Raw genomic sequence first — 56,138 nt, forward strand, 5'->3', positions numbered from 1 at the left:
AACGACATCTCCTGACGTGCTAGGGTATCTGCTCCAGGAATACCGCGTCTCCTGGGCAGCGTTGTCGTCGCCGCTGAGAACCTTGACCCACTCGCCCACACTTAAGTTCCGCCACGCCCCGCTTACGGACGTGTGGAAAAAATGAGCGTGGCATGGCGTCCAAACAAAACTTCCCCTACCTACACCTACGCTCCCCTTCTCCTGTCACTTGCCCTGACAGGAGACTTTTACCGTTTCAGCGTTTGGAACACGCGGTTTGCTTCAAAAATCACGCGCTCCTCGTCCACAGTCAACAGCTCGCGGTTGCGCATCAGGAACCGGCCGGCCACGATCGTGTCGGTCACGTCCCGGCCATTGGCCGCATACACCACGTGGGAGACCGGGTTGTGAGCGGGATGGAAATGGGCCTGATGGCTGTCCAGGACGATCAGGTCGGCCTGCTTGCCAGTCTCAATCGACCCCAGCGCATCCGGCTGGAACACGCCATCCGCCCCGTAGCGGGTAGCCATGCGCAGCGCTTCTTCCGCCGGAACGGCAACGGGATCGTAGCTCACTCCCTTGTGCAGAATGGCAGCCAGCTTCAACTCTTCAAACAGGTTCAGGTTGTTGTTGCTGGCGGTGCTGTCTGTACCCAGCGAAACGCTGATCCCCTTCGCCAACATTTTGGGAACCGGCGCCACGCCGCTGGCCAGCTTCAGGTTGCTCACCACATTGTGGGAGACTTTCACCTGATAGTTTGCCAATACATCTATTTCTTCATCCGTCAAATGGACGGCATGTGCTACCAGCGTCGGACGGCGGAACACGCCCAGTTTTTCCAGGTGGGCGACCGGACGAAGGCCATAATCCTGCTCGTTTTGCCCCACTTCCCACTTCGTTTCCGACATGTGGATGTGAATCGGCAAAGCAAGCTCTTCTGCCCGTTCCACAATTTGCATGATAAATTCCGGCGGGCAGGTGTAAGGCGCATGGGGTGCAAGCATCGTGGTGATGCGGCCGTCCGCCTGATTGTGCCAGTTTTTGGCAAAATCGGTGGCCTCCTCAAGTTTTGCCGCCCGCTCTTCCTCCGAGCAGAGGCCGATCATGCCGCGGCACAGCCGGGCGCGCATCCCGGTTGCTTCCACAGCTTTCGCCACTTCGTCCATGTGGTCGTACATGTCGACAAACGTTGTCGTCCCCGTGCGAATCATTTCAATCAGCGACAGGTATGTGCCCCATTTCACATGGTCGCCGGTAAACTGCGCTTCCAGCGGCCACATTTTGTCTTCGAGCCACTGCTGCAGCGGCAGATCGTCTGAGTATCCGCGCAACAGCGACATGCCCGCATGGCCGTGCGTGTTGATCAGGCCCGGCAGGACGTAGTTGCCCTTCAGGTCGATCACCTCGTCGTAGCCGGACACATCCTCAGGCGTCGGCCCAACGTACGTAATCGTGCTGCCGACAAACGCGACGGCCCCATCATGAATCACTTCGTTCTGTTCGTTTACGGTGATCACGGTGGCGTGAGTCAAGATCGTCTGTTTCATCGTACCACTCCGTTCTTACGTTAGATAATAAGCCAGGCTTTGCAGACTGGACGTCACATCCGCATAGTGGATGCGCACCTCTTTCTCCGTCCGAATGGTCGTCGGCGCGAAGTTGAGAATGCCTTCGATCCCCGCCTCGATCAAGAGATCGGCCACTGATTGTGCGGCGGCAGCCGGGACCGTAATGATCGCCAGGCGAATGTGACGCTCCTTCACCGTCTCTTTCAGCTCTTCCAACGGCTGGATCGTGATCCCTGCGATCTGCTTGCCCTGCTTGGCCGGATCGCTGTCAAAAATCGCCGCGATCCGTATCTGATCCTTCAGGAACGCATTGTAATTGCTGATGGCATGGCCGAGATGGCCGGCGCCGACGAGCGCGACGCGGATTTCCTGATCCAGTTTGAGAATCTGGCGGATTTTTTCCACCAGGTAGTTGACGTCATAGCCGATGCCTTTTTTGCCGAAATCGCCGAACGCGGCTAAATCTTTGCGGATTTGGGCGGGGTTGATGTCCAGATTTTTGCCCATCTGCTGGGAGGATACCGTCGTCACGCCCACTTGCTGCAGATAGCTCAAATAGCGCAGATAGATCGGCAAACGGCGAACAACCGCTTCTGAAATTTTTTCACTTTTGGCCACCGTACGGTCCTCCCTCCTTACGTTTTTCGCTTGACGACACGGTAATCGCGGCCGTTGGACAGAATCGTGATCGTGCCGTGCTGGCTGGTGATGAAGGTCTCCGCCCATGATTCGCCCAGTCGTTCCAGCACTTCCTCCTGGCTGTCTTTCAGCTCGTTTCGGGACTTGCCGGTCAGAATGACTGCCACCTGCGGGTCCACCTTGGAGAGAAACGGCTGGGAAGAGGCCTGATTTCTCCCCTGGTCGGCCACCTTCAGCACTTCCGCCTTCAACTGCCCGCCGTACTGCTCCAATAGGCGCTCTTCCGCCTTTTCATTGATGGCGCTGGCGAAGAGAAAGCGAAGCTGGCCGTGTCGCAGCCGGAATACCAGGGAATTGTCCTGCGGAGACAAAAACAGCGGTTCGCTGGGATGAAGCACGTCCAACACCACGTCGTTGTCCAGTCTGATCGCGTCGCCGTCCGCGACGGGCAACAGCTTCTTGTCCCCTTTGAGCGGGACAAACCCGCGAATCGACGGCTCGATCAGACGGGGCAGAATGACCGTATCCACCAGCATCCGGTCACTGAGGAAGGCAAAGCCTCCCGCTTGTTCCGGCTGATCGTTGGTCACGACGACGTAGTCCAGCCGCGTCAGTTTTTGCTCGGACAACAAGCCAAACAAGACGGGCCAGTCTTCCGCGCTTCCCGTGTCGACCAGCATGGTCTTTCCGCTTGGCAGTCGGATCAGCGTGCTCTCGCCATGCGGCAGGGCGAGAAAGTGGATCACCAGCCCGACAAATTCGCGTTCGTCGTCGCTGGCGTAGGGGTCCTCCACCTTCACCGCGTTCTGCAAATGACTGTCGATCGAACAGCCGGCGAACAGCACGACGCACAGCAGCAGCCAACAAGCCTTACGCGTAATCCCCAGCATTTATTCTATCACCTAAATCCCTGCGAGACTATTGCTTCATTTTATGAGCCTCGCCAGGATTGCATGCAGACCGGCGCTCAACGCCTTTCGTTACGTGCCGGTCTCTTGGGCCAGAAACGGACCGATCCGTTCACGGAGCTCCGGCCAGGTGCCCGTCTGCACCTGAAACGGCGGCAGGGATTGCAAAAACGCCCGGCCGTAGCGTGACTCGATGATGCGTGCGTCAAACACGACCACGACGCCGCGATCCAAATGATGCCGGATCAGCCGGCCGACGCCCTGTTTGAACTGGATCACCGCCTGCGGCAGAGCCAGCGACATGAAGGCGTTTTTCCCGACTGCTTTCAACTGCTCCGCTCTCCCCTGATATACAGGGTGGTTGGGCGGCGTAAAGGGAAGCCGCACGATGACCAGGCAGCTGAGCGCTTCGCCGGGGATGTCCACGCCTTCCCAAAAGCTGCTGGTCCCCAGCAGCACGCTATGTTCCAGCTGTTGGAACAGCCGGACCAGCTTGCTGCGGTTGCTGCTGTCAATGCCGTGGCCAAGCAGGGTGTATGGCTCGTCCGTCAACTGCTCCTTCATCATCTGGTATACCTGGCGGAGCATCGAGTGAGACGTAAACAGGATCAGTGTTCGACCACCGGCGGCGCGGATCACGTCCAGGCAGCCCTGCACGACTGCTTCCAGGTAGTGTTCGTCGCTTTCTTTTCCCGGGGTGGGAAAATCAGAAGGGATGAACAGCAGTCCCTGTTCCTCATAGGCAAACGGGGAGGGCAGGGTCAGGGTGCGGACCTTCTCCTCCGGCAGCCGGTCCAGGCCAAACCGCTCGATCATGTAGGTAAAGCTGTTCTTCACCGTCAAGGTGGCCGAGGTGAGAATCAGACTGCGTTTTGCGGCAAACAGCGGATGGGCAAGCACATCGGCGACGTTTAGCGGTGCGGCGTGCAAATAGACGTGCTTGCGCGGAGTGCGGGCCTCCACTTCCATCCAGCAGACGTACGCCGTGTCCGGTTCCAGCAAAAAAAAGTGAAGCAGTTCGGCCGCTTCCTGAAGTTCGTCCACCAGGCCTGACACGTCCGTCCTGAGGCTGCGCAGCTCATACGGCGGTTTTTCGTCGGCGGGGATGCACGCAAGCAGGCGGTCGATCAAAGCGGTGTACGACGTGAGGGCATCGATCACCCGGCGCGCCGCTCTGCGAATCCGCTCGTGTCGGCCGGAAAACGACTCCTTGCGGTACCGCACGGTTTCATGCCCGGTATCGGTCGTCTCCTCTCCCCGATCCGCCGCCCATTTGTACAGCAGCTGAGTCAACTGCAACGCCTTTTCGCGCAGCGCGGGGAACAGCCCGTCCATCTCTTCCAGGATCTCCGCGACTCTGCCCCCCTCATCCGCCTGCCAATCCAGCAGTTCGGCGGTGAAGCGGCGCACAAGGCTGCCTTCTTCCGTTGCCGCCCGATCCAGGAGGAACATCATTCCTGCTGTGGACAACTGCTTGCCGAGATGAGCGGTAGCGATCTCTTCCAGATGGTGCGCCTCGTCGATTACTGCCGTCTCATACGGCGGCAGGATCCGGCTGTCTGCCTGCAAATCGCTGATTAAAAGCGCGTGGTTGACGATCAGGATGTCCGCGTCCCGCGCCCGCTCCCGGGCCTGGAAATAGTAGCAGCGGCTGAACCACGGGCAGTTTCTGTGCAGGCAGGAAGCGGCATCGCTGTTCACCTGCTGCCAGTACAACTGTCCGGTGGCGGGCAGGCTCAGCTCTTCCACATCGCCCGTTTCCGTCTGGGTCAGCCAGATGAGCATTTGCCCTTTAACCAGGCGCAGTTCCTGACTGTTTCCCTCCACGGGTTCCTCCAGGCTTTGTTCAAACTTGCGCAAGCAGAGATAATTGCCCCGCCCCTTCAGCGTGGCCGCCTCAAAGTCAAACGGCAGCGATTGTTTCAGTGCAGGGATGTCCTTATGAAACAACTGCTCCTGCAGGTGGATGGTGTGCGTGCTGATCACCACGGGTTCACGATTCTGTTTGGCCCACACGATGCTGGGCAGCAGGTAGGCGAGCGATTTGCCGGTCCCGGTCCCCGCTTCCACCAGCAGATGGGCACCATCGCTCATCGCGTCATGGATCGCGCGCATCATCGCTTCCTGCGCTTCTCGCCGCTGATAGCCAGGCAGGTTGCGCCCCAGCGCCGCCTGTTCATCCAGCATCTGCTCCAGCAACTCGGCAAACGGTTTTGTCGGCGAGTCGGACCGGGCAAGCGGCGCCTTGGCACGTCCGTCCCGTTTGCGCAGGGCAAGCTGGCGGTACACGTCCCACAGCTTTGACTCGTCTGCCCTGGTGCCGGATTCATCCAAAAGCGGCACCTCCGCCAGCTTTTCCATCTCAATGTGGCGCAGCAGCACGTCGATGTCAGTGCGAAACGACGAAACGAGCATTTGCAGCCGCTGCACCGTCACCAACGGAAGTTGGCGCAGGATGTCCAACAGATGCAAAAACAGCCTGGCCGTCGCCAACGCGTCGCTGTCCGCCTGATGCGGACGGTCGTGTTCGATCTGCAGGTCATCGGCCAATTCCCCCAGGCGGTAGCTGTTTTGCATCGGCATCAAAAAGCGGGACAATTCCACCGTGTCCAGCACATATCCGTCAAACGTATAATAGCCCTGGCTCAGCAGGGCTTCTTGCAAAAATTGCAGGTCAAATGCGGCATTGTGAGCGACAAAAGCCCGCCCCTCCAGCATGCGCAGGAACCTGGGGAGCGCTTCCTCCAGCGAGGGGGCATCTGCCACCATGTCGTCTGTGATGCCGGTCAACTGCGTAATAAACGGCGGGATCGGCTGCCCGGGATTGATCAGGGTGGAGTAGCTCTCCGTAATCTGCCCGTCGTCGATGGCGACGGCGCCAATCTGGATGATGCTGTCCCCCTGCCGCGGGTGGCTTCCCGTTGTCTCAAAGTCTACGACGATAAAACGATTCAATCTCTTGTCACCTCGTACGTGCGCGGACAGTAGGGCGTCCGCTTCCCTAGCATTCGGCAGCGTCCGTACATATTCCTGCTCCGGTCACTGTCTCCGGCTGCAAAAGCTCGCTGGCGACCGTCGGTCCCCCAAGTTTGGCGGCGCACAACTGCAGGTAGAGCGGAATTTCCTGAAAGTGGCCGCTGTGGGGAAGCACCCGTCGAAAATAGTGCTCCGCCAGCCGCCAATTCTCCTCCGCAACGGCAATCCGGCCGAGATGGTAATACCCGAGCGAACGAATATACGGATCACCGTCCTCGGTAAACGGCGCGGCCAATCGCTTGGCTGTCAGCGTGTCCCCCAGCCGCTCGTATGCGGTGATCAGTCCGGACTGGGCCAGCCGGTGATCCCGCTGGTTGCTTAGGATCGAGCGAAACGTCGCCAGCGCGTCGTCCACCCGGCCGTCAAACAGCAGCATCCAGCCGTAGCTGAAGGTAAAGTCGGGATTGTCCGGCGCTAGGCTGATCGCTTTTTTCATCAGGGTCAGCGCCCGCCGCGTGCCGGCGATTAACCAGGTGTTCCAGGCCAATCCGTGCCACGCCCACCCTTCGCGAGGAAATCGCTCTACCAAAAAGTGGTAGCACACCTGGGCGCGGTGATAGTTGCCCAACGATTCATAGAGGCTGGCCATCTCCCGCAGTGTCTCGCTGTCCAGCTTGCGCGTCGGCAGTTTCAGCAAGTCCGGAGGCAGCGGCTGCGCCGACTCGTCACGCGCCTGCAGGATGCGGGCCGCCCTCAACCAGAGCAATTGCGCTTCCCAGTCAGAATCCCCCTCGTGAAGCAGCGATTCGATCGTCTCCAGCGCCTCCTGCACATCGTCGTCCTGCAGGTAGCAGAGCGCCAGGTTAAACCGCGCCTCCCGCTGTTCCGGATGGTGTTCGAGCGCCGTCTTGAAGGCTTGTGCCGCCTCCAGCCACTGCCGTTCTTCCGCCAGCATGCAGCCGATCGCATTGTAGCTGATCGCCGCCACCACCGGCGATTGGGCTGAGCGGCTGAGCAGGCGGAATTCCCGGAGCGCTTCCTCTCTCGCCTCGGAAAACAACAGGCTGTAGGCGTAATACAGCCGACCGCTCTCCCAGTCCGGCGATTCCTTGAGCAGTTCGGCAAAGCACTGTCGGGCGTCCTGATAGAGGCGAAGCTGATAAAACCCTTCGCCTTTGCGGTACATGTGCTCAAAGGGACGACCGGCCACATCTGCCGGGAACGTTTCCAGGTTTACGGCGGCCGTGCTGCTGACATCGTCATGTTGTGTCCCCGACGATGCGTTGACGTCCGTAGTTTCCATCGCCGGCGCGGCTGCGCCCGGTTGACTTGCATCAGCAGACGGATACTCACCCTCCAATTGCGGGTATTCTCCCTCCAGCTGCTTGATATGGCGAATCGCAATGGACAGCTTTTCCTCAAACTGCAGCCACAGATCGACTACCCGATCACTCACCTGGCGCAGTTCAAACAACTCTTCGGCGAGCCGGAGCTTTTCATCCTGGGACGCCGTCGGCCACTTCCGTTCGATTGTCTCCGCTTTGGAACGCAGCGCAGAGAACCATTCTTCCAGCTTCATAAAAAAGCCACCCCCTTGTGGCGTGAGTAGTCTCATTGTCTCACAAGGCAGGTGGCTCTATGCAGGCCTACCGCTTCCGTCAATAGACGGTCGCGTGCACTTCCTCCGCCAGCAGTTGGGCAATTTTGTTGTTTTCGTCCATAATGGCCACGCGCGGCTTGTGGGTGCGAGCTTCTTCGTCCGACATCATCGCGTAGGAAATGATGATGACGATGTCGCCCGGCTGCACCAGGCGGGCGGCGGCTCCGTTCAGGCAGATTACCCCGCTGCCCGGCTCCCCTTCTATCACGTAGGTTTCCAGGCGCGCGCCGTTGTTGTTGTTGACGACTTGCACCTTTTCGTTCGGCAGGATGTCCAGCGCATCGAGGATTTCCTTGTCGATGGTGATGCTGCCGACGTAGTTCAGGTTGGCTTCCGTGACGGTGGCGCGGTGGATTTTTGCTTTCATCATCGTGCGAAACACGGCGGTCTCCTCCCTATTTTCTGTCGTGGTCGCTATACGGTTACGAGCATGTTGTCGATCAGGCGAGTGCGGCCGAACCGCACCGCCAGGGCGAATATCAGCTGCTGGCCGGGGCTGGCCGTGTCCACTGGCGTCAATCGCGGGTACGTCAGCACCTCGACGTAATCGATCTCGGCCAACGGCTCGGCCGTGATCATCTCCGCCATGCGCTGCTTGATCTCGTCAAGCGGAACGCCCTCTTTGAGCCACGCATCCGCCTGTTTGAGGCTGCGGTACAGGACGGTGGCCTGCTGCCGTTCCTCCGGGCTGAGATAGACGTTGCGCGAGCTCATCGCCAATCCGTCCGGTTCGCGCACGATCGGGCAGGGCACGATCTGCACCGGAACAGACAAATCCTCCACCATCTGGCTGATGACGGCTAGCTGCTGGGCGTCCTTTTGTCCAAAAAAGGCGGCATCCGGCTGGACGATCTGAAACAGCTTCAACACGACAGTCGCTACGCCGTCAAAGTGACCTGGACGGGATTGTCCGCACAGCGGCTCGGACACCTGCGCCACGGAGACGGTCGTCAACACCTGACGCGGGTACATTTCCTCCACGCTCGGGGTGAACAGGAGGTCAACTCCGGCAGACCGGGCCAGTTCACGGTCCCGTTCCAGATCGCGCGGATAGCGATCAAAATCCTCGTTGGGCCCAAATTGCAGCGGGTTGACAAAAATGCTCATCACGACAAAATCGCACGTCTCCCGCGCCTTCTTGACCAGGCTGAGGTGGCCGTCATGGAGATAGCCCATGGTGGGCACAAAGCCGATCCGTTTCCCCTGCCGGCGCGCTTCGCCGACCAAACGGCGCAGTTCGGCAATCGTGGGTACCTGCAGCATGCGTTCGATCATCACCGGTTCACTCCTTCTCCGTAGAGCTGTTTCACCGTTTCCTCCGCCGCGTGAAAGACGTGTTCGGGAGCCGGAAATCGGCGCTCCTTCACATCGGAGACGTACGCCGCCACTGCTTCGCGGATGATGGTCCCGGTATCGGCGTAACGCTTGGCGAACTTGGGCTTCCAATCTGACGACCCGTAGCCGACCAGATCGTGCAGGACCAGCACCTGGCCGTCACAGGAGGGACCGGCCCCGATGCCGATGACCGGAATCTCCAGCTTGTCCGCAATGACAGCAGCCACTTCCTGCGGCACACATTCCAGCACGAGCGCAAACACGCCCGCTTCCTCCAGCGCCAGCGCATCTTCCAGCAGACGGCGGGCCTGATGCAGCTCACGCCCCTGCACTTTGTAACCGCCCAATTGGTGAACGGCCTGCGGCGTCAGACCGATGTGCCCCATCACCGGAATACCGGCCTGCACACAGCGCGTGATGATTGGGGACAGCTCCCGGCCCCCCTCCATTTTTACCGCTTTGGCCAGCCCCTCCTGCAGGAGACGGCCCGCGTTTTTCACTGCTTCCTCCACCGTTCCGTGGTAGCTGAGAAACGGCATGTCGCTGACCACGAAGGCCCGCTTGACCGCCCTGGTCACAGCTTTGGTATGGTGCAGCATGTCGTCCATCGTGACCGGGATCGTCGAATCGTATCCCAGTACCACCATCCCGAGCGAATCTCCCACCAGGATCATGTCCGCTCCCGCTTCCTCCACCAGCTTGGCGGAAGGAAAATCGTACGCGGTGACCATGGTGATCGGTTGGCCGTCACGCTTTTTTTTACGCAAATCGGACGTGGTGACCGGCGCCAGGTTGTTTGTCATCTCTCCCACCTCTTTGTGCGCCCCACCCCGTGGACCCATCCGGAAATAAAAAACCCTCTCGCCGAAAAGGGAGAAGGGTGTCCATGCAAACATATGTCCATGGTCGCTGGATTCCTTCTGTCTCGGTCCACACAGGCTCTGAGCAGATTGTAGTCCATTACGATGTGTTGTTCATACATAAAAAATACTCCCGGTTTGAAGTGCCGTTCGCCGGACGATACGGCCTCCACCATAGGAGTATACCAGAAGACTTATTCGTTTGCACCATAATTGACGTCGGCGGAATACACTTTGTGCCGTGCACCCGCGGCGTCTTCGATAATCAGGACGCCTTCTTCGTCGAGACCAACTGCTCGTCCTTCCAGTTCGGAATGGATGGTTTTGACGGTCACCCACCGGCCGATCGTGTAGGAGCACGCTTCCCACTCCGTCTTGATCCGGTCAAAGCCGTGCCGCAAATAGTGGTCGTACTCCGCTTCAAAGATCCGGCAAAACTGCTGGATGAACCGCACCCGGTCGACAGTCGTCCCGCTCTCGATCGCAAGCGACGTGGCAATGTCCCTAAGCTCTTCGGGAAAATCGGCCGCGGCGGTGTTGGCGTTGATGCCGATGCCGATGACGAGGTAATTGACACGGTCCGCTTCCGCATTTAACTCCGTCAGCACGCCGCACACCTTTTTGCCCCCGATAAAAATGTCGTTGGGCCATTTGATCTTGACGTCCACGCCTGTCTCCTGCTGCATCGTCTTGGCCACAGCGACAGCTGTCAGCAGCGTCATCTGCGGTGTTTTCGGAATCGGAATCACGGGACGGACGATCATGCTCATCCAGATGCCCGTGCCCTTGGGCGAATGCCAGGCGCGTCCCAGGCGCCCTTTGCCGCCCGTCTGCTGCTCCGCGATCACCAGGGTCCCTTCCGGCATCCCTTTGGCTGCCGCTTCATGCGCCAACAGCTGGGTGGAGACTACCGTGTCGTAGGCCAACACGTGCTGGCCAATCCGCTTTGTGTCCAAGCCGGCGATGACCGCTTCGGCGGACAGGCGATCGGGGGCGGCCAGCAATCGGTAGCCCGCCTTGCGGACCGCTTCCACCTCGTAGCCTTCCTGACGCAGTTCCTCGATATGCTTCCACACGGCCGTCCGCGAGCAGCCGCAGGTCTGGCTCAGCTCCTCGCCGGAGATAAATCGGCCGGGATTGGCGTGAAACGCCTTTAGGATTTCCTGCTTAATGTTCATGACGCGCTACCTCTCTCCTTGCCTCTTCCACCAGTGCCTCCGGAGTGTTGGGCAGTCCGTGCAGCGCCGTCTGCTCCAACAGGTGCAAGAGCACGCGCTGAATCCATCCCCCCGGTTTTCGTTCCAGCGCCGCCTGCAGATCGCGACCGGTGACAGCCAGTTCGCGCAGCGACTTGACCGGCATCGACTCGTAGGCGGCAATCAGCGACCGGGAGGAGCGGCCGTCCTTCCGCTTCCACCAGCACGCCTGCAACAGGTTGTCCGTTTCCATGCAGACTTGCCACCCTGCCTGCAGCAGCAGTCGTCCCCACTCCACGTCGCGCGGCGCATCCCAATCCGGCCGCAGCGACGCCAGCAGCCCGACGAATTGGGCGATCGCTTCCACTTCCCGCTTGGACATCCGAAGCTGTCGACAGAGCGTGCGCGCCTCCTGCGGGTCAAACCGAGCGGCATACATCAGCAGGGCCCACTTTTGGTTGAGCGTACCCAGGTGTACCAGCCGCCACGCCTGCTCGTTCGACGTCCGGAACAGGCGATCGAGCAGCGGAGAAAAACCGGCCAAACCCGTCTGCACAATCAGGCCGATCCCCTTTTGCGGCGCCGCACTGTCGACGATCTTGTGCAGTTCGTCCCGAATTCGCTCTGCGGCGATATGCGACAAGAGCGGTGCCGTTTTCTCCATCGCCGCCAGGGTAACCGGCTCGATGGAAAAGTCAAGCTGCGCGGCAAACCGCACCGCCCTCAACAGCCGGAGGGCATCCTCGCAAAAGCGCCGCTCCGCGACCCCCACCGCCCGGATCAGCCGATCCCGCAGGTCGTCCCGCCCGCGAAACGGATCGCGCAAACGGTCGAACCGATCCATCGCCATCGCGTTGATGGTAAAATCGCGCCGCTCCAGGTCGAGCTGCAGGTCGGAGACGAAGCAGACCTCTGTGGGCCGGCGGTAGTCCTCGTACGTGCTTTCCACCCGGTACGTGGTCACTTCAAACATCTGGCCGTCAAGCCTGACAGAGACGGTGCCGTGCTGCAGGCCGGTAGGAAAGTGATCGGGAAACAGCCGCATAACGTCGCCGGGATGGGCATTCGTACATATATCTATATCGTGTACGGTTCTGCCGAGCAGCCAATCGCGGACGCACCCGCCGACGAAATAGGCTTCATAGCCGTTGTCCTCCAGTGTGCGCAGGATACGAACCGCCAGTTCCTTGAGCAACTCCTTCACCCCGTTTTTTCGTCCGCCCAGCAAAGGAGGCGTTTGTGTGAAAATCGTATATGGCCTGTTCATCATGATTTCCAAGCTGTTTCAGATGACGAAAAGCAGCCTGTACCGTCCGTGACCGTCATGACGATCCTGAGCCGATCAGCTGGCGGTACAGCGATTCGTACTGGGACGTGATCTTCTCGTGACAGAAGGTTTCACACGACCGCCGGATACTGTTGCGGGACAGGCGATGGAAAAGATCCGGGTCGGTCAACAGGCGCACGGTCCGTTCCGCCATGCCAGCCACGTCCCCGACCGGCAGGAGAAAGCCGCACTCGCCGTCCAGCACCACTTCCGGCAATCCGCCCGCATTGGTCGTCACGACCGGCACGCCGCAGGCCATGGCTTCCAGCGCTACCAGCCCGAAGCTCTCCTTTTCCGACGGGAGCAACATGATGTCGGCCATGGAAATGACCTCGGCCACATCCTCCTGTTTGCCGAGGAAATAGGTGTCCCCTTCCAGACCCAGTTCGGCCACCATGTTGCGTACCGAGGCCAGGTCAGGCCCCTCGCCAATCAGCATCAGCTTGACCGGAAGCTGCTCCCGTACCAGCCGAAAAACTTCGATCACGTCCGGCACCCGCTTGACCGGGCGAAAATTGGAAATGTGCATCAGGATTTTTTCGCCGTTGGGTGCGAACACGCGCTTCCACTCTCCCACCTCTTTGGGATAGTAGCGCCGTTTATCCACAAAATTGTAGACCGGGACGATCTCCTTGTCGACTTGCAGCAGGTCGTACGTCTGCCGGATCAAATCCTTGGAGACGGCGGTGACCAGGTCGCTTTGCTCGATCCCGAAGCGAATCATGCCGCTCAGGCTGGAGTCGTATCCCAGTACGGTAATGTCTGTTCCGTGCAGGGTGGTTACGATCTTGAGCTGTTCGCCCACCATCTGTTTGGCCAGATAGGCGCACAGTGCATGGGGAACAGCGTAATGGACGTGCAGTAGGTCCAGCTTTTCGTTTTGGGCCACCTGCGCCATCCGGTTGGCCAGCGTCAAGTCGTACGGAGGGTATTTGAAAACGTCGTAATGATTTACTTCCACTTCATGGTAAAAAATGTTGGGATGAAACGTTCCCAGGCGGAAAGGCATGCTGGATGTGATAAAGTGAACCTGATGGCCCCGCTCCGCCAGCAGTTTGCCCAATTCCGTGGCAACCACGCCCGATCCGCCCAACGAGGGGTAGCAGGTAATGCCAATCTTCATCGAGGTGTTCTCTCCTTCCTACAAGCTCGTCAGCACGTAAGGCGCAGCGCTGACAAACCCCTCCGCGTACTTGACGCCTGCCTGCTGCCCGAACAGACGTTCCCTGTATTCGACCAGTTCCAGATACCCGTTGTTGAGCGGCGTAGCGACGCTGCCTTCTTCTTTTTCAAACTGGCTGCGGTACGCACGCAGCACCTCCATTTTTTGCTCGTACACCGGCGTGACGTCCACGACCACATTCGGCGTCACCGTCGTGTTGATAAAATAGTACAGCAATTGGCTGGGGCGGTAGGCGGGCAGGGATTGTTTCGCCGTATACAGACGAATCCCGGCGGAAAAGACTGCTTCTCGGACGATCCGGCTGACGCTCTCGTGATCGGGGTGACGGTCCTGCCAGTAAGGCGCAAGCACCACGCTTGGCCGCGTCTGCCGGATCAGGTCGACGACCCGGCTGATCGCCTCGTCGCGCACCCGTTCCAGGCCGCGATCCGGCAAGCCAAAATTGTAGCGGACGGCAATTCCCAGCCGCTTGTCGGCCTCGGCCGCCTCCGCCTGCCGGCGCTCGACGGTGCCGTTGGACGAAAGCTCGGCGTAGGTCAGGTCAAGGATGCCGACGCGTTTGCCCTGCTTCACTGCCAGCAACAGACTGCCGGCCGCCCCGATCTCCACGTCATCGGGATGCGCTCCGATGGCGAGGATGTCAAGCTCGCTCATGCCTGCTCCTCCTCGCGCACGACCTCGCGCCAGCGCAATTCGCCCCGTTCCAGCGCTTTCAGCAGCACTTCTGCCGTGCCCATGTTGGTGGCAAACGGAATCTTGTGCACGTCGCACAGGCGAAGCAGTGCGATAATGTCCGGTTCATGCGGCTGAGCCGTCAACGGGTCACGCAAGAATATGATCAGATCCATCTCGTTGCGGGCAATCATCGCTCCGATTTGCTGATCTCCTCCCAGGGGGCCGGAGAGAAACCGCGTGACCTGCAGGGATGTTGCTTCCATGATCCGAAGTCCGGTCGTCCCTGTGGCGTACAATTCATGCTCGCGCAGGATGGACTCGTAAGCCATTGCCAATTGAACGATTTCTTCTTTTTTTCTGTCGTGTGCGATCAAAGCAATTCTCACGCAAACCTCTCCCTCGCTGAAAGTAGCGTTATCCCGCCTAATCCTAATCAATCAGGTGCTCCAGTCCATAGATCAGTTCGCTCAGGTTCACAACGGCCTTAATTGCCATGTTTACACCCGGCATGAACGACTCGCGGTTGATCGAGTCGTGACGGATCGAAAGTGTCTGGCCAGTTGCCCCGAACAGCACTTCCTGGTGAGCCACCAAGCCCGGCAACCGCACGCTGTGAATCCGGAACCCGTGGTATTCCGCGCCGCGCGCCCCCGGGATGCTCTCCGCTTCTTCCGGGTGACCCTGTTTGATTTCCTCACGAACAGCTGCGATCATCTCCGCCGTTTTCAGCGCCGTACCGCTGGGTGCGTCCAGCTTCCGGTCGTGGTGCAGCTCGATGATCTCCACGTGCGGCATGTATTTCGCTGCCATGGCGGCAAATTTCATCAGCAAAATGGCCCCGATCGCGAAGTTGGGCGCGATGATGCCGCCAAGCCCCGCCTCCCGGTATCTCGCCGTCAACTCCTGAAGCTGCGCCGGTGTCAGTCCGGTCGTCCCCACCACTGGCCGAATGCCGTGGGTAAGGCACAGTTCGAGGTGGCGGTAGACGCTGTGCGGCGTCGTAAAGTCAACGAGCACGTCGGGGCGCATTTCGTCCAGCTGCCGCTGAATCGCCTCATCATCCCCCCGCGTGTCCAGTGCTCCTGCGTACACCAACTCCTCATCCTGCTCCAGCATCTTGACCACTTCCTGGCCCATGCGGCCATGGGCCCCTGCTACTGCTACACGAATCAGTTTGTCCATTTCTAGTTCGTCTCCTCTACTCTGGTCCAGCGATCCTTATCGCGCGTGTTAAATTTGTGCATAATACGATCAAATGCCTCTTGCAAATCAATACCGAGCGAATTGGCGAAACACAGCACGATAAAAAAGACGTCGCCCAGTTCTTCCTCCACGGTTTTCTCCGCTTCGTCTTTTTTCTTCGGTTTTTCGCCGTAGTAGTGGTTGATCTCCCGCGCCAGTTCTCCCACCTCTTCCGTCATCCGGGCCATCATCGCCAGCGGGGAGAAATATCCTTCCTTAAATTGTGATATGTACTGGTCGACTTCCTGTTGGATTTCCTGCAAGGTCTTCCGCTGATTCATCAGGTCACTCCTCTGCCAGAGAATATTCGGTGACTTTATCGTACCTGAAAAGCCTGCGTTTGCCAAATCTCAATACGCTGGCTGGAAGGTTATGGACAAGCAAATCAACATTCCATTATAATGGCTGTCGAACCTACCAACAAGCCTTCAACCAACTATTCGCACGAAGCAGCCAGTCGGGCAGTCACACGCCTCGGCCGCATCCAACCATGCGAATGTCTGCCGCCGCAAGGTATCCCCCAGAGGACCCTCCCGCTGCCTCGGACAGAAGCCTTCGGACGCAGGATCACCGACAAGAAGGGAGAACGCTTATGAATCTGCGCCTCAAAAGCATCATCGCCATCATCGTCGGATCCGCCATCATGGGATTCGGCATCAACGCCTTCAACATTCCAAACAATCTGGCTGAGGGCGGCATTACCGGCATCAGTATTCTGATCAAGCTGTTGATCCCAAGTGTCGACCAGGGGATCGTCTTTTTCGTCCTGAACGTGCCGCTGTTCGTGATCGGGTGGAAAGTGCTGGGACGCACTGCTTTTGCCTATACGATTCTTGGCACAGTTGCCCTCTCCGTCTTTCTCTCTGTATTTGAGGGCGTGCTGCCCCTGCCAATGGACGATCGGCTGCTCGCCTCGCTGTACGCCGGCGTGGCAGTCGGGGTAGGCCTCGGTATCATTTTCCGCTACGGCGGCACCACGGGTGGTATCGACATCATCGCCCGCGTACTGCAAAAATACATGGGCATCAGCATGGGCCGTACGCTGTTTTTTGGCGACATGCTGGTGATTGCCGCGTCGCTGATCTATTTGAATCTCGAAAGCGCCATGTACACCCTGGTCGCCGTCTTCATCGCCGCCCGCGTCATCGACTTTTTTCAGGACGGCGCATACGCCGGAAAGGCGCTCACCATCATCTCCAATCACGCCGATGCAATCGCCAAACAGATCCTGGAGCTGGGGCGCGGTGTTACGCTGCTGGCAGGCAAAGGAGCGTTTTCCGGCGAGCAGAAACAGGTCGTGTACGTCGTGGTCAGCCGTAACGAAGTGATGCGTTACAAAAGCATCGTGCAGGAGATCGATCCCCATGCTTTCGTGATTGTCAATGACGTGCACGAGGTGCTCGGCGAAGGATTTACCCTGGATGAAAACAAGCAGCCCATTCATGAGTAATCGGACCAAAGCCCATACCCTGCAGCTGCCACGGGGACATGCATTTCGCCTGCTTCGCCGTATCCCCGAATCACCGTGAGTCGTTTGGCTGCAGGGTGTGCAGGCACTAGGGAAGCGAAGCCCTATGCTCCGAACATTTTTCTGGCCCGCCATATCCGCGCTACTACGCCCTGTGCATAAAGCAGGTGCACAGGGGCCTTCGACATGTCGATACCGTATTGGTCCCCCATCGTATTTTCCCGGATCACCGCCTCGGCTGCCTGCAGACGCCAAGGTTCATGGCAAATATCCCCGCCGTAAATCCGCTGCGTGCGGGGGCACAAACAGCAAAAACGATATCGCTCGGTCAGCCAATGCTCAATGCTGCCTGGTCTGGCCGTGAACGGTTCGGACGCAGGACGGTAGATCGCGCTGAACCGCTGCTCCCCCCCTTTCCGCTCACTTTGGAAATGGATCTCCGCTGCTGTCCGTTTGATTGACATCTTCGCGTGGAAGTACGGTAGGTGATAGGTCAATTTTGCCGCTCCGACGGCCAACTGATTGGACGCGTCCAATGACAAAAAGAATACCGCCGGTTTTCCACCTAAGATCACGTATGTGCGCACATTGATTTCCGGAAAGGGAACTGTTACGGGAACTGGAAGAAACCTGAGCCGAATCTCGCTCATTTCAAACGGAATCAGGCCAATCCACGCCATGCCGTCAAATGTATCTACTTCCAACGGAGGAGGAACAAACGGCTGAATCCTTTCAACCGGAACAGGCCAATGGGCAAACAGCAAATCTGCCCAGGTTTGCGAGATGATCCATGTGCCTTTCATGTCGCCCCCCTCCTCTCGCTGCTCGTGTCAAAACGTCTCGAACAGACTCAGCACACTTGGACGCTCCCGGTTTGCCTCTAACTCCTCAGCAGTATCATCTCCCATCGACAACGCCATATCGTCTGGTTCCGCCTCTTCTGACGATGAGCCGGGTACGATCTCATATGGGTGAGTGACCAACCGCACCTTCGTAACCGTGCTCGTCCATTCGTCAAGCGCTACCAGATCGTCTGCGTTCACGTCCCTCAAGGAGGTCTTACCCAGCGCACGAATGGCGACTTTCATCTCTTCCACAAACGAAACCAAAAAATTCTCCAAGGAATGCGCGGCCTTCTCTATGTCAAACGCCTTCTTTTGGCTGCCCGTGTAATAGGCAAGCTGCGTGGGCGGCTCCCACGGAATGGCTTTGGTCACCTGCTCATGGGTCATGGCCCACAACAAGGCTGTCCCCATGAACACGGCATCCGCTCCCAAGGCGAGTGCTTTCAAACATTGGCCGGGCGTAGAAATTCCCCCACCGATCAGGAGGCTGATCCTGTCTTTGACTCCCCGCTTTTTCAGGTAGTGAACTGCGCGAGACAAGGCGAAAATCGTCGGCAGGCCAAAGTCGTCTTCCAAAATCGGCGGCCCCCCTTTTGTGCCGGCCTGTCCGCCGTCCAGACTGATAAAATCCACTCCGGCCTGAATGGCTACTTCCAGGTCGGCTTCCAACTTTCCGCTGGCACACATCTTGACACCAATGGGGACGCCTTGCGTTACAGAGCGCAGTCTGTCGACCAAAAGCTTCAGATCCTGCGGTTTGACAATTTCCGCGTGACGGGAAGGGATGATGAGGCCCTCACCGTCCGGAACCTGCAGAAGTTCACGGGCCCGTCCATCTATATACTTGGACGGGATTCTGCTCGCGGCACCTGCTGTTGCCCCCTGACCAATATGAATCTCGATCGCATCTGCCTGCTGAAGAGTCTCCGGCTCTTTGGCCCAGTGCCCGGAATTGTACTGCAAGATGTAATGGGCGGCATGTGCTCGCTCTTCGGGCAGCAGAGGTCCTTCACCAGAGTTCGTCGCGGTTCCGACCGCTGCCGTTCCTTTGGCGATCGCAATTTTTACGTTTTCGGACACCCCGATGCCGTAACCCATTGCGCCGGCCATCACGGGGATTTTCAGGATGAGCGGACGTTGGGCAAGCGGGCCAATGGTCGTCATCATATCGACGGGCGCATCTTCCGGTGCGGGCAGTGTGGCAAGCTGAGCAGGAGAAAAAATCAGACCGTCAAAATCCAGAAACTTGCGCGGACTGCCAAACGGTCGCTCAATTACGCCGCCGCTGGATGCGCGAAGACTGTTTTCCACGACGATTCGGGGGCTGGTTCTGGTAAGCGCCGACACCATCTCCCAAATGTTTTCCGGGTAACGGTCAGCCATCAGCCGTTTCGTGAAGCGCCCGACTCCCCATTTGATCAAAGGGCGGGCAAACAGGAAGGCGATCAGCCCCGCACAGAGAATGGCCAGAAATGCCCCGGCGAACGCTCCGGCGAGATAGGAAAGCCACGTGTTGGTCATGACAACCTCCTAGCCCTTTTTTCATCCCTCATTATTTCGATCTTGCACGCAGCCTATGCGTCTGTCGCATAAAAGCACCGGTTGGAAACAAACGCAGCCACTCATTTGCTGGTATACACGTTTCCCCGTCTTATCCAGTTCCCCAATGCAGCCACATCCGTCATCAACGACTGCCGTACGTACCCGATATCCAAAATAGCAAAGAGCATCTACGCACATGGTAGATGCTCTTTTCACACCATCAGGTAGGGTTCATCTGCCCCCGGTATTTTTTCCAGGCCACATATGCCAGTGTCAGCACCACGGCTGCAACAATCGCCACAAACATCGGAAACGGCGAGGCCGGCCGCATCAACTGGGCGATGGTGCTCTGATCCTTTCCAATGAACGCTGCCTGCATCGTGACGTTCAAATCGCGCAGGGCGTTCCGAACCATCTGCCACTCGATCCGGTCGCGGCGCAGCTCTTTGGAGATGAGATCGTACGCAGCGTCGATCTGCCTGATCTGCTCTTCCCTTAAATGGACGCTCATCGCCGGTTTGATCGCCAGATACAAGCGGGTGTTTTCGTCGAATTGTTGGCGAAACTGGTCATAATTCCGCTCCACTGCCGACTCCATCAGATTTTGCATCTGGGTCGCATAGGATACGTAGTAGCTTCGCCACATTGGCTGATGATCATGGGTAAGCGCGTCGATGGCGATCCGCACGCGGGTCGCGTGCCACAGCAGTTGATCGCTCGTGCTGGACTTGGCAAAGCTGTTTTTCGCCGCCAAAATTGATTGCGTCACAGCGTTCAAACTGTCTATCCGCAGGGAGACGGGCAGGCGTTGCTGGGGAAAGCGCTCCGCCAGCTGCCGGATCTTCTCCTGTGCCGCCTCCAGCTCCCCTCTTTTCGTATGGGTTAACAACTCTTGCGCTATGTGATCCAACGCGGCCAACTGTTGTTCTTCGGCCGGACGGTCAAGCTTGTTGAGCAATGTATGGATGGGCCAGGACAGGAACAGCCCGATGATCAGGAAGAACAGCAGAAACCGGATGTTTTTTCTCAATGCAAAAACCCTCCTTCCCCTAGTAAAGACTATGGAAAGGAGGACAAGATTAGACCTTGATTCTGTTGAACCGCGTGAAGGTAAACCAGATCACTGCGATGGAAATCAGGCTGAGCAGAACCGTGCAAAGGCCGACGAATCCCTCGTACTGATCCAGCACGGCAGGCAGCCACGGATGGATGTCCATGACGTAATCGAGGAAATCGTTATTCAACGTCCACAGTGCAGCGATTCCCACCGGCAGCCAGCTCAGCTTGAAAAAGCGGGCATACAGCACCGATTCGACGGCCATGCCTGCGTGGGAGATCAACAACATGATATCTGTCCCGCTCACCTCGTCACCCAACAGCCATCCGGCCACGATGATGCCTACTGCCCAGACGCCGTATTTAAAATTGGTGATGCCGGCCAGAGATTCCAGCACCGGTATGTGCCGTCCCATCAGGTAGGTAAACAGCACGATGGTAAATAGTCCGCTCCCCGTGGGACTGTCCGGTACAAACGGGCGCAAATACCCCGGGGTAGCTGCCAGTTGATCGCTGTACCAGACAAAGCCGTAAATGGTTCCCAGCAAGTTGACGACGAACAGGGTCCAGAGAAACCACCTTTTCCCCAAAGACTGCCGGAACCACATCCATAACCAGTTCATGAACATCGTCTCCCACTATGTAGGCCGTTAAAGAAAAAGCTGACCGAACGTCAGTCAGCTTTTCTTGCATGGGCTTATTTCAACGTAGCCATGTACTCAGCCAATTTCTGGATTGCTTCTTCATCCTGAATCAGGCCGCCCGGCATTGCCGGCGGTATCCCGTTCTTGATGATTTCGGCAATCTGGTTCGCGTCATACTTGCTTCCGATCTTCTGCAGATTGGGCCCCATGCCGCCTTCCATGTTCTTGCCATGGCAGCCCATGCAGCCCGTTTGAGCAGTCCACAGTGCATCGGCCTTGAAGCTCGGATCAGCCGGAGCCGGAGCAGCTGCGTTGGAGCCGCCTCCGCTGCCGCTGCCGCCGTGATTGGACCCGTGGTTCAGGGTGTGCTCATGGTCTGCTGCCCACGTCAGGTAGAAAATCGACACCAGCGCCGTCATCATCAGACCGGTTGCCACCGGACGGAGGGACGGACGGCGTTCTTTGCTGGTATCCAGCCACGGAGCCAGCAGCAGCGCACCAAAGGCAATACCCGGAATGATGACCGTACCCAGGACTACCCAGTCACCTGCCGCCCACGGATACTTGAGCATTTGATACAGAAACAGGAAGTACCAGTCCGGCAGCGGAATGAACGACGTGTCGTTCGGGTTTGCCTTGTCGGTCAGCGGCGACGGGTGAGAGACAGTCAACACCAGAAACCCGACCAGACAGACGGCTGCCACCATCCACTCTTTCAGCAGGAAGTTCGGCCAGAACGGCTCCGTTTTTCCCGGAAAGTCGGAGTACGACGGGGCAATGTTTGGAATGCGCTTCGCCGGTATCCGGGAGTCTCCGACGAAGGTAGCATCTTTTTCGTGTTTCGCCATGCTATTTCCTCCTTATAATCGAAGACTCATCATAGTGGACCCGAGATACCTTGCGCGCGAATCATGATAAAGTGTGCTCCCAACAGACCCAAGAGGGCACCCGGCAGGAAGAACACGTGAATCGCGAAGAAGCGGGACAGGGTTTGTGCCCCTACGATTTCGCCGCCGGTCAGCAGGGTTTTGACGTACGGACCGATTAACGGCACGGAGTTCGCGATCTCCAGACCTACCTTGGTCGCGAAGTACGCTGTGTTGTCCCAAGGCAGCAGGTAACCGGTGAAACCGAGGCCGAGCATGACGAAGAAAATCAACACGCCCACTACCCAGTTCAATTCACGCGGTTTTTTGTACGCACCGGTAAAGAACACACGCAGCGTGTGCAGAAACATCATGACAATGACCAGGCTGGCCCCCCAGTGGTGCATGCCGCGCACGATTACCCCGAATGCCACTTCGTTCTGCAGGTATTTGACCGATTCATACGCATTGATAATGTCCGGTACATAGTACATGGTCAGGAACATACCAGACAGGATTTGAATGACTGTAATAAAGAACGTAAGGCCACCAAAGCAATACACAAACGCGGAAAAATGGTGTGCCGGGTTTACGTGCTCTGGGACTTCGTGGTCGGCCAAATCGCGCCACATCGGGGTGATGTTCAGGCGCTCATCAACCCAGTCATACATTTTTTGCAACATCTTAGCCACTCACCCCCGGACGAGGATTTGGTTTCAGTTTGCCCAAATAGAGCTTGCCGTCCTTCACTTCCGTCTCGTATACATCGAGGGATGCTGTCGGCGGAGTTCCCAAAATGTGCGCACCTTCCTTGTCATAACGACCCAGGTGGCACGGACAGAAATACTGGTTGGGATGATTCGGGTCAGTGTTCCAGTCCACTGTACAGCCCAAGTGCTTACAGATCGGGGACAGTGCGAGAATCTCGCCCTTCTCATTCTTGGTCACCCACGCAGCCAACGTCGACTCGGACTCATACCACCCGTCCTTGGTATGTACCTTGAAATCCACACGCTTCGGCTCTGGACCGAACTCGTCCACGCTGCCGACAGCCACTTTATCTGTACCCGCACTGCTTTGCAGCAAGGGGTCGACTGCAAAACGAAGCATTGGTGTGATTATTCCTGCAGCGAGGAATCCGCCTGTTCCCATGAGTGCGTAGTTGAGGAACGTACGTCTGGAAATTTCCCGTTTGTCGCCCATGTCTTTTTCCCTCCTTACTCTGTAGAATAGCGCAACTTTGGCGATTTCCATACATATACACTAGGTCAATCCCAATCATAGCTAAACGCCTATAGAGATGTCAAGAATATCCGGGGGACGGGCCCGGCCCCAACCTCGTCTGATTGAGAGATTGTTGCCATTTTGTCAAATATGGCAACTCTCCCCTGATTGATATAGTATTTCCTGAAATATTTCCGCTTATTGACGGCCGCCGTGCTGCCAGTGACGAATAATTTCCCGGCTGAGGACATCGATCGTTACCTCAAAGCGGAGTGCCGATTCCAGGTCTTCATCTCCCACTGTCAGCCTCAAGCGACTGCCTTCACCCTCGTGTGCATCCAGCCGATCCCCGCTGAACTGCAGCAGGACGTAGTGGGCAAACCCGGCCGGCAGCCGTTGGGCAAGCGGCTCGTCACCGATCTGGTAACAGAGCGGGAACATCAGCACCCGTCCCTTCAAACGCTGTTCGATTGAAGCGGCCACCTGCACCAGATAACTCATCCGCTGCACGTGCTCCTTCACCGGCTTCTCCGGTCGGTACAAATAAAGAGGGAGCAGCGCGGTGTCCACATAGGTCCGCAGCTCCTCCCAATTTTCCAGTTCTTGAACATTCCACTGCATCAGGCGTCTCCTCTTTCCATTACTATCTGAAATTAAGCGTACCATGAACAGGAGGAGACAGGCAATCCACCATCAGCTGCCCAACGTTACGATTGTTCGTAGGCCATGATCTGGCGCAGTTCGTCGGTCAGACGCATAAACCGCTCCTTGTTTTTCATCGCCAGCGCTTCGTCGATCTCCTTGTACAGGGTGCGCTTACGATACAGACGCACTTGCTCGTCAATCACCATTTCCGACAACAGCCCCGACACCAATTGGTTATTCGTCCCGTACACATTGGAATTGGAATAAAAATTTGGCCACTCCATGATACATCCCTCACTTCAATAAAATAGTCGATTCGGCAAAGCCATTGTATTTGCGAAGCCATGTCTGGCTGGCATACGTCCCGGCGTACAGCCACTGACCGCTTTCATCCTGTCCGACCCGGAGCAGCCCCAGATGGACCATCATTTTCAGGACGCGGTTGGTCAGAATGTTGACTGGGTCATCGTAGTAAAACGGCCTGATCCAGGGTAGCAGCCGGTCCGAAAGTGCGTCTTGGCTGACCCAGCCTCCCGCTCCCAGCAGGGGAATCAGTTGGACAAGCATCGGCAGATTGGGGACCGCCCGCTTGTACAGCCGCATCCAGAAGCGGATCAGATCGTGGTGCAGTTGATCGTCATACGGCTGTTTCAACCGTTCTTCTCCCGCTTCCGTAAGCATTACCTGCCCCGGCATCTCTTCGATCCATTTCTGGTAGTAGCAGTAGTCGTAAAGCAGCGAGAACCGGTCCGGGTACAGGTCGAAGTGAAGTCCGTAGCCAAAACGCCATTTCTGCGGCGTGAGCGGCTCTTCCTTGATGTGCAGAAACTGAAACAACTGCTGCTGGTACCGCTTGTACATGGCACCGTCCGCAGTCAGCGGAACAGGCTCCTGCTGCAGGAATTGTAAAAATTGCATGATATCGTCACAGAGTGCGGTTCCTTCGTCGCGATAGGCCGTCGGTTCCGCTGCTGTAACAGTAACCCGCCATTTGTCCAGCCACGCCTGCAGGTACGGTTCCCGCATGTCCAGGGGAATCTGGTACTGGCCGCCCGCCCTGCTTTTTGCCGGGAAGATCCAGCCGCGCCGCATTGCGTCGGCGATAAATTTGCGCGCGTTTTCAGCCTTACGTTCCTTGTGTGCATCCAGTGCCAAGCCGGCCTTGGCCATCAGGTCTTCGAGCGACATCAACGTGCGCTTGTCGAGAAAGAGCAGGAGGAAAAAATGGGCTTCTTCCAGCGAAAGCCGCTCCACTTCCCGGGTGATGGTCTCCCGGTATCGTAAATTGGCAAGAAGTGACGTGATCAGTTCATTCTTGGAGTGAGGGTTGCATTCACAGCCGTAGTAATCGGCGATTTGATGGAGCTGCCGGATGTCGGTGTACACCAAGATCTCAGCCAAGTTCATCTGAGCATCCCTACTTTGCAAGGGTTTTTCTTACCCACCATTCTTGCCAAATTACGGCAAAATAAACAGGAAGCCGCCAGTGCAGCTTCCTGCCAGAGCCGTTTGTTATTCGTCGTCTACATTCCATTCGTCGTGCAGCTTTTGGTATTCCTTGGCTTCTTCGTAGCGGCCCGCTTGCGTCAACAGGGCGATCAGGCGGCGAATGTGGTCCAGGTCAAACCCGGACAGTGCCACGTATTGCTTGAGCGCATCGATCGCCTTTTCCGTTCGGCCGAGCGAGAGGTAGATGTCAGCCGCAAGCGGATAGGCGGCGACGTATTCCTCATCGATCGCCTGCAGGCTGGACACCAGCTCCGCCGCTTCCTCCAGCCTGCCGAGGTGAAACGCCATCAGCGCGCAGCCGTACAGCACTTCCTCCGAGCGCTCCAGGGCCAGCGCCTGGTGATACACCTGATACGCCTGTTCAAACTGTCCGCTTTGGGCGAGTGAGCGTCCCTTGGCCAAAAGCAGCGGCAAGCTCTCCGCTCCTGCCTGCTCCAGCAGTTTCATTGCCTCCGCATCGCGTCCCACGCGGAAATACATGTCGCCCAGTGCGGCGAGGATGTCGGGATCGTCCGGCTCCTTCTGACGGGCCTGTTCCAGGTACTTGACCGCTACTTCGTCGAGGTCCTGCATGGCGTACAGATCTGCCAGCAGCAGATCCAGCCGGATGTGTTCCATCCCCGATTCCTTCAATTCGTACAACAGGTGCTGCGCGGTCTCAAAATCACTCAGATCCAGCGCAATTTCCGCCATCATCATCTGGCATTCTTGCCGCTGCGCCGCCTGTAACCCGGGATGTTCCTGCAGTATGTTGGAGAGCAGACTGGAAGCCTGTTCGAGATGGCCAAGGCGGTACCACACTTCCGCCAGGTACATCATGACCTCCGGCAAATCCTTGCCGTGCTCCTGTACCTTTTGCAGCGCTTTGAGCCCCAGTTCCACCTCGTCGTTTTCAATCCGTTTGATTGCTTCGTCTATGACGTACAGCCATTTGTCTGTCATCGTCCTCACCTCGTATGTATGGTTGCTCTCGTCATGTAAAAGAGCTGCAAAAGACCGTCCGAAGACGGTCTTTTTCCGTATGTTCCTTCTATTAAATCATATACCATTATGCCCGTGTCAACCAACTCATGGAGAGGACGGTGACCAAGATGCCAAACACGCTCAGCACGATCCCGTAGTTGGGTTGGGTTGGGTCAGTCGGCGAATGCACACTGTTGAACGGTACGATCGAGGCCGTCTCCCTGACCAGCGGCTTTTCGTCAGATACCAGCGGCTGCGGTTCCACGACGTAGGTGCCGTCCTCCGTCTGGATGGAGGATGTGATGACTTGCGCCTTTTTCCCCATCGCTACCACTTCTCCGTCAATCATCAAGGAGTTGGCCTGCTCGGTACTGCTCGTATTGACGTACAACGTAAACGAGCAGAGCATCAGCAGGATAATGGCGGCACACGCGCCAACGCGTCGCATCCGGGCCGTCACGGTAAACACTTTTTTCCCAATCGGAATCGCCCACTTCTCTTCCGAAAGAATTCGGGCCATTACGGCATCGACAATCGATTTGGAAGGCGTGACAGCATGGTACCGTTCCCTGTCCGCTTTCATCCAATCGCCGCTGTCTTTCCACAACGCGAAATCGGCACTGCAGGCACGGCAGTTCGTCAAGTGATTGTCAATCCGCCGGCGCGTCAATTCGGACAGCAGGCCGTCGGCGTAATCAGGCATCAATTCCTGTACTTCTTCACATCTCATCATCGATTCATCCCTTCAGCTTCATCCAAATGAGGGTCCAGGATGTAGGCTTCCAACTGTGCTCTAATGCTCTGCCGCGCCCGAAACAACAGGGATTTTACCGAACTCACCGTCAAGTCTAGAATGGTGGCGATCTCGTTGTAATCCATCTGCTCGTATTCCCTCAGGATCAAGGCTGAACGCTGCTTTTCCGGCAGGTTGTTGATTGCCTGTCTGACCAGGTGCTCCCGTTCGTTTCGCAGCAGGACCTGCTCCGGCAGGCGATCGTACGACGCAAGCGGAACTTGCGGATTATCCTCAAGGTATACGTCCGAATTCCGGCTTTTGCGCAGCTCGCTCAGCACGGTATTGCGGGCTATGGTGTAGAGCCACGTAGAAAAGGTCGCTTCTACATCGCGGAACGAGTGAATGCTTTTATATGCCTTGTAAAACGTATCCTGACAGATATCCTCCGCCATGTGCTCCAGATGAGCCTGGCGAAGCAAGTGAGTAACAAATGCAAGAATCTTTTTTTCGTATCGCCGGATCAGTTCGGCATAGCATTCCAGGTTGCCTTCTTTAATTTCACGGATAAGCTGGGAATCGGTCATGTGCAGGAATACCTCCTATTGCAATTCCGATCCCTCAGCGGCCTTTGTTACATTAGACTGCTGGGGATGTAAAAAGTTGCGCTGCCCGGGCAATTCTTTTGCCTCACCCGAGGCTGGCATCCACTGCGAAAAAACCCCAGATGTTGGGGCTATATGACATAATTATACGGCTTGATATCGAGGAGGCATCGTCCCATTCCTATTGTCGAAGCATAACACTGGTTACGGTACAACCACTTTCCATTTGACATGACAGATGTTGGCAGAAAAAATTCACTCAGGTTGAGAATAGTGGAAAGAGCAAAATTTGTCAACCAGTGTTCTTTTTTCAGGAAAAGAATGTCAGCATCAGCACCAGGCATGATGCGGCCCTTACGCGGATACAGACCAGCGGCCTTGGCAGCGTTTGTCGAAGCGACGCGAACAAGCAGGCACAAGAGCGATTCGGGGTCATAGTCTGTGTGTCGCAAGTCGACCTGCACCTCGTCCAGCGCAGCTACGACCGGCAGCGAACGGAACCAGTGGCCGACGAGCTGACGCAGCGCCCGTTCACATTGCTCGCCGCGAAGACGGAAGACGTGGTAGTACGGGTCGCAGTCCTTCACGTCAAGCGCGGGATCTCCCTCCACCCACGTGCGGATTTTCCAATGGCGGCACAGGGAAAGCCACTGCCGATGCAGACGGAGACGCTCCTCATGATGTAATTTCGCTTCCTTCGGCACCCGCAACTGCAGCATCACCTTGTATGACGTAAGAAGGGGTGAAATCGTTTCCCAATCTATGCGAAAAAGTTCTTCGGGTCGGTGCACGACGACCCGCAGCAACCGGTATCCTTCGCCGCACCACCTGCGGACCGTCTTGCCGTTCAGCCACGAAGCCGGCAGTTCCACCAGCAACGTGTAATCGATCAGATTGTTAAAGTGCATCGCCGTCTGGTAGCGCACCTGCGAATGATCCATCCACGCTTCCGGCTGGAGCGTGTCCACCAGACAGGTATATCCCTGCCGGATGAGCAGACGGATTGCATCAAGGTACTCGGGCAGCCGCCTGGTCCGCCCGTGCGGCCGTTCCGGCATGGCGACAAAGCCTGGCAGCAGGTACATCCCGGATGCGTCGATCTCGTGAGGACGTGCCTTTCCCATCACAGCTTTTGGCAAGCTGTCTTTGGCGATCCGGCGGATAATCCCACGGGAAATCCAGACGTCTGCTTCGATGATTCCGTATGACGTCACGACGTTTCCTCCACGTATCACAACCTCTTCCTGCCCCACAGCTCGTCCCTCCCCCCGCCATCCGGCGGCTTGTTTCAGTACGATCTTATGCGCAGAAAGTGAAAAAAGAACAAAAAAAGACCGCCGTTAATGTAAGCGCATTCAAAACGGCGGTAGCACTATTCGTGCAACAATATATTGGATAGGAGTGGAGAGAAACCATACTGTACCTTTATTATAGCGTAAGGTAAGCTCTTGTCAAATCTTTTTTTTCAAGTTTCGTTTTATATTGGTCACTGGCACGAAGCAGCAAACAGCGCGATCGCGATGAAAAAACCCGCGCTCGGCGGGTTTCTCTCGCTTGGTTCTGGACGCTCTAGTTTGCTTACCGTATGCTGATGCGCGCCAACAGGTCGGCAAAGCCGGGGAAAGAGACGTTGATCGCCGCGTCATTTGCGATCACCGTTTCGCCCTCCGCCGCCAGACCGGCGATCGCCATCGCCATGCCGATGCGGTGGTCGCCCATGCTGTCGATCGCTGCTCCGGTCAGCGGCGTCGCCCCCTCCACGATCAAACCATCCGGTGTGGGCGTTACGCTCGCCCCAAACTTGGACAGTTGGCTGGCTACGGTCGCGATCCGGTCCGTCTCTTTTACACGCAGTTCTTCGGCGTCGCGAATCACCGTACGACCGTTGGCCCGCGTGGCCATCACAGCGATGACGGGGATTTCATCGATCAGGCGCGGAATGATTTCACCGCCGATCTCGATGCCGCGCAGCTCGGAATGGGTGACGAGCAGGTCGGCTACCGGCTCTTCGTTGACGATCCGTTCGTTTTGCAGCTCGATACGGCCGCCCATGGCGCGGACCACATCGATAATCCCCGTGCGGCTGGGGTTGACGCCCACGTTTTCGATCAAGAGGGAACTGCCGGGCACCATCATCACGGCTGCGATCAAAAACGCCGCTGACGAGATGTCGCCTGGCACGCGGATCGCCCTGCCCGTCAAGGTTTGTCCACCTTCGACGGATACGGTCAGACCGTCGCGGACCACCTTCACGCCAAACGCCTGCAGCATGCGTTCCGTATGGTCGCGGGAGAGCTGCGGCTCTGTCACACTGGTGACGCCTTTGGCCTGCAGACCGGCCAGAAGAATCGCCGATTTTACCTGGGCACTGGCAACCGGCGACTGGTACGAGATGCCTTGCAGGCCGCCGCCGCGGATGGACAGCGGAGTGTATTCGCCGTCTTTGCGGCCGTCAATTTTGGCCCCCATCTGACGCAGCGGTCCGATGACGCGCCGCATCGGCCGCTTGGCAATCGACTCGTCCCCCTCCATGACGGCGTGAAACGGCTGCGTTGCCAAAATCCCCGCCATGAGCCGTATGGTCGTGCCGGAGTTGCCCACGTCCAGGTGCTGCGACGGTTCCTCCAGTCCGTACCAGCCTTTGCCGTAAACAGTAACACGATCTCCGGCCTGTTCGATCTTCACGCCCATCCTGCGGAAGCAGTCGATGGTGCTCAGGCAGTCAGCCCCCGGCAGAAAGCCTTCGATCGTGGTGGTTCCTTCCGCCAGTGCGCCAAACATGACGGCACGGTGCGAGATTGACTTGTCCCCGGGCACCCGGACTGTCCCTTCTATCCGTTTTACTGGTTGTACGCGAAGCACAGTTCCACTCCCCTTTTTCTCTGTTACGTCTATTACGTCTATCGGTGCAAAAAGTTGTTGACAGTCGCGCGTCAAAGCGTCTACGCCCCAAAGCACGAAGGTACGCCCACGCTACTCGCGCCTGTATACATTGTAATCGAAAAAGCGCAGGAGTTCTTCACCCTTTTCCAGTTCCGCCAGGGAGCGGAAGGTGATCCGCAGCACGCCCAACATATCTTCCCGGGTTTCCCTGATTTGGATGTTGGTGATGTTGATCTGCTTGGCACCAAGCAGGGTGGTGATCCGTCCGATCTCCCCCGGATGGTCGGGAATGTCGATGTACAAGTCGTACAGCGGCGGCAGCGCTCCCTTTTTCCGCTCCGGCAGTCCGTCGCGGAATTCGCGTGCCGACTTGAAAAACTGCTCGATGCGGTCGGCGTCTCCCTCGCGGACCAATGCCATGACTCCGTCCAGCGCCCTGGCCCAGTCGTCGGCGATTTTCAGCAAGTGCTCGCGGTTGTTCAGGAGCACATCCCGCCACATGCGCGGGTTGCTGGACGCAATGCGGGTGATGTCGCGAAATCCTCCGGCGGCCAGCCTGTGGTGCCAAGGGTTTTCGTTGTCATACCCGGCCACCAGATTGACCAGGGCGGAAGCCAGGATATGCGGAAAATGGCTGACTGCTCCCACTACCTGATCGTGTTCGTCCGGGTCCATCCGCACCACTTTGGCACGGGTCAGCGCCAGCAGCTTCTCGAGCCGCTCCACCTGCTCCTCCGGTGTCCCCGGCGCGGGCGTCAGCACGTAGTACGCATTTTCAAACAGACGATCCGAAGCCGCTTCCACGCCCGACTTGTGCGAGCCGGCCATCGGGTGACCGCCGATGAACGTCACATCGGACGGGATATGTGCCTCGGCAAAGCGGACGACGCCCGATTTGGTGCTGCCCACGTCCGTGACGATGACGCCGGGCTTCAGGTCCAGATTGCGTAGTCGGTCCAGTGTGGCATATATCTGTTCCACCGGCACGGCGAGAAAAATCACGTCCGCTTCCCGCACGGCCTCCTGCAGGTCGGTCGTGCCCGCGTGAATGACGCCGAGTGCCAACGCCTTGTCCAGAAAATCCTGCCGGACGTCGAAGCCGATGATACGGTTGTGCTCATCCCCACGCAGGGCAAGTGCGATCGAACCGCCGATCAACCCGACGCCGATTACAGTGATGGTTGTCGTATTCATCTCCACTGTCTATCCTCTCTGTGTACGTGTAGACAAAGATGCCGGACGAACGCCGGCATCCTCGTCGTTATTTCAATGCGCCAGCCACGATGCTGCCAAGCGCCTGCAAAACCTTCTCGTTTTGTTCCGCCGAGCCGACCGTGATCCGCTGATATCCGGGGAAACCAAGCGCCCGGCCGGAGCGCACGATGATTCCCTGCTCCAGCAGCTTGCGGAAGACAGCGTCGGAGTCCTGCTGCAAATCGACCAGGACAAAGTTGGTCTGGGACGGAAAATACGACAGTCCCCACTCGTCAAAGCGGTCGGTCAACTGCTTCATGCCCTCCCGGTTGCGCTTGCGGCATTCCTCCACGAACGCCTGGTCCTGCAGCGCGGCGCGGGCGGCTGCCTGAGCCAGGGTATTGGTGTTGAAGGGTTCACGCACATGGTCGAGGTGGCCGACAATCTCTTCCGACGCGATGCCGTATCCGATCCGAAGCGCCGCCAGACCATAAATTTTGGAGAACGTGCGCAGGATGATCAGATTGGGGTAGTGCTCCAGCATCGGCACGGTTTGCGGATAGGCCGGGTCCACCACGTACTCGTAATAGGCCTCGTCCAGCACCACCAGGACGTCCTTCGGCACTTTTTGCAAAAACGCCTCCAGCTCGTCACGCGTGACGATCGTTCCGGAAGGATTGTTGGGGTTGCACACCCAGACGACGCGCGTCTGATCGTTGATCGCCGCCGCCATCGCTTCCAGATCGTGCACGCCGTTTTTCAGCGGCACCTCGATCAGTTCCGCGCCCTCGATGATGGCATTGGAGCGGTACTGCGAAAAGGTGGGCGTCGCCATCACCGTGTTGGTGCCTTGCTCCAGATAGGCGCGGGCGATCATCTGCACCACTTCGTCCGAACCGTTTCCGAAAATCAACTGCGCAGGCTTGACGCCGATAAACTCTGCCAACTCCCAACGAAGCATGAGACTGGCGCCGTCCGGATAGATGGCCAGCGTATCCAGTTGGGCGGCAATCGCTTCTTTCGCCTTCGGTGAGCAGCCAAACGGATTTTCATTGGACGCCAGCTTGATTACTTCCGTCAGTCCGAATTCTCGTTTCACATCGTCGATCGGCTTCCCGGGCTGATACACCGGGGCGCCGAGAATGCGCTGTTTCGGCAGCATCTGGTCTCACTCCAGTCAAGTCGCATTTTCCCCTTATTGTAGCGCACCGGCCAGCCGTTGTACAAACGTTTTTATTTTTTTGACACCCTGTTTTAACTGTTTGGGATCGGACAGCAGCTCCAGATGCCGTTCCATCTCCTGCACGATCGCACTGCCGACGATTACCCCATCCGTGTGCTGTGCCACCGCCCGAACCTGCTCGGGTGTGGAGATGCCGAACCCGACAGCCGTGGGCACGGAGGTGCTCGTCTTGACCCGCTGCAAAAACTGGGCAAGATCCTCACGCAGGCTGTCGCGGGCGCCAGTCACGCCGAGCGACGACACGCAGTACAGAAATCCGCTCGCCTGCGCGCCAATTGTCCGGATGCGGGATTCCGATGTGGGGGCTACCAGCGAGATGACATGCAGCCCGTGCGCTTGGGCAGCAGCCACTGCCGGCCCGTTTTCCTCCACCGGCAGGTCAGGAATGACGATGCCGTCCGCGCCTTTTTCCGCCAGTACGGCAAAGAAGCGCTCCACGCCGTACTGCAGGACCGGGTTGTAGTAAGAGAAAAGCACGATCGGCACCTGCATCCCGGATGCGCGCAGGTTGGCGACCAGTTCCAGGGCGTCGTCGATCGTCACCCCGTTTGCCAGTGCCCGTTGGGAAGCGCGCTGAATGGTCGGGCCATCCGCCAGCGGGTCCGAATAGGGAACCCCCAGCTCCAGCATGTCGGCTCCCGCTTCCACCAGGGCGTGCGCAATCTGAAACGTCGCGTCAAGGTTTGGGTCGCCAACCGTGATGAACGGGATGAAACGCTTGCGGCTGCTGTCGGCAAACAGCCGGTCGATTCGATTCACGGGCGCTGTCATTGTGCGTCTCCCCCTCTCGGTTCGTCGTCAAGCGCTGCCTGGATCGTCGCCACGTCTTTGTCTCCGCGGCCTGACAGACAGATGACCAGGACTTGATCCGCTCCCATCTGCGGCGCCCGTTTGATCGCCTCGGCAACGGCGTGGGCGCTCTCCAGAGCCGGGATGATCCCCTCCGTCCGGCAAAGCAGTTGAACCGCCTCCAGCGCCTCCCGGTCCGTGACGGAGGTGTACTGCACCCGTCCGGTTTCCTTCAGGTAGGCGTGCTCGGGTCCCACGCCCGGGTAATCCAGCCCGGCCGAGATGGAGTGCGCCTCCTGCACCTGCCCGTACTGATCCTGCAAAAGATACGTCATCGCGCCGTGAATCACGCCGGGCCGTCCGAGCGTAAGCGTCGCCGCATGCTTGTCGCTGTCCAAGCCATGTCCGGCTGCCTCCACGCCCCGCAGGGCAACATGTTCGTCCTGCAAGAACGGGTAAAACATGCCGATCGCATTGCTTCCTCCGCCCACGCAGGCAATCACTTCATCAGGCAGGCGTCCCACCTGTTCGAGAATCTGGCTGCGCGTCTCTTCGCCGATGATTTTCTGAAACTCCCTCACCATGTAGGGATACGGATGGGGGCCTACGACCGAGCCGATCACGTAAAACGTCTCATCCACGTGGGAGACCCAGTAGCGAATCGCTTCGTTCGTCGCGTCTTTCAGGGTGCGGGTGCCGGTCACGGCGGGAATGACCTCCGCACCGAGCAGCTTCATGCGAAACACGTTCAGCGCCTGCCGTTTGATGTCCTCTTCGCCCATGAACACCTTGCAGGACAGCCCCAGTTTGGCGGCGACCGTGGCGCTGGCCACACCGTGCTGCCCTGCCCCGGTCTCGGCGATAATGGACGTCTTGCCCATCCGCTTGGCCAGCAGACCTTGTCCCAGTGCGTTGTTCAGCTTGTGGGCACCGGTGTGGTTGAGATCTTCCCGCTTCAGATAGATACGCGCCCCTCCCAGCGCTTCCGTCAGTTTGTCAGCGTAGGTCAGAGGAGTCGGCCGTCCGGCGTATTCGCGCAACAACTGCCCCAGCTCAGCGCGAAACGACGGATCACGCCGCGCCTCTTCAAATGCCTGTTCCAATTCCGCCAGGGCGCTCATCAGCGTCTCCGGCACAAACTTGCCGCCAAATGGTCCAAAGCGTCCATGCTTGTCAGGCACGGTACGCGTTTCCTTCTGTGATACGGTCATGTTCCCTCACCCTCTCCACGAATTGTCTGATTTTCTCCGCGTCTTTTTCTCCGTCGCTCTCCACGCCGCTGGACACGTCGATAATTGCGGGCCTATATCTGCCCACCAGCTCGGCTACGTTGTCCGCGTTGATGCCGCCTGCGATGATGCAGGGGGCAGGTGCCGTCCATTTGCGCAACAGGGGAATCTGCTCCCAGGAAAAGCGTTTGCCCGTGCCGCCCGCCTGCCGGGGATCATAGGTGTCAAACAAAAACGCGTCGGCTGCTCCCCGGTACGCGTCCACGACATTCTCCAGCGGCTCGCCGCCCCCGACTGCCAGCGCTTTCCAGACCGGCAGGGAAAACCGCTGCCGCACGCTCTCGCAAAAGGCGGGGGATTCCTGCCCGTGCAGTTGAATCACGGCAAGGGGGGCATGGGTCAGCACGTGCTCCAGCTCCGCTTCCGTCGGGTTGACAAACACCCCGACCGCCGGCGGATGATCCGGCACGGCCGCGAGCAGCGCCCCCGCCGTCTGCGCGTCCACTCGTCGCCTGCTTTCCGCAAATACCAGTCCCACGTAGTCAACATCGAGCCGGGCCAGCAGGCGAAGGGTCTCCGCCCGCTTGACGCCGCAAATCTTGATCCGCGTCATGACCGCACCTGCGGGCTGGCGCCTTCCCGCTCACCTACCAGTTGGATTACGGCTTTGCCCACATCCTCGTGCCGCATGAAGTGTTCCCCGACCAAGATCGCCCGCGCGCCCGCCTGCCGCACTTCCTCCACGTCCGCCGGTGAAGAAATGCCGCTTTCGCTGACAGTGAGAACACCGGATGGGATCTCCGCCGCCACCTCACGGGTCACAGCCAGGTCTGTCCGGAACGTCCGCAGGTCGCGATTGTTGATGCCGATCAGCATCGGTGTCACATGGCGAAACACCATCTCCAGCTCACGCCGGTCATGTACTTCGATCAGCACGTCCATGCCGAGCGCTTCCGCCGCCTGCGACAGATCACGAAGCTGCTCCCCTTCCAGAATCGCCGCGATGAGCAGGACGCAATCGGCGCCACACGCCCGGGCCTCGGCGATTTGCCACTCGTCGATAATAAAATCCTTGCGCAGCAGCGGTTGGTCCACGGCCGTGCGGATGTTTCGCAAATACTCGGTCTTCCCTTGAAAAAAGGGTTCGTCCGTCAGTACGGAGATGCACTCTGCACCGGCAGACGCGTAGGACCGAGCGATTCCCACCGGGTCAAAGTCAGGCCGAATCACACCTTTGGACGGCGAAGCCTTTTTCACTTCCGCGATGACGCTGACCGGCCGCGTGCTGTCTGCCAGTGCTGAACGGAACCCGCGCGGTGCGGGCATGTGTTTCGCCTCGTCCAACAGGGACTGCAGGGTCGTGGAAGCGTGCAGTCTGGCCACCTCTTCTCTTTTGGCCTCGACGATCCTACGAAGCATGTATCATCCCTCCCGCCACCTGCCGGATTTGTTCCAGTTTACGCTGGACCGCGCCGTCGTCGATCAGTTCCGCGGCCCGGATCACCCCTGCCTCGATGCTGATTGCGCGATCCGCCAGGTACAGGATGGCACCCGCGTTGAGCAGGACGATGTCACGGGCGGCTCCCCGCTTGCCGGCGAACACTTCGCGGATGATCGTCGCGTTTTCATACGCGTCGCCGCCGCGCAGTTCCTCCATCGGATACCGTCTCAAACCGAACTGTTCGGGCACGATCTCGTACGTGCGGATCTCACCGTCGCGCAGCTCGGCGATGCTGCTCGGACCCGTCACGGTCAATTCGTCAAGGCCGTCAGCACCGGCCACCACCAGGGCCCGTTCCACTCCCAATTCGCGCAGGACGGCCGCCACGGTGGGGAGAAGCTGTCTGTCGTACACGCCCAGGAGCTGCCGCTTGGCCCCCGCCGGATTGGTCAGCGGTCCCAACAGATTAAACACCGTCCGCACCGCCAGTTCTTTTCGCGGGCCGGCTGCGTGCTTCATCGCCTGATGGTAGAGCGGCGCAAACAGGAAGCACAGATTGGTCACCCGTAGGCAGTCGGCCGCCGCTTCCGGCGTCAGTGTGATCGGAATGCCCAACGCCTCCAGCACGTCGGCGCTGCCGCTCTTGCTGGAGACAGCCCGGTTGCCGTGTTTCGCGATGCAGACACCGTCACTCGCCGCCACGATGGCGGCTGCGGTGGAGATGTTGAACGTATGGGCACCGTCCCCGCCTGTGCCGCACGTGTCCATCAATCCCGGCACTTCCAGCGGGAACCGGACCGCCCGCTCCCGCATGGCCTGAACAAACCCGATAATCTCCTCCACCTGTTCCCCTTTCAGCCGCAGTCCGGCGAGGAAGGCACCGATCTGGGCGGGGGTGGCTTTGCCGTCCATGATCTCGCCCATCGCCTGGCGGGCGGTCAGACGGTCCAGATCGCGTCCGCGCAATATGTGTTCCAACGCTGTGGTCAGCATGGCTGTTCCTCCTTTGGGGCAAACAACTGCTCCGCCTTCTCCAACGCGGAGAGCATGGCTGCCGCTTTGTTCACTGTTTCCTGATACTCGTTGGCCGGGACGGAGTCGGCGACGATGCCGGCGCCCGCCTGCACGTAGGCGTATCCGTTCTGGAACAGGAGGGTGCGGATCGTAATGCAGGTCTCCAGCGTCCCGTCAAAGCCGAAATAACCGATCGCCCCGGCGTACAGATGGCGCGCGTCCGGCTCCAGTTCGGCAATGATTTCCATCGCTCTCAGCTTGGGCGCGCCGGACACCGTTCCCGCCGGGAAAGCGGCGAGCAGCGCGTCGAACGGATGCAGTCCCTCGCGCAGCTCTCCGGTCACGTGGGAGACCATATGCATGACGTGGGAGTAATGTTCGATGACCAGTGCTTCCTCGACGCGAACGCTGCCGTACCGGGCGACACGTCCCACGTCGTTGCGTCCCAGGTCAAGCAGCATGTAATGCTCCGCCCGCTCCTTGGGATCAGCGAGGAGATCGGCGGCCAGGGCCTCGTCATCTTCCGCTGTGCGCCCTCGCCTGCGCGTGCCGGCGATCGGCCGCATCTCCACCCGGTTGTTTTCGACCCGGACCAGCAGTTCTGGCGACGTACCGACGACCGTCTCGCCTTCGTATTGCAGGTAGTACATGTACGGCGAAGGGTTCAGCGTGCGCAGCAGCCGATAGACGGCAAACGGATCGACGTCCGTGCGCACGCGGAAACGCTGGGAGATCACTACTTGAAAAATGTCACCGGCCGCGATGTACGCCTTGGCACGCTCCACCATCTGTTCAAACTGCTCCCGGCTCATGTTGGGCTCTGGCTTTAGCTCGCCTTGCGCGCCGGTGCCAACGGAAATTCGACTGCCGTCCGTCTCGACCGGAGCGGTCACCTGTGCGGCAAGTTGCTCCAGCCGGCTGCAGACCTGTTGGTATTTGCGGGCGATCGTCTCCGGCGAATCATCCGGGTCGACGTGCAGATTCACGATCACCTGGATCTCCTGCTTGAGATGGTCAAACGCGATCAATTCATCCACGAACCAAAATCGCATGTCCGGCACATCCAGGCTTTCCTGACGGTGGTAGGGCAGATTTTCAAAGTAGTGCAGGGTGTTGTATCCAAAGAACCCCACGGCCCCACCGCACAATCGGGGTGCTCCCTGCAGTTTGGGACTGGTGTAGCGGGACGTCTCTTCGCGTAAAAAGTGAACGGGATTGCCGTAAAACGTCAGCCTATCCCCTCCGCGGCGGCGGACAGTAATCTGCTCCCCGCGGGCCTCCACCGTTTGAAACGGATTCATGCCGATGAACGAGTATCGGGCCCAGCGTGTTCCGCCTTCCACGCTTTCCAGGAGAAACGAATCATGCGTGCGAATTTTCTGGTAGATTCGGATAGGCGTCTCCTCATCTGCCAGCACGGTCAAGCGTACGGGAATCAGGGAATGGTTGGCCGAAAGAGATTGGACTTCAGCCAGGGTAGGGGAATACATCTCTTTTCTCACCTCTCGCCGCGTGGTGCCCTGCACGCCTGAAAACACAGGCTTTACATGCACCCGCACGTTTGTCAGGTGAAGAGATAGGGGGAGAAAAAGAAAAAAATCCAGGAAGAGTCCTGGATTGGTCTGTACGAATCCATCCGGCTCGCTCTTCTCTCCTCTGCCCAACTCTTCTCAACTCTGCTCTGCTCACTCTCAACTCTCAGCCGGTATTTTGCATTACCGGTAAAACGAGGCGTTCTCGTTTCGTTTTATGGTAATCGAGAACGCCCACATTGTCAACCACGATTTGACAAATCGGGACGAAGCTGTACGGCATCGCGCATGAACACGTGATGGATTTCCGAGGCCGCCTTGCTCGTGTTGACGTGCATCATTACGCGGATACAGCGAGGCAGACTGCCCGGCACGGGAATTTCCCGGGCGCACATCAGCGGCACGTACTGCCACCCGTCCAAGAGGCGCGCCGCCTGCGCCGGAAATGCCGCCTTGATGTCCTCCGTCGTGGTGATGAAAACGCTGGCGATGTCGTCAGCCCGTACGCCGTTTCGACTGACCATCTCCTCCAGCAGCAGCTTGGTGGCGGAAACGATCTCTGCCTGTGTGTCGTTTTCAATCGTGATCGCTCCCCTGATTCCTCGCACTCCCATCTCTCTATGCCCCCGCTTCTTTTTTCATCGCTGTCAATATCTCTTGTTCATCCACGTCTTTGACCAGTTCCACCTTCCCGATGGCCCGCGGCAGCACCAGGGCCAGCTTGCCGCCGACGGCCTTTTTGTCCCGCTTCATGACATCCAGCACCGCTTCCGGCTCCAGGCCGTCTGGCCAGTCAGTGGGCAGGTGGAAGAGGTGAAGCAGCCGTTTTGTCCGTGCATAAACGCCTGCTTCAGCAAAACCGATGCGCTCAGCCACTTTGGCCGCCAGGCACATGCCGATGGAAATCGCCTCTCCGTGGTTCAACACGGCGTATTCGCACAACGCTTCGAACGCGTGGCCAAAGGTGTGCCCCAGGTTGAGCAGCGCGCGCTGTCCCTGCTCTGTCTCGTCAGCCGAGACGATCGCTGCCTTGATCGCGCAGCCCCGGCGTATGGCGCGGCCCACCCGTTCAGCATCAAGCTGCCACAGGCTCGCCGCATGTTCCTCCAGCCAGTCGACGAATGACGCGTCGGCGATCAGCCCGTGCTTGATCACCTCGGCAAAACCAGCCGCCACTTCCCGCTCGGGCAGCGTGCGCAGCGCGGCCGTATCATACAACACCAGCCGCGGCTGGTGAAAGGCGCCAATCAGATTTTTGCCCAGCGGATGATTGATGCCCACCTTGCCGCCTACCGAACTGTCGTGCGCCAACAGCGTGGTCGGCACCTGCACAAAGGCGATGCCCCGCATGTAGGTGGCGGCAACAAAGCCGGCCAAGTCACCGACCACGCCGCCTCCCAGCGCGAGAATGGCTGATTTTCGGTCCAGCCCCGCCTCGATGGCCCGGGTCAGCACCTGTTCATAGACCGCAAGACTTTTCGACTGCTCCCCCGGAGGAATTACGCAGTCCGCCACCCGATAGCCTGCCGTCTCCAGCGCCTGTTTCAGCGGCTGCAGATAGCGCGGGGCTACGTTCTCATCGGAGATGACAAACAACCGGCTCGTTGGAGATATGCCCGCATCCTGCACCAGGGCCGCCACCTGCTGCATGACACCATCGCCGATAACGATGGGATACGTGCGCTCTCCCAACTCTACGTAAAGGGTTTCAACCGCCATCAGAACCGCTCCGTGTATGCGCGATACTGGCGCACGTTTTCCAGCATGTCGTCCAGTGAGTCGGAGGGGAATTTTTCGCACATGGCGCGAGCGATTTCCCAGGCGACCACCGCTTCGGCCACGACGCTGGCGGCAGGAACGGCGCAGCTGTCCGAACGTTCGATGCTGGCGGAGAACGGTTCCTTGGTGTCGATGTCCACGCTCATCAAAGGTTTGTACAGCGTCGGAATCGGCTTCATCACCCCGCGCACGACAATCGGCATGCCTGTGGTCATGCCGCCTTCCAGGCCGCCCGCGTTGTTCGTCTTGCGGCTGTATCCGGTGTCCTGGCTCCAGACGATCTCATCGTGCACCTGGGACCCTGGCAAGCCCGCGGCGCCAAAGCCAATCCCGATCTCCACACCTTTGAACGCCTGAATGCTCATGATCGCCTGAGCCAGCCTGCCGTCCAACTTTCGGTCCCACTGGACGTGGCTGCCCAGCCCGATCGGCACGCCTTCCACGATTACTTCGACGATGCCTCCAAGCGAATCGCCGTCCTGTTTGGCCTGGTCAATGGCCGCCATCATGCGCTGCTCCGCTTCCTTGTCCAGACAGCGCACGGGGGATTCCTCGGAACGCGCGATCAGTTCGTCCAGCGTGACATCCTGCCGGTTGGCCACCACATCACCGATCTGCAGCACGTGACCGCCGATCCGAATGCCAAACGCGGCCAGGAGCTGCCGGGCGACAGCACCGACAGCGACGCGGATGGCTGTTTCCCGCGCGCTGGAACGTTCCAGAATATTTCGCATATCCCGTTGATGGTATTTGATCGCGCCGTTGAGATCGGCATGACCCGGACGGGGACGGGAGACGCGACGCTTCTCCTCCGCTCCTTCCACCGGCTCGGCACTCATGATACCCTGCCAGTGCGTCCAGTCTTTGTTTTCCACAACCAGCGTGATCGGCGCGCCTGTCGTGTACCCGTGCCGAACGCCGGAGAGCACTTTCACCTGGTCTTTTTCAATCTGCATCCGCCGGCCGCGTCCGTGTCCCTTTTGCCGTCTTGCCAGCTGTTCGTTGATGGCTTCGACAGAAAAGGGCAGGTTGCTCGGAACCCCTTCAATTATGGCAGTGAGCTGCGGCCCGTGAGATTCCCCTGCAGTCAAGTATCGCATCTCTCTCTTCCTCCATCCTCAGGCAGCATTTCCTTCTCTGACTACGGATGCTGTCCTTTATCACTTTTAAGCGTTATAATATCATACCTGTCAGTCCGTGCAAATACAAAAGTGACGAATTGTCCCGACGCCCTTGGCAGACAGGCAAAACGCTTCTCCCTCGCAGGAGAAGCGTCATCGAATTGGCGGAGCTCACATGTGAGAATCGACCGTCAGAAACGAGGAAAGCGGCCGCCGCAGGTGATTCGCGCGGACGAGTTTGTCCAACTGCTCCTTTTCCGCACCGAGGATTTGCCCGCACTCTTGCAGCGTGATCAAACCGCGTCGGTATGCTTCGATGACCTTTTGCTTGTCCATCTGCTTCCTCCCTTTTTGGTAGATAGCATGGTAGATAGCATTAGTGTTGGGAAAAAACAACAGGGATATACCAAGCTGCGTCCGCTTCAGCCCATTTTCCGATAAAAAAACGTGTCTTCCGACTCCAATTGATACTGCTGCGGCTGGAAAATCTGCTCCGTGCTTCCGACGAACAGCACCCCGCCCGGTTTTAGCGCCCGGCTGAACTTGTGGTACAGCTCGTGCTTCGCCTCCTCGGTGAAGTAGATCATGACGTTGCGGCAGATGATCAGGTCGAATTGGGAGTCGAACGGATCAGCCAGCAAGTTGTGTTTGCGGAACGTCACCCGGTTTTTCACCTCGTCGGCAATTCGGTAGCTCATCGTGTCCTTGACAAAGTACTTGGCCAGCAGATCCTTGGGACAATCCTGCAGCGATCGCTCCGTGTAGACCCCTTGTTTGGCCTTGGCCAGCGCCCCTTCGTCAATGTCGGTGGCGAGCAGTGACGCCTCCCAGCGGTTGCGCATCAGGATCAGAGTCAGCGTGTACGGCTCTTCGCCCGTGGAGCAGGCGGCGCTCCAGCACTTCAGCCGATGCGACTGCTTGACCAGACGGGGCAGAATTTTGTGTTCCAATACTTCCCAGCGGCCCGGGTTGCGGAAAAATTCGGACACGTTGATCGTCATCCGGTCGAGGAATTCGTAGAACAGGTCCTTGTTCTTGGAGATGGCCTCAAAGTACTGGGCAAACGTGGGATAGCCCCGCTTCAGCCGGAGCGAGGTCAACCGCCGCTTCATCTGGGCTTCTTTGTAAAGGGCGAGATCGATTCCTGTCAGTTTCTTTACATTGGCGATAAACTGGAGAAAGTCCTTGTCTTCCATGATTGCGAAAATACCCCTTTTACGTGTGGTGAGGCGTACCCGCCAGCAAGCGCTGTTCGATTGACCGCGACAAACGCCCCCTGAAAAGACCATGCTTCACACAGCGGGGACGGCGCTTGTTGCCGCTTATCCATGCGATTCGCTCTTTTTCTGCAAAATCCTGCCGATTTTTGTTGACATTTGGCGAAAAAAAGAAAAAAGACCCCGCATGCGGAGTCTTTCCCCTATCCCGCTTAGATCCAGCGTTGGATTGTTTTTTCGTAGGAGAGTACTTCCCCTTCGTTGAACCAGAGTGCGATTTCGCGCTCAGCGCTTTCCGGGGAATCGGAACCGTGGATGATGTTCATGCCCACGGACGTAGCGAAGTCACCGCGGATGGTGCCCGGTGCTGCATCTGCCGGGTTGGTTTTGCCCATCATGGCGCGTGCAGTCGCAATCACGTTGTTGCCCTGCCATACCATGGCAAAGACCGGGCCGGACGTGATGAAGTCGACCAGTTCGCCGAAGAACGGGCGTTCTTTATGTTCAGCGTAGTGCTTCTCAGCCAGTTCGCGGCTAACGTTCATCAGTTTCGCCCCTACCAGTTGGAAGCCTTTTTTCTCAAAGCGGGAAACGATTTCCCCGATCAGGTTGCGCTGTACGCCGTCAGGTTTCACCATCAGAAACGTTTTTTCCATCGTAAGTATGCCTCCAGTACCGCTATGTATTGGTGCTTGCACACCAACGAAAATTTTATCAAAAGAAAGTGGGGCAAGCAACAGCCCCCTTGTGAAAAAACGATTAAAATTTCCGGTTCACCATGAAATTGGCGATGCCAAGCAGGGACTTTTTGGTCTGGTTGTTCGGCAGTCCGTCCAGCGCCTCCCGTGCACGGGCAATGTACCGCTCCGCCAGCCCCTGGGCATAGGCGATGCCGTCGTCGTTTCGCACCAGTTGAATCGCTTCATCTACGTGATGGTGGAGCGTATTGTCGCGTATCCACGCCTGAAAGCGGTCGCGCGACTTGCCGAACCGGGCGGTGTACATCGCCGGCAGCGTAATGTTTCCCTGACGCAGGTCGCTGCCTGCCGGTTTGCCCAGCTGCTTTTCCGTTCCGGTGAAGTCGAGGATATCGTCGGTAATTTGAAACGCCATCCCCACGTTGTAACCGTACCGGTACATTTTGCGGACCAGTTCGGGACCTGCACCGCTGGCAATCGCCCCCATCTGGCAGCTAATGGCGATCAAGAGCGCCGTCTTCCGCTTGATCCGGCGCAGGTAAGTGCGGAAGTTCTGCTCCCAGTTGTTCAGGTCGCGCACTTGTTCGATCTCGCCCTTGACCACTTCCACGATCGCGTTGGCGAGAATCCGGTGCAGCTCGGGAATGCGCAGCTCAGCCGCGATGGACAGTGCCCGGGCGAAAATGTAGTCCCCCGTGTACATCGCCACCTTGTTGTCCCATTGGGTGCGCACGGTGTCTCGCCCGCGCCGCTTGTCCGCATCGTCGATCACGTCGTCGTGCACCAGCGTCGCCATGTGGATCAGCTCCAGCGGTACTGCCACGTGCTTCAGCCGCTTCACGTCGTAGTTGCCCCACTTTCCGCCGAGCAGCACAAACACCGGGCGTATCCGTTTTCCCCCCGCCTTGAGCAAGTGTGTGGACGAGAGGTACAAGTCCCGCACACTGGTATCGATGGACTGTTCCAGTTCCTTTTCGATGTACTGGACGTCGTTTTTCAGTTGAAAGTAAATATCGACAAGGTTCATCCGCTCCACCTATTTCGTCAACGTAATGTGGGACTGACAACCGGGATGTTCCCAGACGGACACGGTCACTGGTGCGGGCAGCAGCCCCAGCTCAGCCGCGCACCGGTAGTAGTATTCCAGGCCTGTCCGATGCTCATCCCGAAAATCGTGCATCAGCCCCTGGAAATACTGATACCACAGTTCCTTTCCTCCGCCTAACTGCCCGTTCACGTAGTCCACCAGCGGGATCAGGTTTTGGCGGGTCTTCTCCTTGCTGGCCAAAAAGGCCTCGTGAACCTCTCGCAGCAGGTCGGCGTGTTCGCCGATCACCTCTTTGCGCACGGCCCACAGGGCAAATGTCATGGTATAGCCGGTAAAGCGATGCCACAGCTCACCCAGATCGTAGACGTGATAAGGCCCGCCCTGGAGTTTGGCGAGAATGGCGTCGTCACCGATCAAGAGCGCCCCGTCCGCATCCCGCAGCATCTCCGCCAGCACGGGTTCCTGTGTAACGTACGTGACGTGCAGACCGTAAAACGTTTGCAGAATGATTTTCAGCAAATTGACTGACGTTGCGGACGTGTTGGTCAGGGCGATCCGGGCACCGTCCAGCGCCTCGATCGGCCGTTTGCTGAACAAGAAAATGGAGCCTACTCTCCCTTTGGCGCTGACGGACAGGTCGGCCAGCGCCAGATAGCGGGAGGCATGCTCGGCGTAACTGAAGGACGAAATCACTCCGAGATCGATCTCGCCGCAGGCCAGCGCCTGATTCAGCTTGGCTGGCACCTGCCGGACGAACTCAATCCGGCCGTTGAAACGCTCCTTGTCAAAGTGAAAGTAGACAGGGAGTACGTTGGTGTAAAGGATTTGTCCAATGCGCAAGGACTTTTGCATGATCTATTCCCCCCAGCGCCGGAACAGCTCGTGCGGCACATCCAGCGCGTCCAGTGCTTTTCCCACGACAAAATTGACAAGGTCGTCCATCGTCTGCGGCTTGTGGTAGTACCCTGGCATGGCAGGCAAAATGGTGACGCCGAGGCGGCTCAGCTTCAACATGTTCTCAAGCTGGATGGCATTCAGCGGCGTCTCGCGCGGGACCAGCACCAACCGGCGCCGCTCCTTCAGCATCACGTCAGCCACCCGCTCCAGCAGGTTGCCCGACGCCCCGTGGGCAATGCCGGACAGCGTCCCCATCGAACAAGGGATGACCACCATCCCGTCGCACCGATATGAACCGCTGGCGGCCGGGCAGTTGAAGTCGCGCATGCCCCAGTAATGGAGCGCGCCGGGTGCATCCTGCTGCAGTTTTTCCCGGATCAGGGCCTCCCGGTCGTCGGTGTTCCAGTCCAGCTCGTCCCGAAATACCTGCCAGCCGGCCTCCGTGATCATCAAGTGTACGGTATGGCCGCCGCGCAGCAGTTCCCGGACAAGCCTGACGCCGTAGATGGCGCCGCTCGCCCCGGTAATGCCGACGGCCCATTTTTGTGCGCTCATGCTATCACCAGATCAATCATGGTAAACGTAAACATGACCATGCTTAATATGCCGTTCATATTGAAAAAGGCCACGTCCAGCTTGGACAGGTCTGTCGGTTTTACCAGCAGATGCTCGTAAACCAGGATGGCTCCGGAAATCAGCACGCCGACCAGGAACCAGACGGACAGGTTGGCGGTAACGTACAGGGCCAAAAGACCGATGAAAGTGATGACGTGGCAGGCCCGTGCGACCAGCAGTGCGTTGGCGATGCCAAAGCGGCTTGGCATGGAATAGAGCCCTTCCTTGCGGTCAAACTCATAGTCCTGGCAGGCGTAAATAATGTCAAAGCCGGCGGTCCAAAACATCACGGACAAAAACAGCAGAAGTCCGGTGAAATTCACCTGCCCGGTCGTCGCCACAAAGCCCCCCAGCGGTCCGAACCCGATGGCCACGCCGAGCACGAAATGGCAAAGCCATGTAAAACGTTTCGTGTACGAGTACAGAATCAGGACAAACACCGCGAGCGGCAGCAGTTTGACGGCCAGTGCGTTCAATTGGAAGGCGGCGAAAAACAATAATGCGAAGGAAGCAATAATAAAGACGACAACCTCGGCCACGGAAATCAGTCCGGCCGGAATGGCCCGGTTGGCGGTACGCGGATTTTTCGCATCGATGTACCTGTCGATCAAACGATTCAGCGACATCGCCGCGCTGCGCGCTCCCACCATGGCCACGGTCACCCAGAAAATCTCGCTCCAAGTGGGCCAGGTGTGCTCTACTACAATGTTCCCCAAGACCGCTCCCATAAAAGCAAACGGAAGGGCAAAAATCGAGTGCTCAAACTTGATCATTTCCAAAATAATTTTCAATTTGCGAAGACTCACGTGAAAACACTTCCCATCCACAGAAGGATGCCTATTGGCAAGCTATGCTTTTGTGCCGATGTGCAAAGCGGCCACACCGCCCATAAACAGTTTTACCTGAACCGGCTCCAGTCCTGCCCGTTGAAACATGCGGGCTAGTTCTCGGCTGTCTGGAAAATGGGTCAGTGACTGCGGCAGCCAGGCATACTCCTCGTATTTGTTTACCGTCCATTTGGCGATCAACGGCAGAATCTTGTAAAAGTACAGGTAGAACAATTTGCGGTACGGTAAAAACGGCGGTTTGGACACCTCCAGCGAGACCACTTTCCCGCCGGGTTTGACCACGCGCGTCATTTCGTTCAGCACCGTCTGAATATCGGGTACGTTGCGCAGCGCAAAACCGATGGTGACGAAGTCAAATGTGTTGTCTTCGTACGGGAGCTGCATCGCGTCGCCGTTCACCAGCGTGACCACGCTGTCAAGACCTTCCCGTTTCACCTTGAACGCGCCGACGTCGAGCATGTTCTGGCTGAAGTCAAGACCGACGACCCGCCCTTTTTCCCCGACCGCCTTGGCCAGCGCAATCGTCCAGTCGCAGGTGCCGCAGGCCACGTCAAGCGCCGTGTCGCCGGGTCGTATGTTCATTTGCTTCATCGTGTAATTGCGCCAGGCGATGTGGCTGCCGAAACTGATGATGTTGTTCATCTTGTCGTACTCTGCCGCGATGCTTTCAAACACGGAATGGACGTACTTCGCTTTTTCTTTCATCTGGTTCTGATTCACCTGGATTTACAACTCCTCAATGACCCGTTTCAGCCGGTTGACGCGGTGCGAGTAACGGGAGGTGATCCACGTCAGCACGTGACGGGTCTCCGGCGGATGCAGCGAACGAACCAGCTGCTCACAGATGCTCATCAGTTCCATCGCTTTTGCTTCCAGAGCCGCCGCCACCTGGGCGATCGTCGCTCCCGGTTTTTGCAACAGAAAGCGGGAGAAGCCAAAGGGAACCTGTTGTTGCCACTTTAACTGCTCCCACTCGCCCAGCATGTTCTCCACGGCCGCCGTCTCTGCAAACAGGGCCGTCCAAAACCGGCGCGTTTCTTCATTGTCCGCATACTTGTCCACGATAGCCACGTACAGCCCCGTATCGATTTCCGTCCGCAGCGTCAGGTACTCGTCGGACGACAACCGGCCGTCGCGTTCCGCCATGTACAGCTTCATTTTCGCTTCGTTTACCCGCTGGATGGCGCCCGACAGCACTTGTATCGCTTCCATTTCACCAGCTTCGGCAAGCATTTGGTAGTACCGGCTGCTGTAGTAGTCGCCGGCCAAAACGGTGAGCTGCCGGTTGCGCTCTGCCGCCAGCGAATTGTCATAGGAATTTTTCACGTTCTCGTGCATGTCAAGACCCAACTGAACAAGGGCTGTTGACATGGTGAACGTCCGCGCCCGTTCCTTGGTCATGCCCCGCTCCAGCAGAAACAGGTACAACAGCGCAAGCCGGTTTTCCGCTATGGCCGGAACATCGACATATTGTTCAACAAACGAATGGGTGATACTTTGGCAGATCTGGTCGATGATCGCTCGAACCTCGTCTACATATGTGGTCTGTTCTTTGTTCATGCGTCCTCCTCCACAAGCGGTTCAACCTGGTAGGTGCCTGTTTCCGTTCACTTTCACGTTCTCGCCGGGACCCGGCAAAAAGTCCGTCCCTACAATCATACCACACTTCTTTGGTCAGGGACTAACTCTCCGGTAAAAATAAGGGTCGATACGTACGGAAAAACGGGCTCTGATGTGCGATTCCAGATCGGCAATCTGCTCCGGCGGCGTTTCGTAGGCTGACTTGTCCTTGCGCTGGGCTTCGACGGCGATCAGGAGCTTGGGGGCAGGCGTATCGGGTTCAACTTCCAACAGGCGGATGTAGACCTGCTCCACATTTGCAGTCAACCGAAACAGATCGCGCACCAAGACGTAAAAATCGCGGTATACAAGCGGCAGTTCCGCACGCTGACCGGAGGAAACGGCCAAATCGACATGAACCGACGGATTTTCCCATTTTACACGCTTAATATTATAATGAGTCGACATGAAAGTAAATAAATCCACCACATTTTGCTCGCTCAGATCGACCGGGCGAGACGCCTGGAACGCGGGTATGTCGGGTTGGTTCCAGGTCACCCCGGGAACAAGCGACAGCGTGAGAGCGAGCAGCGTGGAGACGGCAATGGCGGCCAGCAGCCTGCGAGGCATGAGACATCCCTCCTCACCACCATTGTACAAAACAAAAAAGCAGGCTATGCCTGCTTTTACTCCGACGTTTCGATCACGCCGTGGTGAGTGTAGATCACTGCTTTGCCGCGCACCTTGATGGCGGACGTGTGTTCCGTGAACTGGGCGATCATTACCTCGCCCTTGTCCAGCTTTTCCGTGTGGTGAAAACGCGTGTCGGAACCGCGTGTCAAGCCGATGACGTGAACGCCGTTTTCCTTTGCTTTGACGACAAAGTAGTCTTGCTGCGTATAGGGGGACTGTGCCACCTTGTTTCCTCCTTACCCTGCTGAACTGCTACCCCTATGATGTCCCGCCGCTGTTCAACCGTTGCATGATTTTCGCAACGTAGCGCTGGGTCTCACGAGGCAGTTGATCGTACCGGGCTTCCAGCTCTTCGTCGGTGTCGATGCCCAAGCGGTCAATCCGACCGGGACCCGCATTGTAGGCGGCCAGGGCGACCTTCACATTTCCGTCGTACTTATCGAGCAGGCTGCGCAGGTACCTGGTGCCCCCCGCCAGATTTTCATCGGGGTTGTATGCGTTTCGCACGTGCATCGCCCGCGCCGTGCTGTCCATCAACTGCATCAGCCCTTTTGCCCCTGCACGGGAAACGGCATTGGGGTTAAAGTTGGACTCTGCCCGAACCACTTCCCTGACCAGGTTTTCATCCACCCCGAACGTGCGGGCGACATCGCTGATTTTGTTTAAGATAGACTGTCGGCTGACGGATGTGTTCGCCGTCTTCTCCGCGTCGCGCGGCATCGCCTCGCCGAAGGCCCGGTCAAACTCCCAGTCGGGAGAGCCGTCCAGTTCGGCCAGTATCTCTTCGGCGGCAATGACACGTTGACCGCTGGCCAGTTCCGCCTGCAGCAGGTCGGCAAACTGCGCGTCCCCGGCGAGCGGATCGAGAGACGTGCCCGTACCTGCGATCCGGGGCTGCGTTGTGATGGGGAGATATGGCTGAAACGATACGGACATCTTCATTCGGGAACAACCTTTCCTCGCTTGTCTTCATTTCTCATTATAGGAAAGAAAAATCAGGAAGCCAATAGCCAATTTGGCAGGAAAGCAAAAACGTCTCCGCCGGATGATTCCAGCAGAGACGTTTTGCTTGATATGGTCGGAATGCAGGGATTTGAACCCTGGACCTCACCCACCCCAAGGGTGCGCGCTACCGGACTGCGCCACATCCCGACGTAACATTCTTGTGCGGAACAACGACTATTATAAGGGAAGCATACCCAATCTGGCAAGAGAATCATGGAAAAAAACGTGCAATAATTTGCGTACATGCCGAGCCGTTCCGTTTCCGCGACATGCGCACACAGCTGAGGCTGTTTCAACCCGAAAACAACAACGCCTCTCGTGCCAAACTGCTTGGACAAGAGGCGTTCTTCCATGATAGAAGTAGATGGTCGGAATGCAGGGATTTGAACCCTGGACCTCACCCACCCCAAGGGTGCGCGCTACCGGGCTGCGCCACATCCCGACTGTACATCTGTACTATACAATATTTTAACCAGGGTGTCAATACCTTTCCGTCTTATTTCTACTTCCAAGTTATGCACGTTATGTACGTATGAGACTGAATACTTCTGCACGCGCTGCTGCGTCATGGGCAAAGATGCCGCGCACCGCAGAGGTCACCGTTTTGGAACCCGGCTTTTTCACTCCGCGCATGGTCATGCACATATGCTCCGCTTCCACGACTACAACCACGCCGTGCGGGTCCAGCTTGCGGACGATCGCGTCAGCTACGGTCGAGGTAATGCGCTCCTGCAGCTGCGGTCTGCGGGCTACCGCTTCGACGGCCCGAGCCAGCTTGCTCAAGCCCACCACGCGGCCGCCGCGAGGGATGTACGCAACATGAGCCTTGCCGAAGAAGGGCACGAGATGGTGTTCGCACATGGAGTAGAACGGTATGTCTTTTACCAGCACCATCTCTTCGTGGTCTTCGCTAAACACGGTTTCGAAGAACTCTTCTTCGTTTACCCTCATGCCTTCAAAGACTTCCGCGTACATCTTCGCCACCCGTTTGGGCGTATCCAGCAATCCGTCCCGATCCGGATTGTCACCGATTGCTTCGATGATCATGCGGACCGCTTGTTGAATTTTCTCCAGATCGACCTCTTTCAATGACAAAACCTCCCTCTCCAGCGGATGAAACAAGCCCATCTTATCACATTCCCCAGAAAAAAACAAAACGATCCACATATCGTGAAGCATCTGAGAACGTGAAAAAAATCCACATTTCATCAATGTGGATTTTTATGTAAGAGTTTCGTTAACCGATGTAACGATTACTTGATGGAGTCCTTGAGTTGTTTACCAGGCTTGAATGCCGGTACCTTGCTGGAAGCGATCTCGATCTCTTCGCCGGTTTGCGGGTTGCGACCTTTACGAGCCGCACGCTCGCGAACTTCGAAGTTACCGAAACCAATCAGTTGTACTTTCTCTCCGTTTTTCAGTGCTTCCGCAATTGCATCAAGAACTGCATCAACAGCTTTGGTAGCATCTTTCTTGGTGAGTTCGGTGGTCTCAGCCACTTTTGCAATCAGTTCAGTTTTATTCATTTCTTTTCACCTCCCCTCAATGTGCGCCACATCGTTGGTATTACTACTTTTCTTAACCGAAACCAATCGTTTTATACACATGATTGGGTGTTTTTACCGCTCTGACAAGCATATAGTAATACACTGTTCCCGCAAATTCAAGCCCCCTCCTGTCGAATTTAAGCGAAATCCAAGAAAAAAAGGCTTCCCGTCCCGCCGGGAGCCTCTGTTTGCCCTGCCTTTCGTAGGACTTCACGCCCGATTTTTCGCTTACAGAATGATTGCGATAAGTCCGCCCGATCCTTCGTTGATGATCCTCCCCAAGGTCTCCTGCAGCTTGTAGCGGGCGTTGTCCGGCATCATCGTGATCTTGGCCTGGATGCCTTCCCGCACGATGGAATGCAGTGAGCGGCCAAAAATGTCCGAGTTCCAGATCGACAGCGGGTCTCTGTCGAAGTCCTGCATCAGATAGCGGACCAGTTCTTCGCTCTGCTTTTCGGTGCCGATGATCGGCGCGAATTCCGACTCCACGTCGACGCGAATCATGTGAATCGACGGAGCCGTCGCTTTCAGGCGCACACCGAAACGCGGTCCTTGGCGAATCAATTCGGGTTCGTCCAAGGTCATCTCGTGCAGCGACGGTGCGGCGATGCCGTAGCCGGTCGTCCGGACCATGTGCAGCGCCTCCGCCACCTGATCGTACTCCCGCTTGGCATGGGCAAATTCCTGCATGATTTTCAGCAGGTGATCCTTTCCGTTGATTTCGACGCCGACGATTTCCATCAGGATACGGTCGTACAGTTCGTCCGGCGCGTACAGGTCGATTTCGGCAATCCCTTGCCCCATGTGCATTCCGGCCAGAGTTGCCCGTTCTACAAAATCGTACTCGTTGAAATAGCTGACGACCCGGTCCACGTCGCGCAGGCGGCGAATGTCCTTCACTGTCTCCCGTACCGCTTCTTCGTAGTTTTGGCGCAGCCAGTGTCCATTTTCCAGTACCATTACCCAGCTGGGCAGATTCACGTTTACCTCGTGCACAGGGAATTCGAACAGCACTTCCCGCATCAAAAGCAGGATTTCATTTTCCGTCATGTGGTCCACAGACAGGGCCAGCACCGGTACGTCGTATTTCTCCTGCAGTTCCATCCGCAGGGCTTGCGTCTCTTCCGAACGGGGGCGGGTGGAGTTGACCAGGATGACAAACGGCTTGCCGACTTCCTTCAGTTCGGCCACGACCCGTTCTTCCGCTTCGATGTAACTGCTGCGTGGAATCTCCGCAACGCTCCCGTCCGTGGTGACGACAATTCCGATGGTGGAGTGTTCCTGAATGACCTTGCGCGTTCCCACTTCAGCCGCTTCCTCGAATGGAACCGGCTCCTCGTACCACGGCGTGTTGACCATGCGCGGGCCGTTTTCGTCTTCAAAACCCTTCGCGCCCTGCACAGTATAACCGACGCAGTCGACGAGCCGAACGTTGATGCTGAGCCCTTCCGTCACGTTTACCTGTACAGCCTGATTCGGAACAAATTTGGGTTCCGTCGTCATGATTGTTCGGCCGGACGCGCTCTGCGGCAGTTCATCCGTGGCGCGTATCCGCTCCGCCTCCGACTGGATGTTGGGAATGACGACCTGTTCCATGAATCGTTTGATAAACGTCGATTTTCCCGTCCGGACAGGTCCCACGACGCCCAGGTAAATATCCCCACCCGTCCGTTCGGCAATGTCTTTAAAGATGTCGACTCGTTCCACCATCGATGACCTCCTCCTATTTGTCTATTGATACACTATGACCATTTTTCCGAATTATCCCTGACCGTCAGTATTTTCCCGAGAATCTCGTACTAGAATCGTGGACAATACATGTATATGTGCGCCCCGCCGCGCTAGAACAAAAAAAATAACCGCCCGGACCTGCGGAAAACGACTCCCCTGCAGACAGCAGTCTGTGCAGCCGGGAATCATCCGCATCAAGTCGGGCGGGATTTATTCACATGAGAAAGGCGGATGCAGGAGCAAGCCGCCTGTGCGCCTTTTTACAGTTTCTGCAGGCGGGGTTCGCCGTCCACCAGTTCGTAGGGAAACGACTTGGCCGGGACGAACATGGAATGACGCGCCATCACGTACCGCGGGTCGGTATTCTCCATGACCTCCGCTTTTTTGCTGCGCAGGATGTTGGCGATGTCGGCAGCGTAATCGATGCCAACTTCACCTTTGGCATTCATGACGAGCGGGAGCAGATAGTTGCCTTCCGTCGACATGACTTGCACGTCCTGCATGGACATCTTCTGAAAATCGATGGAGTAATAGCCGTTGCCGAGATCAGCTTTGATCGGCAGCTTGCCGTAATTCCGCACGAAGTTGTTGACGGCGCTCTGCACGTCGGCCACTTTGCTGACAGCGCCCAAATGAATCAGCCGAACGGTTGGCTTGGTTTCCACATCGATCAGCACGTACTTGTATACGCCGCCTTTTTCAAACGAGTTGCCCGGCGCATCCGGCAGGTATTTGGGCATCATTTTGCGAAAATCGAGCTCGTACTTCTCGAAGATCGGCGTATCCGCCGGTTTCGTCACAATCGGCAGCACGCCCGTGTCTTGTTGGTACTGTTCCACCGCTTTTTGCGTTGCCTCCAGATAAAATTCGCTGGGAATCTGGTTCTCCATTTTCCGTTCTTCCGGATACAGGCAACCGCCCAGCAGGACAGACAAGACCGCCAGCATTACCGGCAGCCGCAACGCAGTGTGCCATGTTTGCCACATCACCTGTTACACCTCTTGCTACCATTCTTCTTGCTGGGCGCGCTGCGACTCCAGCGCCGCCCGAACGACCGACTTCCATCGGCTCTCCGGGATACGCACCGTGCAGTCCTGCCCGGTGGTTTTCGCCTGACAGGCCAGCCGGATGCCTTTGCGGATATCATCTTCCGGCATCTTGCGCCGCTCCAACGGCGACGGTTCAGACAAGCGTCCGCTTTCCACGATGATGCGGCACATCAGGCAGGAAGCGTGTCCGCCGCACCGCTGCGGGATGACGACCCGCGCCGCCATGGCTGCACTTGTGACCAGTTGGCCCGGCCGCGTCTTTACGCTTTTTCCCGAGGGCAAAAACGTCAGTTTTCCCACGCTGTCAGCCCCCTGTCAATACGGACGGTGCGCCAATGTCACGCGCCCCTGTCTGACTATTTGGATTTGGCAGCCCAGACGGTACCCTTCCGCTCGCTCTGCCTTGCGAAGCCGCAGCTTCTCCTCCTTTGTCACTTCATTGAGGCAGTCGGCTCCTTCCTGCACCAGCGTCCGGCACTGGGCACATATTCCCCGCTCACAGGCGTATCCCCACCCCAGCTTGTGCCGTTTGGCGATGGACACGATTGTCACATCGGTTTCCACGGGCAGTTGATGGGTGCCGGTGCGGGAGATCAATGTCAGTTGCCCCATCGCGTACCCTCCTTCATGCAAAAATCACTATTAGAATCATTACGAATACAGCCAGCAGCATCAAAAATGCGACTGTCTTCAGCAGGAACGACACCAGGCCGTTTTTCGTCTTGCGCGCATAGAGCACCATGAAATTGCATACGAACATCAGCGCGATGGCGATCAGCGAGATGTTCATCTTGGTCATTGGATCGATAGGCATATGTACGACAGCATCCTTTTTTCCGTTTTTGAAATAGTATACCATACTTCTTGTTCTGCCGCTCCCGTCCGGTGAACCTCACTCTAGACGTTCGCATAGACTATCGTGATGAATCCGCCTATTGGAGGGATGGCTGATGACCACTCGGAAATGGCGTAATCCCTACGCTCCCATACCGAGCAGAAAACTGAGCGACAAGGTGCAGGAGGTGTCGCTCGCCGTCACGCCGCGAAAGACGGTGCCGGAAGTGACCGACCTGCGCTCGTCTGTTTCGCGGATGCGCAGCAACATCAAGGGGATCAGCAGCACGATCCGCCAGGTCGAAGAAACGATGGATACGCTGTACGGCGCGATGCAGCTCTTTGAAAGACTGGGAAAACGCTCGGCGGAGGCGGCGGATACGGAAAAGCCCGCCGGCAAACGGCAGTCTGCGGAGACAAGCAGCCCGGCCAACGAAGCGGCCGAAGGCAACAACGGGGGCGGCAATCTGCTGGGAAACATCGACATCAACCAGCTTCTCAGCCTGCTGCAATCCCCGCTGGT

General features: G+C 57.7%; 63 protein-coding genes and 2 tRNA genes (2 of these 65 cut by a window edge). 3 read left to right on the forward strand and 62 right to left on the reverse strand.

Translation table 11 applies throughout. The annotated features are described in order from the left end of the window. Window positions 1-145, forward strand: partial view of a hypothetical protein gene (locus KDN35_RS02530; RefSeq protein WP_171564938.1) — the 3' portion only. It extends 17 nt beyond the left edge of the window; the window shows 145 of its 162 coding nt (coding positions 18-162); its start codon lies beyond the left edge, outside the window; its stop codon occupies window positions 143-145. Window positions 146-227: 82 nt separating this feature from the next. Here the strand turns inward: KDN35_RS02530 and KDN35_RS02535 are convergent, their stop codons facing one another. The 15 genes from KDN35_RS02535 to KDN35_RS02605 form a co-directional block, all read right to left on the reverse strand. Beyond that, a complete protein-coding gene (locus tag KDN35_RS02535; RefSeq protein ID WP_212131998.1) occupies window positions 228-1,526 on the reverse strand; it encodes an amidohydrolase in 1,299 nt (432 codons plus the stop codon). A gap of 15 nt (window positions 1,527-1,541) precedes the next feature. After that, window positions 1,542-2,165 carry a redox-sensing transcriptional repressor Rex gene (locus tag KDN35_RS02540; RefSeq protein ID WP_171564940.1) on the reverse strand — a complete coding sequence of 208 codons (624 nt, stop codon included), beginning with the start codon at window positions 2,163-2,165 and terminating at the stop codon, window positions 1,542-1,544. 17 nt (window positions 2,166-2,182) lie between these two features. Then, on the reverse strand, window positions 2,183-3,076 hold the full coding sequence (locus tag KDN35_RS02545) for a ComEC/Rec2 family competence protein (protein WP_171564941.1): 894 nt from the start codon (window positions 3,074-3,076) through the stop codon (window positions 2,183-2,185). A 90-nt stretch (window positions 3,077-3,166) separates the two neighbouring features. Beyond that, window positions 3,167-6,049, reverse strand: a complete 2,883-nt coding sequence (dinG, locus tag KDN35_RS02550) for an ATP-dependent DNA helicase DinG (RefSeq protein ID WP_212131999.1) — start codon at window positions 6,047-6,049, stop codon at window positions 3,167-3,169. Window positions 6,050-6,095: 46 nt separating this feature from the next. Beyond that, window positions 6,096-7,649 (reverse strand): tetratricopeptide repeat protein, encoded by a 1,554-nt coding sequence (locus KDN35_RS02555; protein ID WP_212132000.1) that lies wholly within the window; start codon window positions 7,647-7,649, stop codon window positions 6,096-6,098. A 79-nt stretch (window positions 7,650-7,728) separates the two neighbouring features. Continuing rightward, entirely contained in the window at window positions 7,729-8,112 is a 384-nt protein-coding gene (gene panD, locus KDN35_RS02560; protein ID WP_171564944.1) for an aspartate 1-decarboxylase, read from the reverse strand. A 32-nt stretch (window positions 8,113-8,144) separates the two neighbouring features. After that, a complete protein-coding gene (gene panC, locus KDN35_RS02565) occupies window positions 8,145-9,005 on the reverse strand; it encodes a pantoate--beta-alanine ligase (RefSeq protein ID WP_249178866.1) in 861 nt (286 codons plus the stop codon). Continuing rightward, window positions 9,005-9,868 (reverse strand): 3-methyl-2-oxobutanoate hydroxymethyltransferase, encoded by an 864-nt coding sequence (gene panB, locus KDN35_RS02570; RefSeq protein ID WP_171564945.1) that lies wholly within the window; start codon window positions 9,866-9,868, stop codon window positions 9,005-9,007. Before panB ends, panC begins: the two co-directional genes overlap by 1 nt. Before the next feature lie 251 nt (window positions 9,869-10,119). Next, window positions 10,120-11,103, reverse strand: a complete 984-nt coding sequence (locus tag KDN35_RS02575; protein ID WP_171564946.1) for a biotin--[acetyl-CoA-carboxylase] ligase — start codon at window positions 11,101-11,103, stop codon at window positions 10,120-10,122. Continuing rightward, window positions 11,093-12,316: a CCA tRNA nucleotidyltransferase gene (locus KDN35_RS02580; protein ID WP_212132048.1), complete on the reverse strand. Its 1,224-nt coding sequence runs from the start codon at window positions 12,314-12,316 to the stop codon at window positions 11,093-11,095. Before KDN35_RS02580 ends, KDN35_RS02575 begins: the two co-directional genes overlap by 11 nt. Before the next feature lie 127 nt (window positions 12,317-12,443). After that, a complete protein-coding gene (bshA, locus tag KDN35_RS02585; RefSeq protein ID WP_212132001.1) occupies window positions 12,444-13,571 on the reverse strand; it encodes an N-acetyl-alpha-D-glucosaminyl L-malate synthase BshA in 1,128 nt (375 codons plus the stop codon). Between the two features lie 18 nt (window positions 13,572-13,589). Continuing rightward, window positions 13,590-14,285, reverse strand: coding sequence for a bacillithiol biosynthesis deacetylase BshB1 (gene bshB1, locus KDN35_RS02590; RefSeq protein ID WP_212132002.1), 696 nt, complete (start codon window positions 14,283-14,285; stop codon window positions 13,590-13,592). Further along, on the reverse strand, window positions 14,282-14,692 hold the full coding sequence (locus KDN35_RS02595; protein ID WP_171564949.1) for a methylglyoxal synthase: 411 nt from the start codon (window positions 14,690-14,692) through the stop codon (window positions 14,282-14,284). Before KDN35_RS02595 ends, bshB1 begins: the two co-directional genes overlap by 4 nt. 43 nt (window positions 14,693-14,735) lie before the next feature. Next, window positions 14,736-15,488: a 4-hydroxy-tetrahydrodipicolinate reductase gene (dapB, locus tag KDN35_RS02600; protein WP_212132003.1), complete on the reverse strand. Its 753-nt coding sequence runs from the start codon at window positions 15,486-15,488 to the stop codon at window positions 14,736-14,738. Window positions 15,489-15,490: 2 nt separating this feature from the next. Continuing rightward, the gene (locus tag KDN35_RS02605; RefSeq protein ID WP_171564951.1) at window positions 15,491-15,829 is read right to left on the reverse strand and encodes a nucleotide pyrophosphohydrolase; all 339 of its coding nucleotides are present in this window, start codon (window positions 15,827-15,829) and stop codon (window positions 15,491-15,493) included. Between the two features lie 311 nt (window positions 15,830-16,140). Between KDN35_RS02605 and KDN35_RS02610 the strand changes: the two genes are divergently transcribed. After that, on the forward strand, window positions 16,141-16,998 hold the full coding sequence (locus KDN35_RS02610; RefSeq protein ID WP_171564952.1) for a YitT family protein: 858 nt from the start codon (window positions 16,141-16,143) through the stop codon (window positions 16,996-16,998). Between the two features lie 122 nt (window positions 16,999-17,120). Here the strand turns inward: KDN35_RS02610 and KDN35_RS02615 are convergent, their stop codons facing one another. From KDN35_RS02615 to KDN35_RS02845, 47 genes are all read right to left on the reverse strand, one after another. Next, window positions 17,121-17,819, reverse strand: coding sequence for a YqjF family protein (locus tag KDN35_RS02615; protein WP_171564953.1), 699 nt, complete (start codon window positions 17,817-17,819; stop codon window positions 17,121-17,123). A gap of 27 nt (window positions 17,820-17,846) precedes the next feature. Beyond that, complete coding sequence (locus KDN35_RS02620) at window positions 17,847-19,382, reverse strand: FMN-binding glutamate synthase family protein (protein WP_212132004.1); 1,536 nt, start codon at window positions 19,380-19,382, stop codon at window positions 17,847-17,849. Window positions 19,383-19,623: 241 nt separating this feature from the next. Beyond that, window positions 19,624-20,433: a sporulation protein YpjB gene (locus tag KDN35_RS02625; protein WP_212132005.1), complete on the reverse strand. Its 810-nt coding sequence runs from the start codon at window positions 20,431-20,433 to the stop codon at window positions 19,624-19,626. A 49-nt stretch (window positions 20,434-20,482) separates the two neighbouring features. Continuing rightward, window positions 20,483-21,082 carry a DUF1405 domain-containing protein gene (locus tag KDN35_RS02630; RefSeq protein ID WP_212132006.1) on the reverse strand — a complete coding sequence of 200 codons (600 nt, stop codon included), beginning with the start codon at window positions 21,080-21,082 and terminating at the stop codon, window positions 20,483-20,485. A 74-nt stretch (window positions 21,083-21,156) separates the two neighbouring features. After that, window positions 21,157-21,951: a menaquinol-cytochrome c reductase cytochrome b/c subunit gene (locus KDN35_RS02635; RefSeq protein ID WP_212132007.1), complete on the reverse strand. Its 795-nt coding sequence runs from the start codon at window positions 21,949-21,951 to the stop codon at window positions 21,157-21,159. A 29-nt stretch (window positions 21,952-21,980) separates the two neighbouring features. Then, window positions 21,981-22,652, reverse strand: coding sequence for a menaquinol-cytochrome c reductase cytochrome b subunit (qcrB, locus tag KDN35_RS02640; protein ID WP_171564958.1), 672 nt, complete (start codon window positions 22,650-22,652; stop codon window positions 21,981-21,983). Between the two features lies 1 nt (window position 22,653). Then, entirely contained in the window at window positions 22,654-23,172 is a 519-nt protein-coding gene (locus KDN35_RS02645) for a Rieske (2Fe-2S) protein (RefSeq protein ID WP_212132008.1), read from the reverse strand. Between the two features lie 219 nt (window positions 23,173-23,391). Further along, window positions 23,392-23,814: a DUF2487 family protein gene (locus tag KDN35_RS02650; RefSeq protein ID WP_171564960.1), complete on the reverse strand. Its 423-nt coding sequence runs from the start codon at window positions 23,812-23,814 to the stop codon at window positions 23,392-23,394. 86 nt (window positions 23,815-23,900) lie between these two features. Continuing rightward, a complete protein-coding gene (locus tag KDN35_RS02655; protein ID WP_171564961.1) occupies window positions 23,901-24,122 on the reverse strand; it encodes an IDEAL domain-containing protein in 222 nt (73 codons plus the stop codon). A 10-nt stretch (window positions 24,123-24,132) separates the two neighbouring features. Further along, complete coding sequence (locus KDN35_RS02660) at window positions 24,133-25,245, reverse strand: hypothetical protein (protein ID WP_171564962.1); 1,113 nt, start codon at window positions 25,243-25,245, stop codon at window positions 24,133-24,135. A 105-nt stretch (window positions 25,246-25,350) separates the two neighbouring features. Next, a complete protein-coding gene (locus KDN35_RS02665) occupies window positions 25,351-26,289 on the reverse strand; it encodes a tetratricopeptide repeat protein (protein ID WP_212132009.1) in 939 nt (312 codons plus the stop codon). A 106-nt stretch (window positions 26,290-26,395) separates the two neighbouring features. After that, window positions 26,396-27,043 (reverse strand): anti-sigma factor family protein, encoded by a 648-nt coding sequence (locus KDN35_RS02670; protein ID WP_212132010.1) that lies wholly within the window; start codon window positions 27,041-27,043, stop codon window positions 26,396-26,398. Beyond that, complete coding sequence (locus KDN35_RS02675; RefSeq protein WP_171564965.1) at window positions 27,040-27,630, reverse strand: RNA polymerase sigma factor; 591 nt, start codon at window positions 27,628-27,630, stop codon at window positions 27,040-27,042. The genes KDN35_RS02670 and KDN35_RS02675 overlap by 4 nt, the downstream gene beginning before the upstream one ends. Before the next feature lie 149 nt (window positions 27,631-27,779). Continuing rightward, a complete protein-coding gene (locus KDN35_RS20170) occupies window positions 27,780-28,862 on the reverse strand; it encodes an amidohydrolase family protein (RefSeq protein ID WP_212132011.1) in 1,083 nt (360 codons plus the stop codon). Between the two features lie 364 nt (window positions 28,863-29,226). Continuing rightward, the gene (gene aroA / locus KDN35_RS02685) at window positions 29,227-30,510 is read right to left on the reverse strand and encodes a 3-phosphoshikimate 1-carboxyvinyltransferase (protein ID WP_212132012.1); all 1,284 of its coding nucleotides are present in this window, start codon (window positions 30,508-30,510) and stop codon (window positions 29,227-29,229) included. 111 nt (window positions 30,511-30,621) lie between these two features. Then, on the reverse strand, window positions 30,622-31,725 hold the full coding sequence (locus KDN35_RS02690; protein WP_171564968.1) for a prephenate dehydrogenase: 1,104 nt from the start codon (window positions 31,723-31,725) through the stop codon (window positions 30,622-30,624). 67 nt (window positions 31,726-31,792) lie between these two features. Continuing rightward, window positions 31,793-32,887 carry a histidinol-phosphate transaminase gene (gene hisC / locus KDN35_RS02695; RefSeq protein ID WP_212132013.1) on the reverse strand — a complete coding sequence of 365 codons (1,095 nt, stop codon included), beginning with the start codon at window positions 32,885-32,887 and terminating at the stop codon, window positions 31,793-31,795. Window positions 32,888-32,920: 33 nt separating this feature from the next. Then, window positions 32,921-33,739: a tryptophan synthase subunit alpha gene (gene trpA / locus KDN35_RS02700; RefSeq protein ID WP_171564970.1), complete on the reverse strand. Its 819-nt coding sequence runs from the start codon at window positions 33,737-33,739 to the stop codon at window positions 32,921-32,923. Then, window positions 33,736-34,968, reverse strand: coding sequence for a tryptophan synthase subunit beta (gene trpB, locus KDN35_RS02705; RefSeq protein ID WP_171564971.1), 1,233 nt, complete (start codon window positions 34,966-34,968; stop codon window positions 33,736-33,738). The genes trpA and trpB overlap by 4 nt, the downstream gene beginning before the upstream one ends. Further along, on the reverse strand, window positions 34,931-35,599 hold the full coding sequence (locus tag KDN35_RS02710) for a phosphoribosylanthranilate isomerase (RefSeq protein WP_171564972.1): 669 nt from the start codon (window positions 35,597-35,599) through the stop codon (window positions 34,931-34,933). The genes trpB and KDN35_RS02710 overlap by 38 nt, the downstream gene beginning before the upstream one ends. Then, the gene (gene trpC / locus KDN35_RS02715) at window positions 35,596-36,405 is read right to left on the reverse strand and encodes an indole-3-glycerol phosphate synthase TrpC (RefSeq protein ID WP_171564973.1); all 810 of its coding nucleotides are present in this window, start codon (window positions 36,403-36,405) and stop codon (window positions 35,596-35,598) included. Before trpC ends, KDN35_RS02710 begins: the two co-directional genes overlap by 4 nt. Beyond that, window positions 36,395-37,420 (reverse strand): anthranilate phosphoribosyltransferase, encoded by a 1,026-nt coding sequence (gene trpD / locus KDN35_RS02720; RefSeq protein ID WP_171564974.1) that lies wholly within the window; start codon window positions 37,418-37,420, stop codon window positions 36,395-36,397. The genes trpC and trpD overlap by 11 nt, the downstream gene beginning before the upstream one ends. Beyond that, on the reverse strand, window positions 37,414-38,931 hold the full coding sequence (gene trpE, locus KDN35_RS02725) for an anthranilate synthase component I (protein WP_171564975.1): 1,518 nt from the start codon (window positions 38,929-38,931) through the stop codon (window positions 37,414-37,416). Before trpE ends, trpD begins: the two co-directional genes overlap by 7 nt. A gap of 284 nt (window positions 38,932-39,215) precedes the next feature. Next, complete coding sequence (gene aroH, locus KDN35_RS02730) at window positions 39,216-39,587, reverse strand: chorismate mutase (RefSeq protein WP_171564976.1); 372 nt, start codon at window positions 39,585-39,587, stop codon at window positions 39,216-39,218. 4 nt (window positions 39,588-39,591) lie between these two features. Then, window positions 39,592-40,692, reverse strand: coding sequence for a 3-dehydroquinate synthase (gene aroB / locus KDN35_RS02735; RefSeq protein WP_171564977.1), 1,101 nt, complete (start codon window positions 40,690-40,692; stop codon window positions 39,592-39,594). After that, the gene (gene aroC / locus KDN35_RS02740) at window positions 40,692-41,852 is read right to left on the reverse strand and encodes a chorismate synthase (protein ID WP_171564978.1); all 1,161 of its coding nucleotides are present in this window, start codon (window positions 41,850-41,852) and stop codon (window positions 40,692-40,694) included. The genes aroB and aroC overlap by 1 nt, the downstream gene beginning before the upstream one ends. Before the next feature lie 192 nt (window positions 41,853-42,044). Further along, window positions 42,045-42,209 (reverse strand): hypothetical protein, encoded by a 165-nt coding sequence (locus KDN35_RS02745; RefSeq protein WP_171564979.1) that lies wholly within the window; start codon window positions 42,207-42,209, stop codon window positions 42,045-42,047. Between the two features lie 86 nt (window positions 42,210-42,295). Then, entirely contained in the window at window positions 42,296-43,069 is a 774-nt protein-coding gene (locus tag KDN35_RS02750; protein ID WP_212132014.1) for a CheR family methyltransferase, read from the reverse strand. Window positions 43,070-43,302: 233 nt separating this feature from the next. Continuing rightward, entirely contained in the window at window positions 43,303-43,746 is a 444-nt protein-coding gene (ndk, locus tag KDN35_RS02755) for a nucleoside-diphosphate kinase (protein ID WP_029099606.1), read from the reverse strand. Between the two features lie 103 nt (window positions 43,747-43,849). Then, window positions 43,850-44,815 (reverse strand): polyprenyl synthetase family protein, encoded by a 966-nt coding sequence (locus tag KDN35_RS02760; RefSeq protein WP_171564981.1) that lies wholly within the window; start codon window positions 44,813-44,815, stop codon window positions 43,850-43,852. A gap of 9 nt (window positions 44,816-44,824) precedes the next feature. Further along, on the reverse strand, window positions 44,825-45,688 hold the full coding sequence (locus tag KDN35_RS02765; protein ID WP_212132015.1) for a menaquinone biosynthetic enzyme MqnA/MqnD family protein: 864 nt from the start codon (window positions 45,686-45,688) through the stop codon (window positions 44,825-44,827). Between the two features lie 3 nt (window positions 45,689-45,691). Continuing rightward, the gene (locus KDN35_RS02770; protein WP_171564983.1) at window positions 45,692-46,288 is read right to left on the reverse strand and encodes a UbiX family flavin prenyltransferase; all 597 of its coding nucleotides are present in this window, start codon (window positions 46,286-46,288) and stop codon (window positions 45,692-45,694) included. Then, window positions 46,285-47,154 carry a UbiA-like polyprenyltransferase gene (locus KDN35_RS02775; protein ID WP_212132016.1) on the reverse strand — a complete coding sequence of 290 codons (870 nt, stop codon included), beginning with the start codon at window positions 47,152-47,154 and terminating at the stop codon, window positions 46,285-46,287. The genes KDN35_RS02770 and KDN35_RS02775 overlap by 4 nt, the downstream gene beginning before the upstream one ends. A gap of 42 nt (window positions 47,155-47,196) precedes the next feature. Further along, a complete protein-coding gene (locus tag KDN35_RS02780; protein ID WP_304414359.1) occupies window positions 47,197-47,916 on the reverse strand; it encodes a demethylmenaquinone methyltransferase in 720 nt (239 codons plus the stop codon). 6 nt (window positions 47,917-47,922) lie between these two features. After that, window positions 47,923-48,756, reverse strand: coding sequence for a heptaprenyl diphosphate synthase component 1 (locus tag KDN35_RS02785; protein ID WP_171564985.1), 834 nt, complete (start codon window positions 48,754-48,756; stop codon window positions 47,923-47,925). Window positions 48,757-48,870: 114 nt separating this feature from the next. Then, complete coding sequence (locus tag KDN35_RS02790) at window positions 48,871-49,386, reverse strand: hypothetical protein (RefSeq protein ID WP_171564986.1); 516 nt, start codon at window positions 49,384-49,386, stop codon at window positions 48,871-48,873. Window positions 49,387-49,442: 56 nt separating this feature from the next. Next, a complete protein-coding gene (mtrB, locus tag KDN35_RS02795) occupies window positions 49,443-49,673 on the reverse strand; it encodes a trp RNA-binding attenuation protein MtrB (RefSeq protein WP_029099598.1) in 231 nt (76 codons plus the stop codon). A gap of 34 nt (window positions 49,674-49,707) precedes the next feature. Further along, on the reverse strand, window positions 49,708-50,391 hold the full coding sequence (locus KDN35_RS02800) for a lytic transglycosylase domain-containing protein (RefSeq protein ID WP_212132017.1): 684 nt from the start codon (window positions 50,389-50,391) through the stop codon (window positions 49,708-49,710). A gap of 133 nt (window positions 50,392-50,524) precedes the next feature. Beyond that, window positions 50,525-50,601: transfer RNA gene (locus KDN35_RS02805), tRNA-Pro, on the reverse strand. Between the two features lie 218 nt (window positions 50,602-50,819). Then, window positions 50,820-50,896 (reverse strand) — tRNA-Pro (locus tag KDN35_RS02810). Window positions 50,897-50,976: 80 nt separating this feature from the next. Further along, the gene (gene folE / locus KDN35_RS02815) at window positions 50,977-51,543 is read right to left on the reverse strand and encodes a GTP cyclohydrolase I FolE (protein WP_171564988.1); all 567 of its coding nucleotides are present in this window, start codon (window positions 51,541-51,543) and stop codon (window positions 50,977-50,979) included. A gap of 164 nt (window positions 51,544-51,707) precedes the next feature. Further along, window positions 51,708-51,980 (reverse strand): HU family DNA-binding protein, encoded by a 273-nt coding sequence (locus KDN35_RS02820; protein WP_029099595.1) that lies wholly within the window; start codon window positions 51,978-51,980, stop codon window positions 51,708-51,710. A 249-nt stretch (window positions 51,981-52,229) separates the two neighbouring features. Next, window positions 52,230-53,708 (reverse strand): stage IV sporulation protein A, encoded by a 1,479-nt coding sequence (spoIVA, locus tag KDN35_RS02825; protein ID WP_171565025.1) that lies wholly within the window; start codon window positions 53,706-53,708, stop codon window positions 52,230-52,232. Window positions 53,709-53,992: 284 nt separating this feature from the next. Beyond that, a complete protein-coding gene (locus KDN35_RS02830) occupies window positions 53,993-54,718 on the reverse strand; it encodes a hypothetical protein (RefSeq protein ID WP_212132018.1) in 726 nt (241 codons plus the stop codon). Window positions 54,719-54,736: 18 nt separating this feature from the next. Continuing rightward, the gene (locus KDN35_RS02835) at window positions 54,737-55,081 is read right to left on the reverse strand and encodes a 2Fe-2S iron-sulfur cluster-binding protein (protein ID WP_171564990.1); all 345 of its coding nucleotides are present in this window, start codon (window positions 55,079-55,081) and stop codon (window positions 54,737-54,739) included. A 15-nt stretch (window positions 55,082-55,096) separates the two neighbouring features. Continuing rightward, window positions 55,097-55,393 carry a 2Fe-2S iron-sulfur cluster-binding protein gene (locus KDN35_RS02840; RefSeq protein ID WP_171564991.1) on the reverse strand — a complete coding sequence of 99 codons (297 nt, stop codon included), beginning with the start codon at window positions 55,391-55,393 and terminating at the stop codon, window positions 55,097-55,099. Between the two features lie 13 nt (window positions 55,394-55,406). After that, window positions 55,407-55,580, reverse strand: coding sequence for a DUF2768 family protein (locus KDN35_RS02845; RefSeq protein ID WP_249178867.1), 174 nt, complete (start codon window positions 55,578-55,580; stop codon window positions 55,407-55,409). A gap of 151 nt (window positions 55,581-55,731) precedes the next feature. On the opposite strand from KDN35_RS02845, the gene KDN35_RS02850 reads away from it, so the two are divergent. Continuing rightward, window positions 55,732-56,138, forward strand: the 5' portion of a protein-coding gene (locus KDN35_RS02850; RefSeq protein ID WP_171564993.1) for a hypothetical protein. The gene runs 58 nt beyond the window's last position; only the first 407 of its 465 coding nucleotides appear in the window; it begins with the start codon at window positions 55,732-55,734; its stop codon lies beyond the right edge, outside the window.

It is taken from the genome of Brevibacillus sp. NL20B1, from assembly GCF_018195675.1.
Taxonomy (GTDB): Bacteria; Bacillota; Bacilli; order Brevibacillales; family Brevibacillaceae; genus Brevibacillus; species Brevibacillus aydinogluensis.

Coding starts and splice junctions, on each gene's coding strand:
- bshB1 (WP_212132002.1), bottom strand. CDS start 14,285: ATGAGCGAGCTTGACATCCTCGCCATCGGAGCGCATCCCGATGACGTG.
- panC (WP_249178866.1), bottom strand. CDS start 9,005: ATGATCGAACGCATGCTGCAGGTACCCACGATTGCCGAACTGCGCCGT.
- KDN35_RS02535 (WP_212131998.1), bottom strand. CDS start 1,526: ATGAAACAGACGATCTTGACTCACGCCACCGTGATCACCGTAAACGAA.
- KDN35_RS02800 (WP_212132017.1), bottom strand. CDS start 50,391: ATGAAGATGTCCGTATCGTTTCAGCCATATCTCCCCATCACAACGCAG.
- aroC (WP_171564978.1), bottom strand. CDS start 41,852: ATGCGATACTTGACTGCAGGGGAATCTCACGGGCCGCAGCTCACTGCC.
- aroH (WP_171564976.1), bottom strand. CDS start 39,587: ATGGGAGTGCGAGGAATCAGGGGAGCGATCACGATTGAAAACGACACA.
- KDN35_RS02745 (WP_171564979.1), bottom strand. CDS start 42,209: ATGGACAAGCAAAAGGTCATCGAAGCATACCGACGCGGTTTGATCACG.
- aroB (WP_171564977.1), bottom strand. CDS start 40,692: ATGGCGGTTGAAACCCTTTACGTAGAGTTGGGAGAGCGCACGTATCCC.
- KDN35_RS02760 (WP_171564981.1), bottom strand. CDS start 44,815: ATGAACCTTGTCGATATTTACTTTCAACTGAAAAACGACGTCCAGTAC.
- KDN35_RS02830 (WP_212132018.1), bottom strand. CDS start 54,718: ATGTGGCAAACATGGCACACTGCGTTGCGGCTGCCGGTAATGCTGGCG.
- KDN35_RS02840 (WP_171564991.1), bottom strand. CDS start 55,393: ATGGGGCAACTGACATTGATCTCCCGCACCGGCACCCATCAACTGCCC.
- trpC (WP_171564973.1), bottom strand. CDS start 36,405: ATGCTTCGTAGGATCGTCGAGGCCAAAAGAGAAGAGGTGGCCAGACTG.
- KDN35_RS02750 (WP_212132014.1), bottom strand. CDS start 43,069: ATGGAAGACAAGGACTTTCTCCAGTTTATCGCCAATGTAAAGAAACTG.
- KDN35_RS02770 (WP_171564983.1), bottom strand. CDS start 46,288: ATGAGCGCACAAAAATGGGCCGTCGGCATTACCGGGGCGAGCGGCGCC.
- qcrB (WP_171564958.1), bottom strand. CDS start 22,652: ATGTTGCAAAAAATGTATGACTGGGTTGATGAGCGCCTGAACATCACC.
- KDN35_RS02620 (WP_212132004.1), bottom strand. CDS start 19,382: ATGACCAACACGTGGCTTTCCTATCTCGCCGGAGCGTTCGCCGGGGCA.
- KDN35_RS02675 (WP_171564965.1), bottom strand. CDS start 27,630: ATGACCGATTCCCAGCTTATCCGTGAAATTAAAGAAGGCAACCTGGAA.
- bshA (WP_212132001.1), bottom strand. CDS start 13,571: ATGAAGATTGGCATTACCTGCTACCCCTCGTTGGGCGGATCGGGCGTG.
- KDN35_RS02655 (WP_171564961.1), bottom strand. CDS start 24,122: ATGGAGTGGCCAAATTTTTATTCCAATTCCAATGTGTACGGGACGAAT.
- trpB (WP_171564971.1), bottom strand. CDS start 34,968: ATGACCGTATCACAGAAGGAAACGCGTACCGTGCCTGACAAGCATGGA.
- dapB (WP_212132003.1), bottom strand. CDS start 15,488: ATGGACAAACTGATTCGTGTAGCAGTAGCAGGGGCCCATGGCCGCATG.
- trpE (WP_171564975.1), bottom strand. CDS start 38,931: ATGTATTCCCCTACCCTGGCTGAAGTCCAATCTCTTTCGGCCAACCAT.
- KDN35_RS02630 (WP_212132006.1), bottom strand. CDS start 21,082: ATGAACTGGTTATGGATGTGGTTCCGGCAGTCTTTGGGGAAAAGGTGG.
- KDN35_RS02845 (WP_249178867.1), bottom strand. CDS start 55,580: ATGACCAAGATGAACATCTCGCTGATCGCCATCGCGCTGATGTTCGTA.
- ndk (WP_029099606.1), bottom strand. CDS start 43,746: ATGGAAAAAACGTTTCTGATGGTGAAACCTGACGGCGTACAGCGCAAC.
- KDN35_RS02615 (WP_171564953.1), bottom strand. CDS start 17,819: ATGAAAGGCACATGGATCATCTCGCAAACCTGGGCAGATTTGCTGTTT.
- trpA (WP_171564970.1), bottom strand. CDS start 33,739: ATGACAGCGCCCGTGAATCGAATCGACCGGCTGTTTGCCGACAGCAGC.
- KDN35_RS02610 (WP_171564952.1), top strand. CDS start 16,141: ATGAATCTGCGCCTCAAAAGCATCATCGCCATCATCGTCGGATCCGCC.
- KDN35_RS02790 (WP_171564986.1), bottom strand. CDS start 49,386: ATGCCTCGCAGGCTGCTGGCCGCCATTGCCGTCTCCACGCTGCTCGCT.
- KDN35_RS02545 (WP_171564941.1), bottom strand. CDS start 3,076: ATGCTGGGGATTACGCGTAAGGCTTGTTGGCTGCTGCTGTGCGTCGTG.
- KDN35_RS02665 (WP_212132009.1), bottom strand. CDS start 26,289: ATGACAGACAAATGGCTGTACGTCATAGACGAAGCAATCAAACGGATT.
- KDN35_RS02670 (WP_212132010.1), bottom strand. CDS start 27,043: ATGATGAGATGTGAAGAAGTACAGGAATTGATGCCTGATTACGCCGAC.
- KDN35_RS02635 (WP_212132007.1), bottom strand. CDS start 21,951: ATGGCGAAACACGAAAAAGATGCTACCTTCGTCGGAGACTCCCGGATA.
- panB (WP_171564945.1), bottom strand. CDS start 9,868: ATGACAAACAACCTGGCGCCGGTCACCACGTCCGATTTGCGTAAAAAA.
- KDN35_RS02650 (WP_171564960.1), bottom strand. CDS start 23,814: ATGCAGTGGAATGTTCAAGAACTGGAAAATTGGGAGGAGCTGCGGACC.
- KDN35_RS02660 (WP_171564962.1), bottom strand. CDS start 25,245: ATGAACTTGGCTGAGATCTTGGTGTACACCGACATCCGGCAGCTCCAT.
- KDN35_RS02820 (WP_029099595.1), bottom strand. CDS start 51,980: ATGAATAAAACTGAACTGATTGCAAAAGTGGCTGAGACCACCGAACTC.
- hisC (WP_212132013.1), bottom strand. CDS start 32,887: ATGCTGCCGAAACAGCGCATTCTCGGCGCCCCGGTGTATCAGCCCGGG.
- trpD (WP_171564974.1), bottom strand. CDS start 37,420: ATGCTGACCACAGCGTTGGAACACATATTGCGCGGACGCGATCTGGAC.
- KDN35_RS02690 (WP_171564968.1), bottom strand. CDS start 31,725: ATGAATACGACAACCATCACTGTAATCGGCGTCGGGTTGATCGGCGGT.
- KDN35_RS02765 (WP_212132015.1), bottom strand. CDS start 45,688: ATGCAAAAGTCCTTGCGCATTGGACAAATCCTTTACACCAACGTACTC.
- KDN35_RS02785 (WP_171564985.1), bottom strand. CDS start 48,756: ATGAACAAAGAACAGACCACATATGTAGACGAGGTTCGAGCGATCATC.
- KDN35_RS02645 (WP_212132008.1), bottom strand. CDS start 23,172: ATGGGCGACAAACGGGAAATTTCCAGACGTACGTTCCTCAACTACGCA.
- KDN35_RS02710 (WP_171564972.1), bottom strand. CDS start 35,599: ATGACGCGGATCAAGATTTGCGGCGTCAAGCGGGCGGAGACCCTTCGC.
- KDN35_RS02605 (WP_171564951.1), bottom strand. CDS start 15,829: ATGAATCAGCGGAAGACCTTGCAGGAAATCCAACAGGAAGTCGACCAG.
- KDN35_RS02575 (WP_171564946.1), bottom strand. CDS start 11,103: ATGAACATTAAGCAGGAAATCCTAAAGGCGTTTCACGCCAATCCCGGC.
- KDN35_RS02555 (WP_212132000.1), bottom strand. CDS start 7,649: ATGAAGCTGGAAGAATGGTTCTCTGCGCTGCGTTCCAAAGCGGAGACA.